Origin of the sequence: Alkalibacterium iburiense (genome assembly GCF_039521845.1) — a bacterium.
GTDB lineage: Bacteria > Bacillota > Bacilli > Lactobacillales > Carnobacteriaceae_A > Alkalibacterium > Alkalibacterium iburiense.
This window is the reverse complement of record NZ_BAAACW010000040.1, coordinates 1-50,539: the sequence shown is the minus strand read 5'-3', so window position 1 is coordinate 50,539 and position 50,539 is coordinate 1. Positions and strand designations below refer to the sequence as shown.

Annotated in this window: 43 protein-coding genes; 37 read left to right on the top strand and 6 right to left on the bottom strand. The window is 36.2% G+C overall.

The genetic code is table 11. The features are described 5' to 3' along the window. Positions 1-97 precede the first annotated feature (97 nt). The 13 genes from ABDZ53_RS03595 to ABDZ53_RS03535 all read left to right on the top strand — a co-directional run bounded on the left by ABDZ53_RS03595 (position 98) and on the right by ABDZ53_RS03535 (position 16,853). Positions 98-1,129, top strand: coding sequence for a LacI family DNA-binding transcriptional regulator (locus tag ABDZ53_RS03595; protein ID WP_343754069.1), 1,032 nt, complete (start codon positions 98-100; stop codon positions 1,127-1,129). A gap of 110 nt (positions 1,130-1,239) precedes the next feature. Continuing rightward, positions 1,240-4,350 carry a beta-galactosidase, LacZ type gene (gene lacZ, locus ABDZ53_RS03590; RefSeq protein ID WP_343754067.1) on the top strand — a complete coding sequence of 1,037 codons (3,111 nt, stop codon included), beginning with the start codon at positions 1,240-1,242 and terminating at the stop codon, positions 4,348-4,350. 67 nt (positions 4,351-4,417) lie between these two features. After that, positions 4,418-6,133 (top strand): heparinase II/III domain-containing protein, encoded by a 1,716-nt coding sequence (locus ABDZ53_RS03585; RefSeq protein WP_343754065.1) that lies wholly within the window; start codon positions 4,418-4,420, stop codon positions 6,131-6,133. A 9-nt stretch (positions 6,134-6,142) separates the two neighbouring features. Continuing rightward, on the top strand, positions 6,143-6,439 hold the full coding sequence (locus ABDZ53_RS03580; RefSeq protein ID WP_343754063.1) for a DUF2264 domain-containing protein: 297 nt from the start codon (positions 6,143-6,145) through the stop codon (positions 6,437-6,439). Next, positions 6,396-7,964 carry a DUF2264 domain-containing protein gene (locus tag ABDZ53_RS03575; protein WP_343754061.1) on the top strand — a complete coding sequence of 523 codons (1,569 nt, stop codon included), beginning with the start codon at positions 6,396-6,398 and terminating at the stop codon, positions 7,962-7,964. The genes ABDZ53_RS03580 and ABDZ53_RS03575 overlap by 44 nt, the downstream gene beginning before the upstream one ends. 11 nt (positions 7,965-7,975) lie before the next feature. Further along, positions 7,976-9,106, top strand: coding sequence for a glycoside hydrolase family 88 protein (locus ABDZ53_RS03570; protein WP_343754059.1), 1,131 nt, complete (start codon positions 7,976-7,978; stop codon positions 9,104-9,106). Between the two features lie 31 nt (positions 9,107-9,137). Continuing rightward, positions 9,138-9,971 carry a hypothetical protein gene (locus ABDZ53_RS03565; protein ID WP_425541670.1) on the top strand — a complete coding sequence of 278 codons (834 nt, stop codon included), beginning with the start codon at positions 9,138-9,140 and terminating at the stop codon, positions 9,969-9,971. A 225-nt stretch (positions 9,972-10,196) separates the two neighbouring features. Continuing rightward, entirely contained in the window at positions 10,197-11,306 is a 1,110-nt protein-coding gene (locus ABDZ53_RS03560; protein WP_343754054.1) for an alpha-hydroxy-acid oxidizing protein, read from the top strand. Positions 11,307-11,325: 19 nt separating this feature from the next. Continuing rightward, positions 11,326-12,750: a rhamnulokinase gene (gene rhaB, locus ABDZ53_RS03555; RefSeq protein ID WP_343754052.1), complete on the top strand. Its 1,425-nt coding sequence runs from the start codon at positions 11,326-11,328 to the stop codon at positions 12,748-12,750. A gap of 3 nt (positions 12,751-12,753) precedes the next feature. Further along, positions 12,754-14,013 (top strand): L-rhamnose isomerase, encoded by a 1,260-nt coding sequence (gene rhaA / locus ABDZ53_RS03550; protein WP_343754050.1) that lies wholly within the window; start codon positions 12,754-12,756, stop codon positions 14,011-14,013. A 17-nt stretch (positions 14,014-14,030) separates the two neighbouring features. After that, entirely contained in the window at positions 14,031-14,855 is an 825-nt protein-coding gene (gene rhaD / locus ABDZ53_RS03545) for a rhamnulose-1-phosphate aldolase (protein WP_343754048.1), read from the top strand. A 114-nt stretch (positions 14,856-14,969) separates the two neighbouring features. Further along, the gene (locus ABDZ53_RS03540) at positions 14,970-15,884 is read left to right on the top strand and encodes a glycoside hydrolase family 43 protein (RefSeq protein WP_343754046.1); all 915 of its coding nucleotides are present in this window, start codon (positions 14,970-14,972) and stop codon (positions 15,882-15,884) included. A gap of 120 nt (positions 15,885-16,004) precedes the next feature. Then, positions 16,005-16,853 (top strand): aldo/keto reductase, encoded by an 849-nt coding sequence (locus ABDZ53_RS03535; RefSeq protein ID WP_343754044.1) that lies wholly within the window; start codon positions 16,005-16,007, stop codon positions 16,851-16,853. Between the two features lie 55 nt (positions 16,854-16,908). Here the strand turns inward: ABDZ53_RS03535 and ABDZ53_RS03530 are convergent, their stop codons facing one another. Both ABDZ53_RS03530 and ABDZ53_RS03525 read right to left on the bottom strand, forming a co-directional pair. Continuing rightward, positions 16,909-17,160, bottom strand: coding sequence for a hypothetical protein (locus ABDZ53_RS03530; RefSeq protein WP_343754042.1), 252 nt, complete (start codon positions 17,158-17,160; stop codon positions 16,909-16,911). Positions 17,161-17,210: 50 nt separating this feature from the next. Beyond that, positions 17,211-18,107, bottom strand: coding sequence for a carbohydrate ABC transporter permease (locus tag ABDZ53_RS03525; protein WP_343754040.1), 897 nt, complete (start codon positions 18,105-18,107; stop codon positions 17,211-17,213). A gap of 320 nt (positions 18,108-18,427) precedes the next feature. Between ABDZ53_RS03525 and ABDZ53_RS03520 the strand changes: the two genes are divergently transcribed. Together ABDZ53_RS03520 and ABDZ53_RS03515 are read left to right on the top strand one after the other, a co-directional pair. Next, entirely contained in the window at positions 18,428-19,090 is a 663-nt protein-coding gene (locus ABDZ53_RS03520; protein WP_343754038.1) for a rhamnogalacturonan acetylesterase, read from the top strand. Positions 19,091-19,111: 21 nt separating this feature from the next. Beyond that, positions 19,112-19,948 (top strand): sugar phosphate isomerase/epimerase family protein, encoded by an 837-nt coding sequence (locus ABDZ53_RS03515; RefSeq protein ID WP_343754036.1) that lies wholly within the window; start codon positions 19,112-19,114, stop codon positions 19,946-19,948. Between the two features lie 53 nt (positions 19,949-20,001). On the opposite strand, the gene ABDZ53_RS03510 is transcribed toward ABDZ53_RS03515, so the two are convergent. Then, a complete protein-coding gene (locus ABDZ53_RS03510) occupies positions 20,002-22,251 on the bottom strand; it encodes a helix-turn-helix domain-containing protein (protein ID WP_343754034.1) in 2,250 nt (749 codons plus the stop codon). Positions 22,252-22,738: 487 nt separating this feature from the next. On the opposite strand from ABDZ53_RS03510, the gene ABDZ53_RS03505 reads away from it, so the two are divergent. The 19 genes from ABDZ53_RS03505 to ABDZ53_RS03415 all read left to right on the top strand — a co-directional run bounded on the left by ABDZ53_RS03505 (position 22,739) and on the right by ABDZ53_RS03415 (position 43,105). Continuing rightward, positions 22,739-23,668: an ABC transporter permease gene (locus ABDZ53_RS03505; RefSeq protein ID WP_425541669.1), complete on the top strand. Its 930-nt coding sequence runs from the start codon at positions 22,739-22,741 to the stop codon at positions 23,666-23,668. Positions 23,669-23,698: 30 nt separating this feature from the next. Beyond that, positions 23,699-24,319, top strand: coding sequence for a YesL family protein (locus tag ABDZ53_RS03500; protein WP_343754030.1), 621 nt, complete (start codon positions 23,699-23,701; stop codon positions 24,317-24,319). A gap of 30 nt (positions 24,320-24,349) precedes the next feature. Then, entirely contained in the window at positions 24,350-25,897 is a 1,548-nt protein-coding gene (locus tag ABDZ53_RS03495) for an extracellular solute-binding protein (RefSeq protein WP_343754028.1), read from the top strand. A 117-nt stretch (positions 25,898-26,014) separates the two neighbouring features. Beyond that, positions 26,015-27,130 (top strand): glycoside hydrolase family 88/105 protein, encoded by a 1,116-nt coding sequence (locus ABDZ53_RS03490; protein WP_343754026.1) that lies wholly within the window; start codon positions 26,015-26,017, stop codon positions 27,128-27,130. A 61-nt stretch (positions 27,131-27,191) separates the two neighbouring features. Next, the gene (locus ABDZ53_RS03485) at positions 27,192-28,526 is read left to right on the top strand and encodes a glycoside hydrolase family 28 protein (protein WP_343754072.1); all 1,335 of its coding nucleotides are present in this window, start codon (positions 27,192-27,194) and stop codon (positions 28,524-28,526) included. Positions 28,527-28,528: 2 nt separating this feature from the next. Next, a complete protein-coding gene (locus ABDZ53_RS03480; protein WP_343754024.1) occupies positions 28,529-29,419 on the top strand; it encodes a dienelactone hydrolase family protein in 891 nt (296 codons plus the stop codon). Positions 29,420-29,429: 10 nt separating this feature from the next. Then, the gene (locus ABDZ53_RS03475; protein ID WP_343754022.1) at positions 29,430-30,410 is read left to right on the top strand and encodes a pectinesterase family protein; all 981 of its coding nucleotides are present in this window, start codon (positions 29,430-29,432) and stop codon (positions 30,408-30,410) included. Beyond that, complete coding sequence (locus ABDZ53_RS03470) at positions 30,407-30,826, top strand: DUF4064 domain-containing protein (RefSeq protein WP_343754020.1); 420 nt, start codon at positions 30,407-30,409, stop codon at positions 30,824-30,826. Before ABDZ53_RS03475 ends, ABDZ53_RS03470 begins: the two co-directional genes overlap by 4 nt. Next, the gene (locus tag ABDZ53_RS03465; RefSeq protein WP_343754018.1) at positions 30,816-32,378 is read left to right on the top strand and encodes a glycoside hydrolase family 43 protein; all 1,563 of its coding nucleotides are present in this window, start codon (positions 30,816-30,818) and stop codon (positions 32,376-32,378) included. The genes ABDZ53_RS03470 and ABDZ53_RS03465 overlap by 11 nt, the downstream gene beginning before the upstream one ends. A 33-nt stretch (positions 32,379-32,411) precedes the next feature. Beyond that, entirely contained in the window at positions 32,412-33,209 is a 798-nt protein-coding gene (locus ABDZ53_RS03460; protein ID WP_343754016.1) for an NAD-dependent epimerase/dehydratase family protein, read from the top strand. 13 nt (positions 33,210-33,222) lie between these two features. Next, positions 33,223-34,710: a tagaturonate epimerase family protein gene (locus ABDZ53_RS03455; RefSeq protein WP_343754014.1), complete on the top strand. Its 1,488-nt coding sequence runs from the start codon at positions 33,223-33,225 to the stop codon at positions 34,708-34,710. Positions 34,711-35,021: 311 nt separating this feature from the next. Further along, the gene (gene uxaC, locus ABDZ53_RS03450) at positions 35,022-36,425 is read left to right on the top strand and encodes a glucuronate isomerase (protein WP_343754012.1); all 1,404 of its coding nucleotides are present in this window, start codon (positions 35,022-35,024) and stop codon (positions 36,423-36,425) included. A 29-nt stretch (positions 36,426-36,454) separates the two neighbouring features. Continuing rightward, positions 36,455-37,495 (top strand): mannonate dehydratase, encoded by a 1,041-nt coding sequence (gene uxuA / locus ABDZ53_RS03445; protein WP_343754010.1) that lies wholly within the window; start codon positions 36,455-36,457, stop codon positions 37,493-37,495. A 19-nt stretch (positions 37,496-37,514) separates the two neighbouring features. Then, positions 37,515-38,360 (top strand): SDR family oxidoreductase, encoded by an 846-nt coding sequence (locus ABDZ53_RS03440; RefSeq protein ID WP_343754008.1) that lies wholly within the window; start codon positions 37,515-37,517, stop codon positions 38,358-38,360. A 158-nt stretch (positions 38,361-38,518) separates the two neighbouring features. Further along, positions 38,519-39,217 carry a GntR family transcriptional regulator gene (locus ABDZ53_RS03435; RefSeq protein WP_343754006.1) on the top strand — a complete coding sequence of 233 codons (699 nt, stop codon included), beginning with the start codon at positions 38,519-38,521 and terminating at the stop codon, positions 39,215-39,217. A 173-nt stretch (positions 39,218-39,390) separates the two neighbouring features. Continuing rightward, positions 39,391-40,335 carry a sugar kinase gene (locus ABDZ53_RS03430; RefSeq protein WP_343754004.1) on the top strand — a complete coding sequence of 315 codons (945 nt, stop codon included), beginning with the start codon at positions 39,391-39,393 and terminating at the stop codon, positions 40,333-40,335. 208 nt (positions 40,336-40,543) lie between these two features. Further along, a complete protein-coding gene (kduI, locus tag ABDZ53_RS03425) occupies positions 40,544-41,386 on the top strand; it encodes a 5-dehydro-4-deoxy-D-glucuronate isomerase (RefSeq protein WP_343754002.1) in 843 nt (280 codons plus the stop codon). A 43-nt stretch (positions 41,387-41,429) separates the two neighbouring features. Then, positions 41,430-42,233, top strand: coding sequence for a gluconate 5-dehydrogenase (locus ABDZ53_RS03420; RefSeq protein WP_343754000.1), 804 nt, complete (start codon positions 41,430-41,432; stop codon positions 42,231-42,233). 98 nt (positions 42,234-42,331) lie between these two features. Next, positions 42,332-43,105: an IclR family transcriptional regulator gene (locus ABDZ53_RS03415; RefSeq protein WP_343753998.1), complete on the top strand. Its 774-nt coding sequence runs from the start codon at positions 42,332-42,334 to the stop codon at positions 43,103-43,105. Between the two features lie 94 nt (positions 43,106-43,199). Here the strand turns inward: ABDZ53_RS03415 and ABDZ53_RS03410 are convergent, their stop codons facing one another. Beyond that, complete coding sequence (locus ABDZ53_RS03410; RefSeq protein WP_343753996.1) at positions 43,200-43,451, bottom strand: hypothetical protein; 252 nt, start codon at positions 43,449-43,451, stop codon at positions 43,200-43,202. A gap of 162 nt (positions 43,452-43,613) precedes the next feature. On the opposite strand from ABDZ53_RS03410, the gene ABDZ53_RS03405 reads away from it, so the two are divergent. The 3 genes from ABDZ53_RS03405 (at position 43,614) to ABDZ53_RS03395 (ending at position 47,143) form a co-directional block, all read left to right on the top strand. After that, positions 43,614-44,645, top strand: a complete 1,032-nt coding sequence (locus tag ABDZ53_RS03405) for a glycoside hydrolase family 88/105 protein (protein WP_343753994.1) — start codon at positions 43,614-43,616, stop codon at positions 44,643-44,645. 92 nt (positions 44,646-44,737) lie between these two features. Then, positions 44,738-45,520, top strand: a complete 783-nt coding sequence (gene kduD, locus ABDZ53_RS03400) for a 2-dehydro-3-deoxy-D-gluconate 5-dehydrogenase KduD (protein ID WP_343753992.1) — start codon at positions 44,738-44,740, stop codon at positions 45,518-45,520. 267 nt (positions 45,521-45,787) lie between these two features. Next, positions 45,788-47,143 (top strand): ABC transporter substrate-binding protein, encoded by a 1,356-nt coding sequence (locus ABDZ53_RS03395; protein ID WP_343753990.1) that lies wholly within the window; start codon positions 45,788-45,790, stop codon positions 47,141-47,143. A gap of 85 nt (positions 47,144-47,228) precedes the next feature. On the opposite strand, the gene ABDZ53_RS03390 is transcribed toward ABDZ53_RS03395, so the two are convergent. Together ABDZ53_RS03390 and ABDZ53_RS03385 are read right to left on the bottom strand one after the other, a co-directional pair. Then, entirely contained in the window at positions 47,229-48,779 is a 1,551-nt protein-coding gene (locus ABDZ53_RS03390) for a response regulator (protein WP_343753988.1), read from the bottom strand. Positions 48,780-48,792: 13 nt separating this feature from the next. Then, complete coding sequence (locus tag ABDZ53_RS03385) at positions 48,793-50,394, bottom strand: sensor histidine kinase (RefSeq protein ID WP_343753986.1); 1,602 nt, start codon at positions 50,392-50,394, stop codon at positions 48,793-48,795. Between the last annotated feature and the right edge of the window lie 145 nt (positions 50,395-50,539).

The following is a 50,539-nucleotide window of genomic DNA, read 5'->3' as shown; positions in this document are numbered from 1 at the left end:
CAAGTGTTTTTTTGTTTTTTCTTGATATAACAACCATTGTAAGCAATTATTAAAAGAAAGTATTGACACTAACATTTTAGATTAGAGAAGGTGTCATATGGAAGGTAAAGCAATTACAATTTATGATATCGCGAAGGAAGCAGGGGTCTCGACGGCCACTGTTTCTAGAGTGATTGCTGGAAATTATCCAGTGAGTGAAAAAACCAAAAAAAAGGTAAACTCTATAATTAAAGAATATAATTTCCACCCGAACGCTGTAGCAAGAAGTTTAAGCAGTAAGCGTTCACGGGTACTAGGTTTTATTACTCCTGAAATAACAAATCCCTTTTTTTCTCAAGTTTTTATTGAAGTAGAAAAACATGCTTTAGAAAAGGGCTATTCCGTTCTACTAGGAAATTCTTTAAACAATAGAAAATTAGAATCTAAATACATACGAATGCTCCTTGATCAACAAGCTGAGGGTATCATTCTTTTAGGAGGACTTATTAATGACATTTACCCAGATACTAACCAAGTGAACGATCTAAAAGAGATTGAAAAGAAGACGAAACTGGTTACTATTAACGGTAAAATAGATGGAGTGGGTAGCTTATCAGTTTGTACTGATGAAGGTAAAGGTATCGAAATGGTTGTGGACCACTTAGTGGAACTTGGACATTCTAAAATAGGTATCATCGGAGGAATGGAACGGATAACTACTACTCAAGTTAAAATAAAGGCATTTAAACAGGCTTTGAAGAATCATCAATTAGAGTTCAAAGATAGTTGGCAGATTTATTCAGGATATGATATAGAAAGTGGAGATAGCGGCTTAAAGACATTAGTTGATACGAATACAGATTTCCCGACTGCTTTAATAGGCATCAATGATATGGTAGCTATTGGCCTTGTTAAAGGAAACAGAAAATTAAATCGAGACCTTGCATTTGTAGGATATGACAATACTGATTTAGCAATAGCCTCATCTCCTGAGCTTACTTCCGTTAGTCATCCATATAGTGATTTAGGAAAAACAGCCATAGATTTAATGGATAAAGATCTCGACAATAAAAATCACAAAGATATAATTTTAGATCCTATTTTGATTCAACGTGAATCGACACTATTGAAAAACCTTAAAACAGAATAAGACTTTTTCGAAGAGAATAGTAACCGGTTACTTTATTAAAGTAATTTTTGCATACTATTAAACGAATAAAATAATGGAACACTATATTACCTAAAGGAGCACAATGAAAAGTGAAAAAAACAAATAAATTTTCTTATACTTCCCCTAAAAATGGTTATCCAGAGTGGAATAATAACCCGGAGATTTTCCAGCTTAATCGTCGAACGGCTCATACTCATACAGTTCCATTTGAAACTGTTGAGCAGGCTTTAGAAAATGAGATTGAAAAATCCTCATTTTTTAAAACTTTAAATGGAGAATGGCACTTTCAATGGGTTGAAAAACCAGAGGATAGAGATAAAACGTTTTATGAGGCAGATAAGGAAATAGAAGAGTGGGAAAAGATAAAAGTACCTGCTCACTGGCAGTTCCAAGGCTATGACTATCCGCAATACACTAATACGATTTACCCATGGGTAGAAAAAGATAACATTGAAGCACCCTTTGCACCGACAAATTATAATCCAGTGGGTCAATATGCTAAAAATGTCTACTTGGAAAAGGAATGGTTGGATAATCCTTTATTTATACATTTTGCTGGAGTAGAAGCGGCTTTTTATGTATGGGTAAATGGGGAATTAGTGGGTTATAGTGAAGATACGTTTACTCAAGCTGAATTTGATATTTCTCCTTATGTTCAAGAAGGTGAGAATCGCATTGCAGTAGAGGTGTATCGCTGGGGAGATGCCAGTTGGTTGGAGGACCAGGATTTTTGGCGTCTGAGTGGGATTTTCAGAGATGTATATCTTTACTACACACCTAAAGTTCATATAAAAGATTATCATGTTCAAACGTTATTGGATGAAAACTATCAAGATGCGGAATTGAAAGTCACTATAGAAAATGAAAACCTATTTGATGTTGATTTTTCTGGTTCTATTGAAATTCAGTTACGAGACGATCAGAACAATACTATTTATTCAGAAGAGAAGGACTTAGTATTAGGAGAAAATCTTTCATTTACTGAAAATATTACTAACCCTAAAAAGTGGAGTGCTGAAGAACCTCATTTATACACCTTAGTGATTGCTTTAAAGAATCACTCTAAGGAAACTGTTGAAGCCTTTACCTCAAAAGTTGGTTTCCGTCAATTCGAACTTAAAGACGGTTTGATGAAATTAAATGGGCAGCGTATTGTCTTTAAGGGTGTCAATCGTCATGAGTGGGCTGCAGATAAGGGAAGAGCCGTTTCAAAAGAAGATATGGAAAAAGACGTTAAATTGATGAAACAGTATAATATCAATGCGGTCAGAACTTCTCATTATCCGAATCACCCTTACTGGTATGAACTCTGTGACAAATACGGCTTATATGTCATTGATGAATTGAATATGGAAACACACGGCACATGGAAATATAATCAAAAAGGCTTGGGTGAGGCGATTCCTGGAAGTAATCCCATATGGACTGAAAATGTTCTAGACCGAGCCAAGTCAATGTTTGAAAGAGATAAAAACCATCCATCCATTTTATTGTGGTCGCTTGGAAATGAATCTTTCGGTGGGGATAATTTCCTGAAACTATATGATTACTTTAAAGAAGTGGATCCGACTCGCCTGGTTCATTATGAAGGCGTATTCCATTATAGAGAATCAGATAGGGCATCCGATGTTGAGAGCACTATGTATATTTCTCCTAGTAAAATGAGAGAGTACGGAAGACGAGCGACTGAAGGAACGAAACCGTATATTATTTGTGAATTCTCACATGCGATGGGGAACTCTTTAGGTAATTTTTATAAATACACAGAATTATTTGATGACTATCCTATCTTACAAGGTGGATTTATTTGGGATTGGAAAGATCAGTCTATCTTAAGAAAAAGAGAAGATGGCTCAACTTATTTAGCTTATGGTGGAGATTTCGGAGATTCTCCTAATGACGGCAACTTCTCAGGTAATGGAATTATATTTGGAGACGGAGCAATTAGTCCGAAACTCCCTGAAGTGAAAAAATGTTATCAAAATACTGATATTGAAGCCGTTAATTTAAGTACAGGGAAAGTGAAAGTGACTAATAAAAACCTGTTCATTAATTTATCTACATTCAAACTGCAATGGAAAGTGGAAAAAAATGGACACACAGTTGAAGAAGGTAGCGTGGATTCACTCGATGTTCCAGCGCTTTCAGATAAAGAAGTGACTATTCCCTATTCCACTCTAACAAAAGAAAAGAGCACGGATGAGTTTGTTTTAACCATTCAATTTCTAACGAAAGAAGCTAGAAATGGGTGTTCAGAAAATCATGAAGTGGCCTTTGAACAGTTCACATTGCCCGTATCCATGCAGTCAACTGGAAAAGAAGAGTTTGATAAAGGGAAAATCTCTATTCATGAAGATACTCATACATTAGGCCTTCATACTCAAAAAGGGTCATTTGTATTTGATAAAGCTTCTGGACTGCTCAGTTCATTAGTCGTTGATGACAAGGATGAAGAGTCACTGATTTCACCATTAAAACCTAACTTCTGGAGAGCTCCAACCGATAATGACAGAGGGAACCATTTTAACGAAAAAAGTGCAATCTGGAAAACAGCTGCTGAAAATAGACAACTGCTTTCATTTGAGTATCAATCGTCTGACTCAGTCGTTACTATTCATACTGCTTATGTTTATCCAGAATTAAAGAATTTAACCTGTCATTTACAGTATAGTATTAATGGTAATGGAGTTATGCAAATTAACATGGCCCTTGTTCCAGATAAAACTCTTCCAGATATTCCTGAAATTGGACTTGAAATGGAAATGGATAAACAGTTCAGTTCTCTTAAATGGTACGGCAAAGGACCGATGGAAACGTACTGGGACCGTCAATTAGGATCTAAGGTCGGCCTGTATGAGAGTACAGTAGACGAACAGTTTGTTCCGTATTTAAAACCTCAAGAACATGGGAACCATACTGGAGTCAGGTGGATGGAAGTAAGGAACCAGAAAGGTGAGGGAATTAAAATTACAGGCCTCCCGCTTATTGAAATGAGTGCATTAGCTTATACATCGGATGAGTTGGAACAAGCCGATTATGCTTATAAACTTCCCGAAAGTAATAGAACAGTAGTTAAAATAAATCATGCTCAGACTGGTGTAGGTGGAGATGATAGCTGGGGGCAGGAGACACATCCGGAATTCAGACTTCCAGCAAATAAACCATACCATTATTCATTTTTACTCACTATTCTAGATTAATCTTTAAATAAAGACGTACATCACCTCTACATGTACGTCTTTATTACATAGTTCAAAGGAGACAGACATGGACCAATTAAAAATAAATAAAAACGAACAATATGATGCTTTTATGACTTATTTAAAAAAAGATACAGTGCATGTCGAAGAAGATAATCCTTATCCTGATTTTTCTGCTTATACTCTTTTTTTTGAAGAAGGAGACCGAGTTACATTTGAAAAACAGTATTTTAATCGTCGAAAAAAATTGACTCGACTAGGACTTCTTTGTTTAGATGATTCTTCAAACAAAAAAAGAGTGAGAGAATTAGAAAACAGTCTATTCTCCATTTGCCAAGAATTCACCTGGTGTCTGCCTGCGCACATTGATACCGATAGAGAAGAAAATTCCGAACAAAAACAGTACACATTAGATTTATTTGCCTGTGAGACTGCCTTTACATTGGCTGAAATCTGTCATTATTTATCTGACGTTCTATCGCCAAAACTTAAAGCTATTGTACGCTCTTCGATATTTGAACGGGTATTGAACCCTTACTTAAAAGAAGAGTGGGGGTGGGAAAAGTTAGATAATAACTGGGCGTCAGTCTGTGCCGGTTCAATAGGTATAACAGCCATATATATGATAAAAGACCAATCAGTATTGAAAACCGTTTTAAAAAGGGTTGAAAAGACGATGGCCTGTTTTTTAGATGGTTTTGGTGAAGACGGTGCCTGCTTAGAAGGTTTAAGCTACTGGCAGTATGGCTTTAGATATTTTACTTACTTTAGTGATGCATACAAAAATTATACTAAAGGGTCCAAAAACTTATTTAATAAGCCGAAAATAAAAGAAATAGCGAAGTTTCAACAGGTTATGACATTAACGGATAACCAGGTCCTCAATTATTCTGATTCTCCGGATGTACTAGAACCTGCTCATGATTTAGCGGGTTATTATCACACACTTTATCCTGAGACCATTATTTTACCTGAAAAAAATTATGACATAACTCAAGTGATTGATCATTGTGGAAGATGGGGCCCCGCTTTACGGACACTTATGTGGAGTAAGAGGGAAAAAGACGGGTCTGATTATCCTATAGAAGAGTCGTATTGGCTGTCTGATGCACAAATATTTGTATATAAACATAAACATTTACACTTTTCATTTAAGGGAGGAGATAATAACGAATCTCACAACCATAATGATTTAGGTCATTTTATTTTACACTTTCAAGGGCAACCGGTTTTTATTGACTTAGGGGCTCCTGTTTATACAAGAGACTACTTTAATGACAATCGTTATTCTATTTTACAAGCTTCTTCTAAAGGGCATTCTGTCCCGATAATTAACGGTAAAACACAGGAAGAAGGAGAGTCTTATAAGGCAAGAATGCAGGATAGAAAAGGATATGAAAGATTATCATTGGATTTAACAGATGCCTATCTTGTGGAGTCTTTAAAACAGTATAGACGAACTTTTTCACTACAGCCTATAAAACAGGAACTGATTATCGAAGAAGAATTTCACTTTATGACTCAAGAGAATGCTTTAGAATTGAGATATATGTTAGACGGTTTCCCTCTTGTGGAAGAAGAGAAAAAGAGAATCATTTTTAGTAAGAATCAGATTCAGGTTGTACTGCAGTTGCCAGAAGGCATTGACCATTATCTAGTGGAAGCTATTGAATATGTGAATCATAAAGGAGAAAATAAACAAGCTCAAGTCGTACGGCTGTTTGTCGAACCCCGTACTCATAAAGCTCATTATCAGCTTACAGTTAGTTGTCAGAAATTATAGGAGGATAATATGTCTAGTTTAAAAGAAAATCCGTTTAAAACAAAAGAGGATTTAAAACATGCTCTTACTCAATTAGTGGACCCTATGGAAACCTACTATAGTGAGTCTAAAGCAAGAATCCATACGTCCGATACAGGTGTAGGGTATGGGAAAAAAACAGCTGGAATGGAGACTTTGCTTCGTTTACTTTGGGGCATGGCGCCCCTGGCAGCTGGAGGCCAAACGCATAAGCAGCTGTCTTCTATCAAAGAAGGAATAGTTAATGGTACTAATCCCAAGCATGCAGATTATTGGGGGGGACCTTAGAAACTATGATCAAAAAATTGTGGAGCTCTCAGCTATAGGTTACAGTTTACTACTAGCCCCAGATACGTTTTGGAATAGTTATACAAATAAAGAAAAAGAACAAATAGGTGTTTACTTAAGGCAAATCAACAAGGTAGAAGCATTTGACTGTAACTGGCTCTTCTTTGCGGTTATTGTAAATATCGGCTTAAAAAATGTAGGCGAAGAGTTCAGCCAAGAAGTCATCGATCGTAATTTGAATCGTATTGATTCATTTTATATTGGAGAAGGCTGGTACAAGGATGGCGATGTCGCACACATTGATTATTATGTATCTTTTGCTATTCATTTCTATAGTCTCGTCTATGCATGGGCAATGGAAAAAGAAGATCCTAAAAGAAGTCGGATTTATAAAGAACGTGCGCAGTTATTTATGGAGGATTTTATATATTGGTTTTCTGAAGACGGACAAGGTTTGCCTTATGGGCGCAGTATGACTTATCGCTTTAGTCAAATTGCTTTTTTCACTGCCTATATCCTCGCAGATGTGGATAGAGAAGCAACTGGATGGATTAAAGGTATCATTATGAGACACTTCAGGTATTGGTTTAAGCAACCATTGCTTAATGGTGATGGGACACTTTCTGTTGGTTATACTTATCCTAATTTAAACATGAGTGAAAATTACAATTCTCCAGGCTCACCTTATTGGGGTTTGAAAAGTTTTCTTCCGCTAGCTTTTCCTGCTGATCATTTATTTTGGAAAGTGGAAGAAGAGGCCATCCCGACACTTGAAAGTAATAAGACAGACTCTACAACTGAGCAAACTATATGTCGAAAAGACGGACAGGTTGTCTTATTTCCTTCGGGATATTTCCATACAAATGATCATAATCATGTTGAAGCAAAATATGAAAAGTTTGCCTATTCCACTCATTTTGGGTTCAGTGTTCCGCGAAGTCTTTATTCATTATCACAAGGAGCATTTGACTCGATGTTAGCCTTAAGTTTTGATGGGGAACAGTTTATGGTTAAGAGAAAAGTCTTAGAGAAAGAATACACGGACGACTATATTTATATGAAATGGCAGCCGAATGTAGACGTTACTGTCGAGACGTGGATTATTCCCGGTTTACCCTGGCATGCAAGAATCCATAAAATTCATACTGAAAAAGAGTTGCTGTATGCTGATCACGGTTTTTCCTTAAACAATGAAGGGAATCAAGAGCGTTTGGTCTCTAAAGATCAATCGGGACTATTGATAAAAGACCCCACTACTGAATATGTTACTGGTGCCAAGAATTTAGGAGATAGTGGGACGACAGATGTTCTTTATCCTAACAGCAATACCAACTTATTGTATCCTAATACGAGTTTAGCCTATGTAAAAGGAAACATGTCACCAGGGACACACACACTTATTCATGCTTTTTTTGGGGATGTAAATAATGAATTAAATGCATCAGAGTTTGATCAGGTGTCCTTATCCAAAGATAGTTTCACTATTCATTCAAAAGAAATCAACTTATCACTACTAGACAGATAGGAGCAAATACTATGTATAAACCAGCCATTGAAGAAGCTTTAAAAAAGATCGAGGCAAATATTACACATTTTAATTCTGAATTTCCACATACAAGTGAAGATAAAAAATATGTTTTAAATCCAAATACTAACTGGACAAATGGTTTTTGGGTCGGTTTACTATGGCAAGCTTATGAGGTAAGTCAAGAATCCGTCTTTAAAAACGCCGCACAGCTGTACACTCGACTAATGGAAGAAAGGTTAACTGAGAATAGAGGGCTGGACACTCATGATATTGGATTTCTATATACCCCATCAGTAGTAGCAGAATGGCAAATTAAAGAAAAACCCGAATCTAAAGATTTTGGTATTAAAGCAGCTGACCGATTAATGGAACGCTACCGTGAAAATATTGGTATTATTCAAGCTTGGGGACCATTAGGAGATCCGACTCAAGGCGGGCGGATCATTATAGATTGCCTGATGAATATGCCTCTCCTTTTTTGGGCTAGCGAAAAAACAGGAAAAGATAACTATAAAAATGCAGCTATTGCGTTTATTGATAAAGCTAGACGTTATCTCATTAGAGGAGATGACTCCTCCTACCATACCTTTTACTTTAATCAGGAAACGGGTCAGCCAGAAAAAGGGGCCACTCAGCAAGGCTATGCAGATGGGTCAACCTGGACTAGAGGTCAAGCGTGGGCCATTTACGGTTTTGCATTAGCATATCGCTATACAGGAGATAAAAACTATCTGGAAACGTCTTTAAGAACCGCCAAGTTTTTTGTGGATCATTTACCTGAGCATTTTGTTGCTTACTGGGACTTTGATGCCCCAGTGGATGACACTATCAAACCTGATAGTTCTGCTTCTGCGATAGCCGCTTGTGGCTTTCATGAATTATTAGATTTACTGGATGGTTCTTCAGAATATGACTGGATAAAAGAGGCACTCAACAAAACGATGGACGCCTTAATTTCCGATTATACTACAGAAGAAGATTCACAAGGACTGATTGACCACGGTTCATATAGTGTTCGTGAAGGGAAATCTCCAGATTCCTACACGATTTGGGGAGACTATTTCTATTTTGAGGCTTTGCTTCGCCTAGAACATAACCTAAGAGGATACTGGTATGAGAGTAAAAAAGATTCAAATTAATTAAAACCATAAGAAGGATGGTATTAACGTGATGAAATTAGTGCTTTTTGATAAAGATGGCCATGTTAAAACAGGAAAAAACGATTATGACGAAGAACGTCATCCCTTAAGTGTAGAAGGTAAAAAACACATTCACATCTCTACACAAGATTTAATATATGAAAAAGGAGATTATTTTCAACTGGACTTAGCAGAAGAAAATAAATACCTTTTTGTTCAATTAAACCAGACTTTAGCTCCCTCTTTAATATATGTAAAAGACAACCAGTGGAGATACGATATTCCGCTTGAAGATAACTGGAAAGAATCCATTCCTGAAAAGTCATTTAAGGGCAAAAGACACTATATCTCTATTAGAGAAGCTAAGCCTTTTGAAATAGAAGCCTATCAAAACTTATCACTCAACACTCATGATTTAAAGGATGAAACGGGAGCCTATCCGCATGCGAGTGCGAATGTTGAAACGAGAAATGATTCTACATTCTTTGCAAAAAATGCCATTGATGGGGTCTATGCAAATACGAGTCATGGATCATACCCTTATCAATCATGGGGAATTAACCAGCAAGACGATGCAGAACTGAAAATTGATTTCGGAAGAACAGTGGAGATTGATGAAGTAGAGGTTACTTTACGTGCCGATTTCCCTCACGACAACTATTGGATCAAAGGAACGATTCAATTTTCGGATGGAGAGGAAACCACTCTTCAATTTATTAAAACCAAAGATCCTCAGTCATTTTCAATTGAAAAGAAACAGACGGAATGGCTTATCTTAAAAAACTTGATTAAGTCTGATGAGAGTTCCTCTCCTTTTCCAGCCTTAACTCAACTGGCTGCTTTTGGTAGGAATTTACAAAGGTAGGAACAATTTTATAATTTGATTAGGACAAACAAGAATGCTTCTGCTTGTTTGTCTTTCTTATTTTCTCATCGTAGCTGTTCAATAAAAAGGCATATAAAGACAGTATTTTTACAAACTTAGATATTTCTTTAATAGATAGGTGTTGTATACTGATAGTATAGATAACGTTTACACAAAGGTTTCATTTTATTTTTAGAAATAAATAATTTGAAAGGATGAATGAAGATGACAGACAATTCACTAGAATATAAAGCTCCGACAGAAATTAAATCATTGGATGTTATTAGTACTTATGAATTAGAGAAAGAGGCAGAATTTGTCATACCTAAAGGTGGATATGACTATATTTCTGGCGGTTCTGGAGACGAGTTTACTCTTAGACAGAATACGGAATCTTTCAACCACAAAGGTATTTTACCTCGGGTTTTAGCTGATGTAGAGAATCCTGAGACTCAAACGAGCATCTTAGGACATGATATAAGAGCGCCATTCATTATGGCTCCGATTGCTGCTCACGGACTAGCTCATCAAACAAAAGAAGCTGGAACGGCTAGAGGTGTGGCAGAATTTGGCACTATTATGTCTATCAGTGCCTACTCTGGAGCGAAATTTGAAGAAATTGAAGAGGGCTTAAATGGGGCTCCCAGATGGTTCCAACTCTATATGAGTAAAGATGATGAGATTAATAAAGATATTGTTGACGAAGCAAAAGCAGATGGAGCGACAGCTATCATCTTAACAGCTGATGCTACTTTAAGTGGAAATCGAGAAAAAGATCTTCGTAATAAATTTGTTTATCCTTTTGGTATGCCTATTGTTTCACGCTACTTAACAGGAACCGGAGAGAAGATGTCCCTCAATAATATTTATGCACAGTCCAAGCAGAAAATCAGTCCGAAAGACGTTCGTTTCTTAGCTGATTATTCAGACTTACCCATAATAATCAAAGGTATACAAACAGCTGAAGATGCCCTAGCGGCTATTGGTGTCGGTGCTTCTGCTATCTGGGTATCGAATCACGGAGGACGTCAGCTAGATGGCGCACCAGGCTCGTTCGATACATTAGAATCTATTTCAAAAGCAGTAGCCAAGCGTGTCCCTATTATATTTGATAGTGGAATTCGTCGTGGTGAACATATATTTAAAGCGATAGCTAGTGGGGCAGACATTGTAGCTATCGGCCGTCCAGCCTTATACGGATTAGCCCTTGGTGGGTGGAAAGGCGTTCATTCAGTATTTAATTACTTTGAACAGGATTTAATACGTGTCATGCAGCTAGCGGGCACTCAAACAGTAGACGCTATCAAACACACGCAATTATTTGATATGAAATAAGAGGAAAGGGGCTCATGATGTGAAAAAATGTCATTTAGCTGTTGATATAGGTGCATCCAGTGGTCGTTTGATGGCAGGTTGGTTAGAAGAAACCGCTACGTCTGGATCAGTGATGAAGTTAGAAGAAATTTATCGTTTTACGAATGGAATGATAAAAAAAAACAATCAGCTTATTTGGGACATGGATCATTTGTATAGTTCCATTATAGCGGGCATAAAAGAATCAGTTAATAAAGGGTTTAAAGCTGTCAGTCTGGGTATTGACACTTGGGCGGTAGACTTTGTATTGCTTGATGAAGACGATAATCTCTTAACTGATGCTGTAGCTTATAGAGATAGCCGAACAGATGGAGTAATGGAAGAAGTATTTAAAACAGTATCCAAAGAAGACATTTATGAACGGACAGGTATTCAGTTTCAGCCATTTAACACCTTGTACCAATTAGTGGCTTTAAAACAATCGAACCCTGCTGTACTTCATAAAGCCGCAAGTTTTCTAATGATTCCAGACTATTTAAATTACTTATTAACGGGTGTAAAAACGAATGAGTACACAAATGCGACGTCGACTCAATTCGTTAATGTTCAATCGAATAAATGGGATGAAGAGTTACTTGAAAAGCTTGACATACCAACAGATATGTTTCACGATATTCAACTTCCGGGTACTATTCTTGGTGCCTTGAGACCAGAAGTAGCAGAAGAAGTAGGGACTCAGTTAGATGTGGTTTTACCAGCCACACATGATACCGGTTCAGCTGTTGTAGCCGTCCCTGAAAATAAAGAAACGATTTACTTAAGTTCAGGAACATGGTCATTATTAGGCATAGAAACAACAGAACCGATTGCTTCAGAAAAAGCTTTAAGCTATAACTTTACTAACGAAGGAGGTATGGATTACCGTTATCGCTTCTTGAAAAACATTATGGGCCTTTGGATGATTCAAGAAGTCAGACGATTGATGGATGATCGATACAGTTTTGCGGAGTATGTGACGTTAGCACAAGAAGCAAAAGAGTTTTCAAGTGTAGTGGATGTCAACGATAACCGCTTTTTAAATCCGGATAACATGATAGAAGAAGTAAAAGCCTATTGCAAGGAAACGCAGCAACCAGTTCCAGAAACTCCAGGCGAAATAGCGCGTACGATCTTTTTAAGTTTGGCAAAAAGTTACTCGAAAACAATAAAGGAAATTGAACAACTTAAACATGTGACTTACGACCAGATCAATATTATTGGTGGAGGTACTAAGAATGAACTGCTGAATGAATTGTTAGCTGAAGAAAGCGGCAAAACCGTTGTAACTGGACCTGTTGAAGCGACGGCAATTGGGAACATTGTCGTTCAGATGATAGTGGAAGAAGATTTAAAAGATTTGAAAGAAGCAAGAGATGTCATACGGCAATCTTTTGACATAAAAGACTATAGACCAAAAGGAGAATAAGATATGAATGTAAAAGAAAGATTTAAACTGGCCAAAGAACAGTACGAAGAATGGGGTATTGATGTAGAAGAAGCACTTGAGAAAGTTAAACAAGTCCCTATTTCTATTCACTGCTGGCAAGGAGATGACATCGCTGGTTTTGAAGTGGACCAGCAGGAATTATCTGGAGGAATTGATGTTACAGGAGATTATCCTGGAAAAGCGACTAACCCTGAAGAACTTCGAAAAGATATTGATAAAGCGCTGAGTTTGATTCCTGGAAAACACCGTATCAATCTCCATGCTATTTACGCAGAAACTAACGGAGAAAAAGTGGAACGAAATGAACTTAAGCCAGAGCATTTCCAAAACTGGATTGACTGGGCAAAGGAGAGAGGGCTAGGCTTAGATTTCAATCCCACTTTATTCTCACACCCTAAAGCAGCTGACGGCTTGACTTTAAGTCACCCTGATGCTGAAATCCGTCAGTTCTGGATTGATCACGTTAAAGCTAGTCGTCGAATTGCTGAACATATCGGAAAAGAACTGGGCACACCAACTTTAACCAATATATGGATTCCAGATGGCTATAAAGACATTCCATCGGACCGCTTGACTCCTCGATTAAGGTTAAAAGACTCTTTAGATGACATTTTTTCTGACGAAATTTCTAAAGAGTACACTATTGATGCGGTTGAAAGTAAGCTGTTCGGAATTGGTTCTGAGGCTTATGTCGTCGGTTCACATGAATTCTATATGGGATATGCTTTAAAGAATGATATTTTATGCTTGTTAGACTCTGGTCATTACCACCCGACTGAAGTTGTTTCTAACAAAATTTCTTCCTTGCTTTGCTTCAGTGATCAAGTGGCTCTGCATGTTTCACGCCCAGTACGCTGGGATAGTGACCACGTCATTGTTTTTGATGATGAATTACGTGAAATCGGATTAGAAATTGTCCGAAATGATGCCTTAGATAAAGTTAAAATTGGTTTAGACTTCTTTGATGCCAGCATTAATCGAGTAGCAGCTTGGACTATTGGGACACGTAATATGATTAAATCATTACTCTATGCCTCATTAATGCCGAACGATAAATTGAAACAGTGGCAGGATGAAGGGAACTTCACAGAACGCTTAGCTACTTTCGAACTGTTTAAAACCATGCCATTTGGAGCTATTTGGGATTATTACTGTGAATTAGCAGGCGTTCCGGTTGAAAATGAGTGGATGAAAGATATTCATGAGTACGAAAAAACAGAATTATCAAAACGAGAAGCATAAGAAAGTAGGAAAAGAGAATGACTATGAAGAATACAGTAGAAGCTCCATTTATTCAAGAGATGATGGAGATCACACAGACCATGTGGAGAAACGGTTGGGATGAGCGAAACGGCGGGAACATTAGTTACCGTTTGGATAAAGAAGAAGTTGCCGAATATTTAGATCTTAATGATGTTAAACGCGTTATTGACTTAGATTTCCCTGTAAAAGAGCTAGCAGGTGAATACTTTATTGTGACAGGATCAGGAAAATTCTTTAAAAATATTCAAAAGTTCCCTGAAGATACTTTAGCCGTATTAAAAATTACAGAAGACGGCAATAGCGCTGAACTGCTATGGGGACTGGTTAATGGAGATAAACCCACCAGTGAATTAGCATCCCACTTTATGAGCCATATAGCTCGATTAAAACAGGATAAAAATCACCGTGTCATTATGCACTGTCATACAACCAATGTGATTGCGATGACTTTTGTTCATGATTTGTCACCAAAAGAATTCACGAAAACCTTATGGAAAATGTGTACCGAGTGTGTTGTAGTGTTTCCTAAAGGGGTCTCTCTTCTACCATGGATGGTTCCAGGTTCTAACGAAATTGGAGAAGCAACATCTAAAGAAATGCAAGACCACCGATTAGTTGTCTGGCCCCATCATGGTATTTTTGGAACAGGAGACTCATTGGATGATGCTTTCAGTTTAATTGAAACAGCTGAAAAAGCGGCTGAAGTCTACATGCTTGTAGCTAGCCATCACAGTGGAGAAATCAAACAGACCATTACAGACGAGCAGTTAAAAGAACTGGCAGATGCGTTTGGTGTTGTACCCAATCCAAACTATCTTTAATATACGTATAAATCAAAAAGTAACAGTGTCACTTTGAAAAGCTGCCTTTATTTAGAGAATATTAACTTCTTTTAAATAGAGGCAGCTTTTTATAATTATAAAAGAGGTGTAAAAATGAGCAAGAATTTTTTATTTGTCCATTTTATAGGAGATTTCCAAAATGGAGAACAAGTGTATTTTAGTGTCAGTAAAGATGGCCTGCATTGGAAAGAATTAAATGATGCGAAACCGGTTTTGACTTCAACTGAAGGAGATAAAGGTGTTAGAGACCCATTTATTGTCAAACACCCTAAAACCGATGTATATTATCTGTTTGGAACAGATTTAAGTATGTATCATAGAAATCATGATTGGGGACAAGCTGTTATAAACGGTAGCCGAGATATTATTGTCTGGGAATCAACAGACCTTGTTCATTGGTCAGAGCCTAGATTTTGTACAGTTGGACTTCCTGAAGCGGGTTGTGTGTGGGCACCAGAAGCCATATATGATGAAGAAGAAGAGGCATTTTTAGTTTTCTGGGCATCTAACATTAAAGAAGAGAACGATACGGAAGCGAGACATCGGATATATGCCTCATACACTAATGATTTTAAAGAATTTACTTCACCAGAAAAATATATCGAAAGAGATCAAAGTGTAATCGATACGACTATCATATATACCGATGATCACTATTATCGTTTTACGAAAGATGAACAAACGAAAAAGATTATCTTGGACAAAGGAAGAGAATTAAAAGGAGATTTTCAGGCAATCAGAAGTGAGACATTAAGTAAAGCAGAGGGACTGGAAGGACCTCAAGTGTATCCACTCGATGAGAACAGATGGATTCTCATAGTGGACCAGTTTGCTAAAGGATTGGGCTACGTTCCTTATGAAATAAAGGATTTTAATACAGGAGATATTCAACTGTTAGATCAAGATGCTTTTGATTTCGGAAATACCAGAAAACGGCATGGGGGAGTTATTCCCATTTCTGAAGATGAATACAGCCGTTTGACAGCTCATTTTGGTGTAGCTGATTAAATTATCAAAGAGACAAAGCATTCAATAGGTGTCATGAGTAGCAATGCAAGCTTTATTAAAGAAAACGTTAATCGTTTACTTTATAATAATCATATCAACGTGTTGGAAGGATGAAAATGGATGAAAAAGGTTGCTCAATTTAAGTTAAATGACGGATTCACTTTACCTTCAATCGGGTTAGGAACTGCTGGTATTGAAGGGGCTAAAGGCATACCAAAAATCTTATCGGCTTTAGATTTGGGATACCGACTGATTGATACCTCAACCAATTATGATAATGAAGGGATGGTAGGAGAAGCTATAAAACGAAGTAAAATTCCACGAGAAGACATAATAGTTTCATCGAAGCTTCCAGGTAAAGCGCATGAATATGATAAAGCGATAACGATGATTCAGGAATCCCTGTTCCGATTAGGACTGGATTACTTTGATAAATATTTAATTCATTGGCCATTGCCGAAACAAGATCAGTATGTAGAAGCTTGGCAGGCTTTAATCGATGCTCAGAAATTCGGTTTGATTAAAACGATCGGTGTATCCAACTTTTTAGAGGAACATCTGGAGCGCATTATTGATGAAACAGGAGTGACTCCGGCAAGCAATCAAATTGAACGTCATCCTTACTTTAATAACAAGCCATTAGTAGAAACAAATAAACGATTAGGCATTTTAACCGAAGCGTGGAGTCCCTTTGGAAGAGAACTGAATGATATTCTTGAAGATGAAACCATTAAGGATATTGCCGAAAAGCATGGGAAATCTATCCCTCAGATTATTTTAAGATGGAACTATGAAAATGGTATTTTAACTGTAGCGAAAAGTACAGCACCGAATAATCAGCTGTCTAATTTGGACATTTTTGATTTTCAGTTGTCTAATGAGGATAAAGATAAAATAGACAAGCTGGACAAAGGAGAAGACGGCCGTGTCAACGGCCAGCATCCGAATGAATACGAAGAGTTTCAGTAGAAATGAATTAAACGGAGCCATGTATGACTAAACATACATGGCTCCGAAAATTTATTTAGTTGTCTTGATTAGAAGAATCTTTGCTTTCTTCAAGTTTATCAACTGCATCGATGTCGAATTTATCGAAGTCTTCTTCTTTTACTTCATTATCCTTAGCATCAATTAACTGATTGTCGCTTTCAACTTTTTGATCATGTAAGGCTTTTGAACTGGCGATGTCTAAGGTCGTATTGGCATCGCTAATGCCTTCATCACTTCTTACACCTGAAGGCATGATATCTTTGTTCTTGTCTTTTTCTTTATCCAACTTTATCAGTCCTCTGATTTTTTATAGTAGGGTACAGGAATAAAAGATTATTATCCTTTAACAGATCCTACCAGTGCTCCTTTAACAAAGTATTTTTGTACAAATGGATAAACAATCAGCATTGGTACAGTCGCAATAACAATAACAGCCATTTTTACTGTCTGTGCTGGAGGAATGATATCTACTGCCATTCCATCAGCCTGCAATCCACTTGATACGATAACAATTTGACGTAATAAGATTTGAATTGGCCATTTAGCACTATCATTAACGTATAAAATTGCATTCATATAAGTGTTCCAGTAAGCAACGGCATAAAAGAGAGAGATAGTAGCAACAGATGGCATAGCTAATGGTAGCATGATTTTTCTAAAGACGTAAAAATCACTCGCCCCATCCATTTTAGCTGACTCTTCTAAACTCATTGGAATACCTTGGAAAAAGTTACGCATAATAATTAAGTTAAACGCATTAATAGCGATAGGTAAAATCATAGACCATAGGGAATCGATTAATCCGAGTCCATTAACAACTAGGAAAGTAGGGATCATTCCTCCACTAAATAGCATGGTAAAGACTACCATGAAGTTAATGAGACGTCTGCCTGGTAAATACCGACGAGAAAGTCCGTATGCCATCATAGATGTCAGAATCATACTTGTCAGTGTACCCATTACAGTAACGAATATAGAAACACCAAGTGACCTGAAAATGGTCGGTGTGGATAAAATATATCTATAAGCATCCAGAGAGAATGTTTCCGGAATGATGATAAATGATTTAGAAATAACTTCTGCTGGTGTAGCGAATGAACTAGCGATAACGTTTACAAATGGGAGCAAACAGGCTAGAGCAATAATAATTAAAATTGTGTAGTTTATGATATTAAATAGTTTTGAACTTATAGGTTCTTTACGTTTGACTAACTCAGGTGTATTTTGTGCCATTAAAAAATCCTCCTATATAACAATACATATTAGTGTAAGTTGTCTTGGTAAAACAGTAAGGTTGTTTGGTATGGTCTAACTATATCAATAATAATGTATATCGTATATAATCATTTTTCAGTATGATAGCTCAGATAAAGAGGATTAAGGTCTGCTTGTCCATGAGTCACATAATCATTTGATTAGCTTAAAGGACTTAAACTTCTAATAAAACGTATAAACCTCTACAAATCAACCTTGTAAGCGATATACTAAAATGATTATTTACTAAAAAAATTAATTTGACTATGATTAATTATATAAGAACAAAGGAGAATCGTATGAAAAATAAAAGAATGATTTATATTGCTGGAGACTCTACAGCAGAAGCCAAACCCCAGCATGAAAGACCGATGAGTGGATGGGGAGAGTATTTAGAAGACTTTTTAGACTCAAATATTCAAGTCAGCAATCAGGCTATTGGAGGGAGAAGTACGAAATCATTTCTAGATCAACAAAGACTAGATGCTATTTTAGACGACATTAAAGAAGGGGATTATCTATTGATACAGTTTGGGCACAATGATCAAAAAATAGAGGACCCGACCCGTTATACAGAACCATATGGAACATACCAGGAAAACTTGAAGCTTTATATAGAAGAAACAAGAAAAAAGAAAGCTATACCTGTCCTTCTTTCTTCTATTAGTAGAAGAGATTTCATTGAGGGGAAAATCAATAGGGAGTCCTTGGGAGATTACCCTAAAGCAATGAAAGAAGTATCTGAAAGTGAAGAGGTCGATTTCTTAGATATGAATCAATTGTCTGCCGATTATATAGAGAGCTTAGGCGAAGAGAAATCTAAAGATTTATTTCTTCATTTAAAACCTAATGAGTACCCGAATTATCCTGAAGGTTTAGAAGATAATACTCACTTCTCAGAACATGGAGGAAGAGTTTTTGCAGAAATGATTGCAGAAGAATTAGTTAAAGTACTTAAATAGAAAATAGAGGAGAATATAAGAATGACAGTTCCATTGAATTTAGGTATTAGAGCACATGATTTAGGGCCAGCGGATATGAACACTTTGATTAGTAAATTGAAAGAGTATGATTTGAAACATATTCAGTTTGCGATCAAAAAATCCTTTCCGGAGGTAATCGATACTTATGATAAGCTCACACCGGGTGTGGCTTCTTATTATGGAGATACTTTCGCAAGAGAAGGGATTAAACTCTCGATACTGGGAGCCTATGTTAATATAGTCGATAGTGATTTAAATAAAAGGGAACAAGCTTTAAATGATTTTAGGACTCATTTAAGGCTCTCAAAAGATTTCAACGCAAGTATGGTAGCTACTGAAACTGGAAGCGTGGGGAAAGGCTATACAGAAGATAACTTTACAGATGAGGCTTTTTCAAAAGTCATCGAGTCTGTCAAACGTATGGTGAAGGATGCTGAGCAATTTGGAGCAACTGTTGCTATTGAAGCAGGTATCAATCATCCTCTTTACACCGCCAAATTAGCCAAACAGATGGTGGATGAAGTCGATTCACCGAACTTAAAAATAATTATGGATTGCGCCAATCTCATGAGGCCGGATAACCATGAAAAGCAAGAAGAAGTAATTAATGAGGCATTTGACTTGCTAGGGGATCATATCATAGCCATGCACATTAAGGATTATATTATTGAAGACAACAAAGTAAAAATAGTCCCTGTCGGAACAGGGGAGATGTCTTATGATAGAATCATGCACTTTGCCAAGTATACTAAACCTCACTTATTTGTTTCTTTAGAAGCCACTAGAGAACCTGAATTAGAAAACAGTATTAAATTATTAAAAGAAGTCTATGATTGAGTATAAAAATAGCGCTCCATTCTTACAATTTAAAGAATGGGGCGCTTTATTTTTTAGGATAGTTTATGCTGTTTTCTATATTGACCAGGTGTAACGGACTCTCTCTTTTTAAAGGAACGAATAAAGTTTTGTGAATTCCCATACTGGAGATTCTCAGCTATTTTTTTAACGGTTAAATCTGTTTCTACTAACCATTCTTTCGCTTTATTTAAACGGAATTCAATGAGGTAATCACTAAAGGTAATGCCTGTTTCTTTTTTAAAGATACTACTGATGTAGTTGGGGTTATAATTTAATTCTTCACTAATCGTGTCCAAGGAAATGTCTTCTTGGAATTTATTCTGAATCATTTCTTTAATTTGTTCAGACACTTGCTTAAATTGTTCATTAGTACGTGATTTCATTTTCTCGGACATAGGTACGATTATGTCACTTATGAGAGTGTGTTCGATATCAACTAGGTTTTTATGGAAAAGAATCGTTTGATAATACTTTTCCATTAAACTTCTATCCATAATCTGGGTTTCCAATTTTTGATCTAGTTTTGATAAATTAATAAAGAATCTAAGCAAGGCAAACTCAATGGCTGAAGGAGTTGGATTGCTCTTGTATAAAGAAGCTAAAAATGGATAACTGTGTTTTTTCGCTTCTTCAGTGTTACCTAATTGTATCGCTTTGAAAATAGAGTCTTCTAAATTAGTGAAATATGCCCCAGTATAGTGGTTAGACGCAAGAGGTTTAATATCCTCATATGAAATAATAGATTGGTTACCCAGCAACATTTTGTATGATAAGGAAATAGTTGCCTTTTTGTAGGAATCTCTTGTTTCTTTAAAGTCATGATATCCAGGACTTATACCGATACTTACCAACAATTCTGCATCTTCTTTAGACTGCTTGACGATTTGTTCACTAAAAGTAATGAGTTGCTTTTTATGTTTCTCAGTGGTCGAATCAAAAGCTATGATCGTTCCAACACTTTCTTCAGAAAGAACGACAGGGGCATATTGATTCTCTTCTGGAATTAATTCTTCCAGGATATGAAGGAGCTTAAACAATCGTACATTGTCATTTTTAGACATCCGACTATCCAGCTGAACCACTAACGCATAAAAAACCGGATTATCAATAGTAGGGAAGTGATAACTTTCCTGTTTTTCATCTAAATCATTAAGGGAAACCTTACCAAGAAACGCATTTAATACAAATTGTCGTTTCAAAGCTGGTTTTTCGATATCAAGAATGGTTTGTAAGGCATCGTTTTGGGTTTTCATAGTCTCGAAAGAGTCTTTTAAGTAAATAAAATCATTTAACTTTTTCGGTTCTGTGTTACCTTGACCAACGGCTATTTTCAGCTGCCTAATAGGTTTTGTTAAGTGATCAGATAAGAACCAGGCAAGAGCGACTGAAAAAAGGACGAGCAGAACGCCTAAAATAATGAAACCTAATAAGGTAGGATACAAACTTTCTTGAATTTCATAATCATATAATGCCGTTAAATACACCAGATTATTGTAGGAAGATTCATTGGCTAACAGATAAAACGGTTCTTCTTCCTCATTTTCAATACGTAATTCAGATATATCATTATTAGAAGAAGCAAGAATCGCTTCAATATCTAAATTAGGTATGATATCTGTCAATGAATCATTCTCATAACCAGAGTCATAGAGTATGCTTCCTTCATTATTTAATATAATGATTGGGAAATGAATACCTTGACTATTTATTAACTGGTTGATATCACCTGTAGAGACATGAGCAATCCCAATACCGTTTTTCGCTCTCGAATGAATAGGGAGCAGTGTTATAACAGACATCCCGTTATCATCGTCTTGATCCCAGTATAAGCTTGACGGATTATTCTCTATGTAATATTCCCGAATTCTGGCAGATTCCTCACTATCCAAATTAAGTAATCGGTTCTGGTTAACTGCCCAATCTTCTTCTAAACTGATAAGTGTATAAGTTGTATTGCTGAAGCTTGGAGTAGAGAAATAATTTAATTGTGTCGTTATTTCTCTATAAATACTGAAATCACTCTCAGTTAACGGGTATTCGATGACTGTCTGATATGAATCGGTTGTACTATAGGCGTTAAAAGCATATTCGATATTTTGCAATTCTGATTCAATAGTGTTAACCATTTGAACAAGATTATGTCTTCTATTGATAAGATATTCTTCTTCTACATTAGAAGTGGTAGAAATATATGTCCAGGAAATAAATAAAATGATTATACTGGAAATTAATAATGAAAGTAATAAAAATAATGATGTAAATAAACTCCCTTTATTTTTCAAGTAATAACTCCTTTCATTGTTTGTTATTAATTATAACGCTTTCAAAATCAATCATCAAGATTATTTCTAAATGACAGAAATTAGTCTCACGTTTTATGACAAAACCGGCACATTCTCGCTAATGGATAGGATAATCAATAATCATTTGATGAGTTTTAGAGGAATAAAGTAATCACTATCCTTGCTATAGAGCAAAAATGTCGTTTTGAAAGCGTTGTCAACGAAATGATTATATACGGAATTCATTCCATAGCTTATGATTCAATTGTAAGTTGTTTTGGTAGACAAATTTACAGCCTTTACATTCAGACTAATAAAAGAAAATCTGCATAAACGGTTTTCTTTTGAAAGAAACATTATCTCAATAGATAATGTTTTCTAAAGTTCTGAAAAAACAGTGTCACTTAATTATATTACAGTTATATTAATAGAAAGGGGTATTTTTTTGAAAGAACAAACAGTACCTAGTATAAGCACAGAAGAAAAAATAAAAGAGCTAGATGAGAAAAAATCTAAAAAAGGCATATCACATTTATTCCAATATAGAATTTTATACTTAATGATTTTACCCGGCATCATATACTTTTTAATCTTTAAGTATATGCCAATGGGCGGGCTAATCATTGCTTTCCAGAATTACCAACCCTTCTTAGGGATCCTAGGTAGCCCTTGGGTCGGATTTGAACACTTTATTCGACTGTTTACTGGTGACGTCTTTACTATGTTGCTCACAAACACATTGAGATTGTTCAGCTTACAATTATTTTTATTTTTCCCATTGCCGATCATTTTATCTCTCATGTTAAATGAGGTAAGGCATGCTAAGTTCAAGAAAGGGATTCAAACAATCATCTATATCCCTTACTTTATGTCATGGGTTATCATTGTTTCCATCTCATTTGTTTTACTTTCTCTTGATGGCGGATTAATCAATGAATTGATTGCCTACTTCGGAGGAGACAAAATACCATTCTTAACAAGTCCGGAATGGATGCCGAGAATGTATATCGGACAAGTTATATGGAAAGAACTCGGTTGGTCCACCATTATTTATTTAGCAGCTATTACAAATGTTGATACTCAGTTATATGAAGCTGCTGACATGGATGGAGCAGGAAGATTAAGAAAGATGTGGCATGTTACTTTGCCTGCTATAAGAGGAACAATCATTACATTGCTCATTTTAAGAATAGGGGATGTCTTAAATCTAGGTTTCGAACACGTCCACCTGTTATTAAACTCAATGAATCGTCAAGTAGCTGAAATATTCGACACTTACATCTATACAGCTGGATTGCAGAACGGTCAATTAAGTTTTAGTACGGCTGTCGGTATGTTTAAAGGTGTTGTCGGCTTAATTATGGTATGGGGAGCTAATAAAATAGCAAATAAATTAGGTGAAGAAGGTGTCTACTAGCAAAGACTTAAAAGTAGGGAATGAAGCGTTATGTTAAAAATAGAAAAGTTGAATAGAATATTATTAAGAGTCTTAAAATTAGCCTACCTAAATTTCTTATGGATTGGAGGGACATTAATAGGCTTAGTGATTTTCGGAATTGGACCAGCTACACTTTCAGTGTTTAGTATAATCAGAGAATGGGTTAGAGGAAACGATGATCTTCCTGTTTTCAAAACTTTTGTTCTCAATTATAAAACATACTATAAGAAAGGTCTCATTCTTTCACTCGTTTATGGTGTGGTAGGTATCATATTAGTTGTCGATTTCGCTTATGTGAGTCGTTGGGAGTTAAGGGTGTTTTTTGGAGTGATGTTATTTTTCTACTACCTTTCGCTCTCATATCTTTTACCAATAATAGTGCACTACGATTTAAAGACGCTTAAAGAAAGCATAAAATATTCTTTCTTAATAGGCTTTTCATACCTACAATATACATTAGTATCATTAGTCGTTATAGTAGCCATTTACATAATGGTTGCCAGACTTCTTCCAGCCCTATTCACTTTCTTTGGCTTTAGCGTTTTATTCTATATTCTGATGGGAAATGCCAATATGGTGTTTAATCGAATTGAAGAAAGCGCAAAAAAAGAAATGGAGTTAACGAATTAGTAAATAAAAAAATGATAAAGGAGCAATACAATGATTAAAAAATGGAAACGTTTTGCAGCTTTAACCTTAGCAAGTGGTACTTTATTAGCAGCATGTGGAAATGGCAATGATGCAGAAACAACTGATCCAGATACAAGCACAGATGATGATACAACCACAGAAGCAGTAGAAGATAATGATGAGCCTACTCAAATTAACTGGATGAATATTCTTCATACCGCTTCACCTCCGACAGATACAATTATCAATGAAATAGAAGAATACACCAATACTGAGTTAGACTTTACTTGGATTCCAGATGCGTCTAAAGAAGAAAGATTAAATACGGCACTGGCTTCCGGTAACTTGGGTGATATCGTTACAGTAACTATTTTGAATAACTCTTCTGTAAGAAATGCTTATAAAGCGGGTGCTTTCTGGGATGTCGAACCGTTCTTGGATGATTACGAGAACTTATCTGAAATTTCTGAAGATATGAGACGTTCCGCTTCAATTGAAGGGATTATGTATGGTATTCCTTTCCAGAAACCATTAGCTCGTAACGGTATTGTCATTAGACAAGACTGGCTGGACAATTTAGGATTAGATGTTCCTGAAACATTAGATGAATTGTACGAAGTAGCGCGTGCCTTTACTGAAGATGACCCGGATGGTGACGGACAAGACAACACATTTGGATTTATTGACCGTGCAGACTTAAAATATGGAGCATTCAAAACAATTGCAACCTATCATGGGGCACCAAACGAGTGGCTTGAAGAAGATGGGACATTCACACCTGAATTTGATACTCAGGAATATGTAGATGCTATGGACTTCTTGAGAGAAGCTTATGAAAACGGTTATATCAACCAAGACTTTGCAGTTACTTCAAAAGAGGACCAGCAAGAAGGCTTTGCACAAGGTAGAGCGGGTATTTATGTTGGTAACTTAGTGGATGCCAGAAACTTAAGAAACATGTCAGAAGGCTTACAAGACCACATGGAACTTGTCCAAGTAAACAAAATGAGTGTTGACGGAAACAGTCCTAGAATTTGGTCAGACAATAACGGTATTGGTGGACTATTATCTATTCCAGTTAATGAAGTAGAAACAGAAGAGGAATTAAGAGACGTCCTACAATTCCTTAACGATATCATTGATGAAGAAGTCTATATGTTAATGACTGCCGGTATTGAAGGGGTACACTATGAAGTGGATGGAAATACGACTGTTCGCTTAGATGATGACCTATGGCAGCAAGAAGTTCAGCCTTTCTCTTCTTCAAGACCTAAAGAGGTTGGATTTGACAGATATCAAGAAGATGACCCAGTTAAAGTAGAATCAGACAGATTAATCTTAGAAAACGAAGAATTTGCGGTATTAAACCCTGCTTATTCATTAGAATCTGAAACATTCTCAACTAACGGATCTGAATTGGCTATCATCATTGAAGATGCTACGTATCAGTATATCTTAGGAGATATTGATTTAGCTGGATTTGAAGATGCTGTTCAAAGATGGTATGACCAAGGCGGACAACAAATTATTGATGAATATGAAGCTGCATATGAAGAAGCACAAGCAAACATGAATTAAATCGTAATATAAACATCACACTTTTTCTTTCTCCCTTTTTGCTTGTAAAAGAGGGAGAAAGATTTTGTTTTTAAAGAAACGGATACCATTGAAAATAAGAAGGATGGACTGATGATTATGGAAACTGAAACAAAGATATGGTCAAGAGAAATGGCGGATACTGTCTTAGAACGTTATCCAAAACTGTATACCTTAAAGCAGTATCATGGCAAGTGGTCTTATGATTACGGTGTGGTATTAAAAGGAATTGAAAAAGTATGGAGAGAAACAGGAGAACAAAAATATTTTGATTTTATTCAATCTAACATGGACTTTTTTATTGATGAAGATGGTTCAATAAAAAATTATAGTAAAGATAAGTTTAATATTGATTATATTAACAATGGAAAAGTTTTATTGTTCTTATTTAAGGAAACGAAAGATGAACGTTACAAAAAGGCAGCAGATAAATTAAGAGATCAACTAAAAGATCACCCACGAACGTCTGAAGGGGCATTTTGGCATAAGCAAATTTACCCTTATCAAATATGGTTAGACGGCCTGTATATGGGATCGCCATTTTATTTAGAATACATTCAGAGTTTTGAAGACGGAGACATCTCTGACGTAATCAAGCAATTTATTCTTTGTGATAAACATACACGGTCAGACTCTACTCAATTGAGACATCATGCATGGGATGAGAAAAAAGTTCAGCCATGGTGTGATAAAGATACGGGACTTTCCAGGCATTACTGGTCTCGGTCATTGGGTTGGTATCTCATGGCTTTAATTGATGTCCTGGAAAAGATGCCGGAAGACCATACCGACAGAGAAAAGCTGGAATGGATATTTAGAGATACTCTTGAGGGTGTATTAAATTATCAGGATGAGTCAGGAACGTGGTATCAAATTATTGATCAAGGCCATCGTAAACCTAACTTTTTAGAAGCATCCGGTTCATCTATGTTCTTATATGCCTTAGCAAAAGGAAAACGACTGAGAATCTTACCTGAGGAACACTGGAATAATCCTATGCATAAAGCATTTAATGGTATTATCGAAGAATTTGTATTGCTGACTAAAGAAGGCTGGGTTAACTTGAATATGTGTTGTGAAGTAGCTGGATTGGGTGGCGATGAAGATCGTGACGGTTCCTTTGCTTACTATATGAGTGAACCCATTATAATGAACGATTTTAAAGCAGTTGGCGCCTTTATTCAAGCTATGAATGAATATGAGAGAATTCTGTAACACGGCTATAAAGGGTTTAAATGAGATTATAAAAACAACTTAAAGGATGAGAAGAATGTCAATTTATTCAATTGTGGATTATGGAGCAACAGCTGATGGTGAGTTGGTAACAGAGTCCATTAAACAAGCAGTAGAAGCAGCTAAAAATGAGGGTGGAGGGACGGTCTATATTCCAAGTGGGACTTTCTTTACTGGACCGATTCAGCTCTATAGTAATATCACATTAGATTTATCTCCAGGAGCCGTACTGAAATTTAGTACTAATCAGGAAGATTATGAAGTGGTTGATTCTAGATGGGAAGGCGTATCAAGAAAAGTATACATGTCTTGTATTTATGGAGATAATGTTGATAATGTGACGATATCTGGAAGTGGAACCATTGATGGAAATGGACATGAGTGGTGGGACGTCTTTAGAAACAGAAGAGAAGAATTAAACTACCCAAGACCTAAACTGATCAGCTTTGAAGAATCAACCCGTTTAACGATTAAAGACGTCAATTTAATTAATTCTCCTAGCTGGACAATCAACCCTATCAGAAGTTTTAATATAACAGTTGATAATGTTTCTATACTGAATCCTGCTGATTCACCTAATACAGATGGTATAGATCCTGAATCTTGTTCAAACGTGCGGATTAGCAATTGTAATATTGATGTAGGTGATGACTGTATTGCCATTAAGTCAGGTACTGAAGATGCAGCCGAGAAAATTGCGTGTGAGAATATCACTATTACTAACTGTACAATGGTACACGGACATGGCGGAGTAGTCATTGGCAGTGAGATGAGTGGAGACATTAAAAATGTTGTCATAAGCAACTGTGTGTTTAAAGAAACGGATAGAGGGATTCGTTTGAAATCTCGCAGAGGGCGAGGAGGGAAGATAGAAGATATTCGTGTGAGCAATATAGTCATGGAGAAAGTATTCTCACCATTTATTTTGAACTTGTACTACTTCTGTGGACCACGCGGTAAAGAGAAATATGTTTGGGATAAAAATCCTTACCCAGTAACCGACGAGACCCCTTCATTCAGAAGAATTCACTTTGCTAACATTACAGCTAGAGAAGTCCAGGCATCTGCTGGTTTCATGTATGGCTTAGCCGAGCAATATTTATCTGAAATCACCTTTGAAAACATCGACATTTCAATGAGTGAAGAGGCTACACCAGAAGCCCCAGCCATGATGACAGGGATAGAGCCTATTACTAACCAAGGATTTTATTTAGGTAACGTAAAAGATTCCACATTTAGAAATATAACCATTGAAAATCATGAAGGTCCAGCCTTTTATTTAGAGAATTGTGATAATGTAGAAATTGAAAAAGCATTCAGTAAAAACACTAAAAAAGAAGAAGAATTAATCGTTTCTGTTAAAACAGGAGAGGAATAAATATGGTAAGAGACAAAGTGTTTTCTTTACTAGGCGATCGGCCACATGTTAAGAACCCTAAGCACCAGGTTCTTAGTGAAGAAAAGGAGGATACCTTTATAGTTGAAACATTGCTGCTCGACTTAAATGGTATTGAAAGTGTTCCGGCCTATTTTATTAAACCCATTGATTCAGAAGGGCCACTCCCCTTAGTATTTTTTCACCATTCCCATGGAGGAAATTATACATTAGGTAGAAAGGAAGTCCTGAAAGGGAATCACTACCTGCAGCCCGTATCTTTTGCCAAAGAATTAACAGATATGGGCTTTGCCGTATTAGCTATAGATGCCTGGGCCTTTAATGAACGCAGCGGTAAAAAAGAAAGTGAAGTATTCAAAGAAATGCTTATAACTGGAAAAGTCATGTGGGGCATGATGATGTATGACAATATTCATGCCTTAGATTATGTGCTGACACGGCCAGATGTGGATGCTTTTCGTGTAGCGAATATAGGTATGTCTATGGGCGGAATGACCGCTTGGTGGTTGGCTGCTCTTGATGAAAGAATAAAAGTAACAGTTGACATTGGAGGACAAGTTGATATGGATACGATTATCGACTCTCGTTTGTTGGATAAGCATAACTTTTACTTTTACGTGCCCAAACTACACAAATATTTTTCTACTTTCGATATTCAGGCTTTAATAGCTCCGAGAAAAAGATTATCCTTAGTAGGAAGATACGATATGAACTGTCCTATAGCAGGAGTCAGAAGTTTAGAAAAGCAATTAACTCATCATTATGAAAAAGCCGGAGTTCCGTCTAACTTTAGACAGGTCATTACGAGCGGTGGACATATTGAAACCGCTCATATGAGAGCAGAATGGAAAAATTTTTTAAAAGAAAATATTTAAGCAGGGTGATATGATGATCGTAGGCCGTTTTTCTTTTTGTGACTTCCAAACCATCCAAGAAGCCGTTCATTATATTGAACGTCATTTTTCAGAAGAAACAGACTGGGTGACTCTTTATATTCTCGAAGGCGTCTATCAAGAACGGATTGTCATTAAGCAATCCAATATAAGTCTAATAGGATTAGGCCATGTTATTATTTCAAACGGTGCCTATGCTAAACAGCGCGATAAGGAAGGCCATGAAATAGGAACATTTGAAACAGCTACTCTTTATTTAGATGGTAAGAATGTTCACTTTGAGAATCTGACCATTGAAAATACAGCTGGCCAAGGCAAAGATATAGGTCAGGCGGTAGCGCTGTATGCAAATTGTGATGACAGTACCTTTAAAAACTGCCGCTTGTTAGGGCATCAAGACACTTTATTTACTTCTCCTTTGCCAGATAAGAAAAAAGATGGCTCTCTATTCTTGAATAAACGGCCGACTCATTCTAAATATCACCAGTATTATGATAACTGCTTCATCGAAGGGACGGTTGATTTTATTTTCGGCGGCGCTACAGCTTACTTCAATCGATGCGTGATTAAAAGTAAAGAAAGAGAAGAAAAAGCTTTACCCGGGTACATTACCGCTGCATCTACTCCAAAAGGACAGGCTTATGGCTTTATATTTAATCAATGCGTGATTATGTCGGAAAACCTTGAAAAATCTGTCTATTTAGGTCGACCATGGAGACCTTATGCTAAAGTGCGTTTCCAAAAATGCAAGATGGATGACTCCATTCATATAGACAGATGGCATGACTGGGGTTCAAAAGCCAATAGGAAAACGGTTACCTTTGAAGAATTTCAAACTGTTCAAAATCAAGATATCCTAGCAGACTATCTAATGGATTGGACAGTTTATAGTTCTCAAAAGCATATGGTGGAGCCTGAGAACATATTTTCAACTGAGTTTTACACACAAATGGAGAGAAGGAGTCGTATATGATACGAAAAGCAGAAACTATAATAGGAATAATTGGGGGCGTTTTATCTTTAATATTCTTTGGGGCCTTTTCTGTCACCATTATGTCAACAGACTTTGAAACGTTCGAAGAAACATTATACCCATCGCTTCCCAATTATGAAACCTTTACTAGTTCCGAACAAGCCTATGAATTAATGACTGAGTTTTCAACCTGGATGGGTATCTTTTTATTTCTAATGGTCATTGTACTGGTTTTCGCAACCCTTTTCATTTATCGAAATGGAAGACCCAAGATTGCAGGAATTTTATATATAGTGACAGGTGTATTGTTATTAATAGGCACACAGGGAATTGGCTTTCCTTTTGCTTTTTTATTCTTTGTTTCTGCTGGACTTTCATTTTTCAGAAAAATAGAAGGAGATAAGAATGACATCTAAAATTATGAACCCTATTTTGAAAGGGTTTAACCCTGATCCAAGTATTGTGAAAGCAGATGGGAAATATTATATTGCTGTTTCTTCATTTGAGTGGCTTCCTGGAGTGAGAGTTTACGTGTCGGACGACCTATTAAACTGGGAGCATCAAACAGATATTATTACGAATCAGCTTGATTTAAGAGGGAATCCGACTAATTGTAGTGTCTGGGCTCCTCAGCTCAGTTTTAATCAAGGGACATTTTATTTAGTGTATACGGATGTTAAGAATACGACTAGACCCTTTAAGGATTGCCATAATTACTTAATCTCATCTGAATCAATTGATGGGCCATGGAGTGAACCCGTTTATTTAAATAGTTCAGGCTTTGATCCCTCACTCTATCATGATGAAGATGGCAGAAAGTGGCTACTCAATGCCTTATGGGATTATCGCTTAACGACATCCAATAAATCCAGCGGGATTGTTTTACAAGAGTATGACTCTGAAGAACAAAAGCTGATAAATGACCCTATTAAAATATTTAACTGTACAGAACTAGGTAAAACGGAAGCGCCACATATTTATAAGAAATCAGACTATTATTACTTGATCTTGGCTGAAGGAGGAACAGGTCAAAACCACGCTGTTACGGTTGCTCGGGCGAAAACCATTACCGGTCCTTATGAAGTGGATCCCCATTTTCCGATGATGACATCTAGTGACAATAAAGACTGGCCTTTACAATGTGCCGGTCACGGGAGTCTCGTGGAAACAGATAGCGGAGACTGGTATATGGCTCATTTGACTACTAGACCATTAGATGGAGAGTATGCCATATTAGGACGTGAGACAGCTCTCCAAAAAGTTTACTGGGATGAAGAAGGATGGTTGAGACTATCTCATGGAGGGACGCTTCCAGCACTTGAAGTGGAAGGGCCAGAAGGAAGTAAAGAGCTGCCTAGTGAAACACATTCGTTCTATGATGATTTTACTTCCAAAACACTGAATAAAGAATGGAATACATTAAGAATAATGGCTAATGATGATTGGGTTACGCTGAAAGAAAATCCCGGTCATTTACGTTTATATGGTGGAGAGTCCACTCAAAGTTTATTTAACCAGCATCTAGTCGGTAAAAGGCAAGAAAGTTTTCAGTTTACTGTAAAAACAACCCTTTCCTTCGAACCCACTCATTTCTTGCAAATGGCTGGAGTGTTGCTTTATTTAAATACTGAAAACTATATATATCTTTACCTCACTTTTGATGAGTCGCTAGGTAAGGTCATTCGAATGATGAAGGCTGAAAAAGGGACATTCTCCTTGACTGAAGAAAAAGTCCCTATTGATTCATCTACGCCTATCGATTTAATGATAGAAGTGGATGGAAAAGAAGCGGGATTCTTCTTTAAAAGTGAAACAGATAGGGAGTATCAGCTGTTTGATGTCAAACAAAATACAACATTTTTATCAGGAGGATTTACTGGGAACTTTATCGCTTTAGCTTGTCAGGATATGAACCAATTTAAAGGCTGCTATGCAGACTTCGCCTATTTTGAATACTTAGAAAGATAGTAACTTTTCAGTTTAAAAGAAAGGATACATGTGATGAATGAAGAGTCTAAAAGACCGACTTTACTTTTAACCGGAGCAACAGGAAGTATTGGAAAGGTATTGACACCTCATCTCCAAAAGTCATATGATTTAATTCTAGTGGATAAAGATCTTAGTGACCTAGAAAGTGAGTTGAGAGAAACCAGTCAATTAATAGAAGTGGATTTATCAGACCCTAAGAACTGTAAAGGTATCTTGGATGAAGTTGATTATATGGTGCACCTGGCCGGAGACCCGAGAGCTGATGCAGAATTTTACGATTCTTTGTTTGATGCCAATTTTAAAGTGACTTACAATTTATTCAGGGAAGCTTCACAAAGTGAAAGAGTTAAGCGCATTCTATTTGCGAGTTCCATTCATGCTGTAGGCGGGTATCCACTAGATACTCAAGTGAATACAGATATGTACCCTCGACCAGCTGATTTATATGGTGTATCAAAAGCGTATATGGAAGTATTAGCCAGTTATTATGCTTATGGTTCACTCAAGGAATTTATTGGAATACGTATTGGTGGTTTTGAAGGATTGGAAGGTGATACAGAAACGTTAGAGAATATGATGAAATATTTATCGCCAGATGACATGTGTCACTTGGTTGACCGTTGTCTTGAAGCGGAATTAAAACGGCCTTTTTTACTTGTTAATGGCGTCTCTGATAATACTTTCAAGAGACTTGATATTACTCAAGCCAGGGAAGATATTGATTATTATCCGAAAGACAATGCCTTTGAGATGTATAATGTATTTACAGAAACAAAAGATAACATAACTAATGACAAAAAAAAGAAGTAATATGGAGGAAATTATGACAATCGAATCAACTCGTGTAAAGGAATTTTTAAACAATAATAAAGAATTTCAGGTCTATGAAAAGTCTGTTCGTAGATTAGATAATAGTGAATGGATGATAGCTAAAAAAGGTCTAGATAAAGTGCTAATCGTTAAAGGAGATAGTGAACTACTAAATCGCCTTGAAGGTGAATTAGTAGAAGATGAGATAAAAATCGCTCCTACTAACCATGAAAACCGATTAGTACTGAATGACCTCTTCCCCTTTACTAAACCACGTGCATTTGGAAATAAAGTAACGACTATGGGTGTCGGCGATCGTTTAGGCTTAGCTTCTCCAGGTCATATAGAAGTGATGCGCAATAGACAAGTGAAACCTATCTTGGCTCAGCAAAGTATTCGTGAGTTAAACTTAACCAGCCGTACAATTTATGATGTACTAGATTCAGCTGCATATGCTGCCTTCCAAGAAGGATATACTGAAGGATTTGGAGCAGATGGGGACCACTTAAAAGAAAAAGAAGATATTAAATTAGCATTAGATGCTGGCATGACCATGCTGACTCTGGATTGTTCTGATCATATCAATAACGATGTTGAATCCTATTCAAGTGATGAATTAGAAGAAAAATACAAGGCTATTCCAGAAGATGAGCGTCAGACATTTGAAGATCGTTATTTAAATAAAACATTTGATCTAAATGGTTTGACTATTACTTTCTCCAAAGAAGAATTAATGTACAATGTTTTGCTGTATATTGATGCTTTAAAATATATGGTATTAATCAATGAAGAATTCATACTACCAGCCACTCAGGAAATTGACTTTGAGATTTCAATTGACGAAACGGAAACAGTGACTCAACCTCGCTCTCATTTCTTTGTGGCTAACGAACTCATTAATCAGAATGTCACTGTTAATAGCCTGGCTCCAAGATTTATCGGAGAGTTCCAAAAAGGTGTCGATTATATGGGGGATATTGAAGCCTTTGAGAAGGATTTAGAAAAGCATGCTTTAATAGCTAAGCACTTTGATTATAAATTAAGTATTCACTCTGGTAGTGACAAGTTCAGTGCTTTCCCTATTATTGCTAAATATACGGACGGATTGTTCCACTTAAAAACAGCTGGTACTAACTGGTTGGAAGCTATTCGAGTGTTGGCTAAATACAATCCAAGTTTATTTGAACGTATGCACAAATATGCTTTTGAGAATTTCCATGTAGCTCAAGCTTATTACCATATCACCCCTGATTTAGACTCTATTAAACCGATTGAGGAAATGTCTGCAGAAGAATACCCAGAGTATATGAATGATAGAAATGCTCGACAAGTATGGCATGTTACTTATGGGGTATTATTGACAGCTAAGAATGAAGACGGTTCTAGTCAGTTTAAAGAGGAATTCTTTGAGAGCTTAATTGATTTAGAAGATGAATATAGAGAATCATTAGTCAATCATATTGGCAAACACTTGGATTTACTAAATATTGAAGAAAGATAATTAAAAGAATGATTTAAAGATTCAGACCCTAAATGAACTCGTTTGAGAGGATTTAGGGTCTTTTGATTGATATATCACTATCTTATAGTAGAAAGGATTAGAATCCCTGAGTTCTTAGAGTATAGGAGTATAAGAATTAAATTTTCTTCCATTTAAAGCTGTAAAAGCCTTTACATTACGGTACAAAATGATATACTTGAATTAACTGATATATTAGTTTGAGGAGGTCATATTGCTTTAAAATCGAAAAAGATGCTTTAAGACAGGCAGTTATAGAAAAAGAAAAAATAGATTTAAGGAGAGATAGTTAAATGAGTTTTATATCTGAAGATTTTATGCTAACAAATGAAACCGCTAAACGTCTTTATCACGACTATGCTAAAGATTTGCCTATTTTTGACTACCATTGTCACTTAAATCCGGAGCTAATCGCTAGCAACCACCAATTTGAAGACATTACTGAAATCTGGTTAGCAGGCGATCACTATAAATGGCGAGCTATGAGAGCTAATGGGGTACCGGAAGAGAAAATTACTGGATCGGCTTCTTCAAAAGAAAAGTTTAAGGCCTGGGCAGAAACCGCTGAGTCCACAATTGGAAACCCTTTATATCACTGGACACATCTCGAATTAAAGCGCTATTTTGATATCGATGATTTGTTAGGTAAAGACAATTGGGAAGAAATCTATGAAAAAATGAATGCAAAAATTAAAGAAGATAAACTGACAACTCAAAAACTGATTAAAGATTCAAATGTTGAGTTTATAGGAACAACGGATAACCCGACTGATTCACTGGAATTTCACGATCAAATTAAAGAAAGTGATTTTGATGTAACTGTGGCACCTTCATTTAGACCTGATGAAGCTTTCCCAGTAGGGCAACAGGCCTTCTTAGATTTTCTAGATCGCTTAGAAGCTATTTATGGAACGAAAGCAACAACTTATGATGAGATGCTTGCTTTAATCCAGAAACGTGTAGATTTCTTTGATGAAAGAGGGACTCTAGCTTCGGATCACGCTCTTGAAGAAATGATTTATGAAGAGTCTACTGATGAAGAAATTGATGCTATATTCGAAAAAGCATTGAATTTAGAAACGATAACTAAGAAAGAGAAAGAACAATACTTAACCCGAATCTTAGTTGATTTAAGCGAAATGTATTATGAAAAAGGATGGGCTATGCAAATTCACTTTGGAGCCATTCGAAATAACAACTCCTTTTACTATGATCGCTTAGGTCCGGATACTGGCTTTGATTCTATTAAAGACTCTGGAAATGATGCTGTTGGTCTTAATGGGCTACTTGATAAAATGAATCAGAACAATCGCTTACCTAAAATGATTATTTATAATTTAGATCCTACTAAAAATGATGTAGTAGCCAGTGGGGTAGCTAACTTCCAAGTAAATGACGAAGGAATTAAAGGCAAAGTCCAATTTGGTGCGGGCTGGTGGTTTAATGATACGGAAGAAGGTATGCTGCGCCAGATGAAAGTATTGGCAGACCATGGTTTATTAATGAACTTTGTAGGCATGCTGACAGACTCTAGAAGCTTCTTGTCTTATCCCCGTCATGAATATTTTAGACGTATTTTATGTAATTTTGTAGGGGAGCAAGTAGAGTCAGGTAAATACCCTAATGATGAAAAATTACTGAAAAAGCTGATTGAAAATGTATGCTACTATAATGCAAAAAAATATTTCAAAAAATAATAAATAACCAAATTTGGAGGTACTATTAGTTGGAAATGACATTTAGATGGTATGGGGAATCTGACCCTGTATCTTTAGACTTTATAAGACAAATACCAGGAATGAAAGGTATCGTGTCGGCTATTTATGACATTCCAGTAGGAGAGTCATGGCCACTTGAAAAAATTGAAGAATTAAAACAAACGGTCGAAAAAGCGGGACTGGAACTGTCAGTCATTGAAAGCGTCCCTGTTCATGAAGACATAAAGTTAGGAAAACCAAGTCGAGATAACTATATTGCGAATTACAAAGAAACGATACGTAATTTAGGTAAAGCCGGTATTCCAGTCGTTTGCTATAACTTCATGCCTATATTCGATTGGACTCGTTCTGATTTAAACTATAAATTAGAAGATGGTTCTTATGCGCTTATCTTTGACGAAGAAGAAGTAAACAAGATGGATCCGCGTACTTTATCACTTCCTGGCTGGGATGAAAGTTATACTTCTGAAGAAATGAATGAATTAATGGATGAATACAAAGAAGTAGATAAAGAAAAATTGTGGGAGAATTTAGAATACTTTATCAAAGAAATTATACCTGTGGCTGAAGAAGCTGGAGTCTTAATGGCTATTCATCCAGATGATCCTCCGTATAGTATTTTTGGCTTACCTAGAATCATTACAGATAGTGAAGCATTAGAACGCTTTACAAATATTTATGATAGCAAAAATAACGGTGTGACCTTATGTGTTGGCTCTTATGCCTCAGACCCTAAAAACGATGCTGTTGCAATTCTTAAAGAAATGCTAGAAAAAGATCGAGTCAATTTTGTACATGCGCGAAACATTAAATTAGTAGGTGAAGGAAAGTCTTTTGAAGAGTCCGCTCACTTGTCTGAAAAAGGCTCTATTGATATGTATGAAGTCGTAAAAGCACTGACTGAACATGACTTTACAGGACCGATACGTCCCGATCATGGGCGCATGATTTGGGGAGAAGAAGGAAGACCAGGATATGGCCTATATGATCGAGCCTTAGGTGCGACTTATTTAAACGGTTTATATGAAGCAACTCAAAAAGCAAAATAAATTATAGGAGAGTTATAAAATGACTACACCATTTACACATGATTTTACTGACAAAGTTGTTGTCTTGACAGGAGCAGGTGGGGTACTTATATCCTACTTTGCCAAGGAATATGCTCGTGCGGGTGCGAAAGTAGCTTTACTCGATCTAAATGAAGAAGCTGCGCAGCAACATGCAGACGAAATTAATGAGTCTGGCGGTACAGCTTATGCCTATAAATGTAATGTGCTGGAAAAAGCTAATATCGAAGCCGTGCGTGACCAAATTGAAAAAGATTTAGGGACAGCTGACATCTTAATTAATGGTGCAGGTGGAAATAATGCTCGTGCAACCACTGACAATGAATTTCACGAAGTAGATGGCTTAGAAGGCTTAAAAACATTTTTTGATTTAGATGAAGATGGCATCTCTTTTGTATTTAACTTGAATTTCTTAGGTACTTTATTACCTACTCAAGTTTTCGCAAAAGATATGATTGGAAAAGAAGGAGCAAGCATCTTAAACATATCAAGTATGAATGGCTTTACTCCGCTGACAAAGATACCCGCTTACTCAGGCGCCAAAGCAGCCATTTCTAATTTCACTGAATGGTTAGCCGTTCATTTTTCACATGTTGGTATACGTGTCAATGCGATTGCTCCAGGCTTTTTAGTCAGTAATCAAAACCGTTCTTTATTATTTAAAGAAGATGGCGAGCCGACTGAACGAGCAAACAAGATTTTAAACAATACGCCTATGGGACGATTTGGTGAACCAGAAGAATTAATCGGTGGAGTTCTATACTTAACAGATGAACAAGCCTCCAGTTTTGTTAATGGTGTTGTATTAGCCATTGACGGAGGATTTAACGCTTATTCTGGAGTATAAATAAACTCTTTTCACAACATGTAAATAGTATATATGAAGAATCATTATTAATGAGTATCCTGTCAGACTATTTTCAAAGGATGACACTACTCGAGATGTCAAACGCATCTCTCTATTAATGGTGGTTCTTCATTTTATAATAGAAAGGTGGGTATTATATGAAACAATCAACGATTCAAAGCAGAACCTATGATAAATTAAGGGAAAAAATCATTAAGATGGAATTGAAGCCCGGACAGAAAATTATTATTTCAGAGTTGATGGAAACATTGGGTGTAGGCAGAACTCCGTTGAGAGAATCTCTCAAGCAATTGCAGAGGCAAAATCTTATCTATACTATCCCTCAATCTGGAACCTTTATATCTAAAATTGATATGGTACAAGCCATGCAATCTCGTTTTGTGAGAGAGTGTATTGAAAAAGAGATCATGGTTGAATTGTCTGCTAAATATACTGAGAAGAATATTAACGATTTAAAAAAGATTTTAAACAAGCAGAAAAGCGAATTTGAACAAAAGGATATTTCAAAATACCATGATCTAGATAGTCTCTTTCACGAAACATGTTATATAATAGTCAACAAAGGGAAAATATGGTCTTGGATAAACACATATAACACCCACTTGGATCGGTTTAGATGGTTGCATCTTGAAAGTGAAACATTTGATTACAACCTGATATTAAAGGAGCATGAAGCCTTACTGGAAGCCGTCATAGAGAAGAACATCGATGAAGTGTCTTATCTGACGATTAATCATATTCGCTTTATGTTAAAAGAGCAGGGCCACATCTTGAATGCCCATCCTGACTATTTTACAGAGGAGTCTATAAAAATGGTCAATAGCTCATTAGAGTAACTCCTTATAAAATTGAAAGATTATAATTGATTATTAACTATTATCTTCTCTGGAATTGAGAAACATATCTTAAAAGGATACAATAAATAATGAAAACGCATTAGTGATGTTAAAGCCTTTGATGAAAATTTTAAGCTAAAGTTATAGAATGAAAGTATTTAGGAGGTGTTCAGATGTCAGACGTAATCCTTGTAGGAGAACCGATGGGGCTATTTAGTGCCACAGAATTGGGCTCTCTAAAAGACGTCATACATTTTAAAAAATCAATAGCAGGTGCTGAGCTCAATGTAGCCATTGGGTTGTCACGCTTGAGCCATACTGTGGAATATGTAACTAAATTAGGAAACGACCCGGTTGGTCAGTTTATAGTGGAAGGAATTCAAAAAGAAAATATTGGCAGTCACTATATATCCTCTACTGAAAGTCATCAAACGGGGCTCATGTTAAAGAATAAAGTAGAAAAAGGCGATCCGACGACTGCTTATTATAGGAAAGCCAGTGCTTTTACTACTTTTTCGAAAGCCGAAGTAGATCATATTGATTTTTCAAAAAGCAAATTATTACACGTAACGGGTATTCCGCCAGCAGTCAGCTCAACTGTTAGAGAAGCTATATTTTATTTAATGGAGAAAGCAAAAGCTGCAGGAACGTTTATCACTTTTGACCCGAACTTGAGGCCAGCTCTTTGGCCATCAACTAGTGAAATGATTGAAGTTCTGAATAAATTAGCTGAGTATGCAGATGTTATTCTTCCAGGAGTTTCAGAAGGGAAGATACTAGTAGGCTCAGATAATGTTGAAGAAATAGCCAAATTTTATTTAAACAAGGGTGCTCAAGTTGTTATTACAAAAAACGGAGCAGACGGGGCCTATGTTACTGAAAAAGGAAAAGAAACCGTCAATATCAGTGGCTTTAAAGTAGACAAAGTGGTCGATACTGTTGGGGCCGGAGATGGTTTCGCAGTTGGAGTCATCCATGGCTATTTGATGGGTTCAAGCTGGGAGCAAGCTGCAGTATATGCCAATGCTATCGGATCCTTACAAGTCCAACATGTAGGAGATAATGAAGGCCTGCCGTCCAAAGAATCATTAGAACAATATATTCATTCCCAAAGTTAAAATCGCTCCACTTAATGGCGTAAAAAATAAAGGATAGACACTTAAAATTTAAACGCTATCAAAGATTATGAGAACTTAATGAAAGGGCTTGACAAATGAGCGCTTTCATCATAAGATTAATTTGTAGTTTCCAAATAGGATACCTTAGTTTCTTTTTTGGAAACACAAGACAAAAATACTATATAGAGGAAAAGGAGAATGGATAATAATGGAAACACCTTATAAGACGTATTATGCTCATGCGCCAAAAGACATTGAGCACTTTTCAACTGATGAGCTAAGAGAGGACTTCTTAGTTGAGAAGATTTTCGAACCAGGTGAGATTGTATTAAACTACACTCATCACGACAGAATGATTTTCGGAGGAGTCACTCCAACTGAGAAGGAATTAGAGATTGTTTTAAATAAATCTCTAGGTGTGGACTACTTCTTGGAAAGACGTGAATTAGGAGTGATCAACATCGGTGGTCCTGGTGTTATTACAATTGACGGTAACGAAGAGCCAATGAAAAAACAAGATGGATTTTATATTGGAAAAGAAACAAAAGACGTTCGTTTCAAATCTGATGATGCATCAAATCCAGCTAAATTTTATGTCGTATCCACACCAGCTCACAAAGTATATCCAACAGTTAAATTAGCTATTGATAATATTGATCCTAAAGTAATGGGAGATGCTAAGACATTAAACCATCGTAGTATTTATCAGTATGTGCACCCTAACCAGTGTGAAAGCTGTCAGTTACAAATGGGTTACACTATTTTATCTGAAGGAAGCGCATGGAACACTATGCCAGCACATACTCATGAAAGACGTATGGAAACATATTTGTACTTCGATATGGCTGAAGATACACGTGTTATGCATTTCATGGGAGAACCAGATGCGACAAAACACTTAGTCATGTCTAACGAACAAGCGGCTATCTCACCTAGCTGGTCTATTCACTCAGGAGTAGGTACAAGTGATTATACCTTTATCTGGGCTATGTGTGGAGAAAATATCACTTATGAAGATATGGACCACGTAGACATGAAAGATCTGAAATAAAAATAGAATAACAAATAAATAGAAAAGCGCAGGAGGACAATTTATGAACGGGTTTACAATGGATTCCTTTTCACTAAAAGGAAAAGTGGCTTTAGTCACTGGAGCTAGCTACGGAATTGGTTTTTCAATTGCTAGTTCTCTAGCTGAAGCAGGAGCGACTATAGTATTCAATGATATCAATCAAGATCTGGTGGATCAGGGATTGGCAGCTTATAAAGAAGCGGGCATCGAAGCACATGGCTATGTAGCCGATGTTACTAAAGAAGAAGAAATAAAGAATTTTGTTCTTAAAGTTGAGAATGAAGTAGGCCCGGTTGATATTTTAGTTAATAACGCCGGAATTATTAAACGCATTCCGATGATTGAAATGTCAGCTGAAGACTGGCGACAAGTGATCGATATTGATTTAACTGGACCATTCATTATGGCTAAAGCAGTATTGCCGTCCATGATTGAAAGAGGGCACGGTAAAATCATAAACATCGCTTCAATGATGAGTGAATTAGGACGCGAAACAGTCAGTGCCTATGCTGCGGCAAAAGGCGGTCTGAAAATGTTAACTAAAAATATAGCTTCTGAATACGGTGAATACAATATTCAATGTAACGCTATAGGACCTGGTTACATTGAAACACCTCAAACAGCTCCGTTACGTGCAAAAGGACATCCATTTAATGAGTTTATCATATCTAAAACTCCTGCAGCTCGCTGGGGCACAGTAGATGACTTAAAAGGCCCTGCTGTATTCTTAGCGTCTGAAGCGTCTGATTTTGTAAATGGTCATACTCTTTATGTTGATGGAGGAATTTTAGCTTACATTGGTAAACAACCAACACCAGCTAAATAAAGAAACCATTCAGACGATGAATCTTTAGTATAATGTGAAAAACGACTTTGGATAGAGTAAATCTAAGGTCGTTTTTCAATTAAAAAAGGGGGAAAACAATGGGGGATAAAAAGTTTTATGGAACAGTATTGTTAAAGGCTGATTTGATTCTAAATTACCTATATAAAGCTTCATCTCCACAACCTCTGAGTACTATTGCAGAAGAGACAGGTTTGACAAAATCGAACCTATCTAAAATACTCGAAACTATGGAACATATTGGCTTTGTAACTAGGAATAAAACAGATAAAATGTATTCCCTTGGACCTAAATTTATCAAGTATTCATCTAAACAACTGGAATTATATCAGTTTAATAACAAAGTATTAGATGAAATAGACGATTTATATAATACATTTGATGAAACCGTTCACTTAGGGGTATTCCAAAATGATCAGATTATTACTAGTAAAAAAATACAGTCCAGTCAGTCTGTAGTCTGTATTTCCTCAGATGTCGGAGATACCAAAGACTTGTATAGCTCTGCTATGGGAAAAGCGGTATTGGCAGAGATGGACGATAAACGATTATTTGCCTATATAAATGAGAATAACTTTATAGCTAAGACAGATAAAACAATAGCTAGTGCAAAAAAATTGCTGTCTGAAGTTGAACGTATTCGAACAAAAGGATATTCCATTGATAATGAAGAGAATGAAGAAGGTGTCTTTTGTATAGGCACAGCCATCGTCAAAGAAAGAGACGAGGAGACCAGAGAAATAGTAGGAGCTTTCAGTGTAAGTCTTCCAGTTTATAGAGCGACAGAAGAGAAAGTAGCAGAAATAGTTGAGTCACTATTAGAAGCGAAGCAGTCTATCCAGAGTCATCTGTGAGAAAATCTACACCTTATGATTTTAGATAAATAAAGACACTACCTGACAAGAAACGTCAATAGTAGTGTCATGGTCATTCAACGAGAACGACTGATTATTTATCGTTTGATTTCTTTTTACTTTCTTCTAAATCATCTACTTTGTCAATATTAAACTCTTCAAAGTCGGATTCTGTTTGCTCCTGATTTTTTTCTTTTTCAGTTTTTTGAACTAGTTCCTCATCTTTAGTCTCATCTGCATCATTGAGATTATTTGCCTCTTTATTAGGAATATCGACTAAGCCGGGATGATGATTACTTCCTGTTGGATGAGCACCAGTGGATACTTGGTTATTCGAGTCTGACATGGTATCGTCTCCTTTAATTATTTTAAATTTACGGAAAATTTACGTGTTAAAATTAGTTTAGCATAAGCATGAAAATTATGCTTATCATTTGCTTTATTTTGAACTGTTTGATGACTACGCAATAAATTAAACGCCATTTAATTGAAAAGGAGTGATAAATGAATGTCAACTTTAGAATATAATAGAGAAGAGGTTAGGGAGACTATTGATCGAATAGTTAATCGAACCTTTGAAATGGATCTTCCGTGGGATTGGCCGACTGGTGTAGCTTTTTATGGTGTCTGTTCAGCGTATTATGCTCTCGAAGATGAGCGGTATTTAACCTTACTCAAAGAATGGATGGATGAATACATGGCATTTGGTGTACCGCCTATGTCAGTTAATATTTGTTCAATGGGTCATACGCTGCTTTTTTTATATAGGGAAACAGGAGAAGAGAAATACCTAGACTTAGCTAAGAAAAAAGCGGATTATCTGGTCCACGATGCACCAAAATTTGCCGAGGGTGTTTTAGAGCATACCGTTGGCGGAGGTCAATCCATTTTTCCCGAACAAGCTTGGGTAGATACATTATTTATGGCAGGCTTATTTCTAGTGAACATAGGGACTGAATTAAAAAATCAGGAATATTTGGATGTAGGTTTAGCCCAGTTTAGCGGTCATGAAAAATATCTGCAAGATTCTGAAACACAATTATACTATCATGGATGGGATAATATTGAAAAGAACAATATGAGTCAAGTGTTTTGGGCAAGAGGCAATGCGTGGGCAGCTTATACGATGGCAGCAACTAAAGGAAAAATTGATGTAAAGGAACCAGCCTTTATGAGTGTAAATGGATCATTGAGAGACCTCTTAAGTGCCTTGATTCCTTTGCAGTCAGAAAACGGCTTGTGGCATACAATTCTGACCGATAAGGACTCATATGAGGAAACGTCAGGATCAGCGGGTATCGCAGCAGCCTTTGTTTTATCTGGGGCGAGAACCCCTAAATCCTTTAGAGTTGTTCAAAAAGCTTATGATGGACTTATAAAAAAAGTGGATGATCAGGGGAATGTTACTGATGTGTCAACAGGAACGGCAGTCATGAATACGCCAGAAGGCTATTTAAAAACTTCGAAGAAAAGAATTGAAGGCTGGGGTCAAGGTCTCGCTTTAATATTTTTCTCACATATTCTAACTCGCTATCCCTAATCGATGAATGAATTAAAATCAGATATTAGAATGACTGTGTTATTTGGGCAATAAAAATCATTGCTGACTATTAATTAGGAGGAGAAGTAATAATGGATAAGACGTTATCAAATTTTTCATTAGATTTATTTTCTTTAAGAGGTAAAGTTGCAATAGTAACTGGGGCAAGTAAAGGCTTGGGTCAAGCTTATGCTGTTGCATTAGCAAAAGTAGGTGCTAAAATATTTGTCGCTACTCATAGTAATGATTGGCAGGAAACTGAGAAGTTACTAAAAGAAACTGATGCGGAGTATTATTTCTATGAAGCTGATTTAACAGATAAAAGCAAAATTGATGATCTTGTAAAGACGTGTGTGGATCATTTTGGAACAGTAGATATCCTAGTGAATAACGCTGGAACGATTGTTAGAGATCCTATCATTGACTATAAAGATGAGAATTATGAAAAAGTCATCAGTATTAACCAGCATGCTGTTTACTACTTAAGTCAGCGTGTAGCGAAACAAATGGTGAAGCAACAAAGCGGAAAAATCATTAACATCGCTTCTATGCTCAGTTTCCAAGGCGGCAAGTTTGTCCCACCGTATACTGCAAGTAAGCATGCGGTAGTCGGTTTGACTAAAGCATTTGCCAATGAGTTAGCAGTTGAAGGGATTCAAGTCAATGCTATAGCTCCTGGATATGTTAAAACGAATAACACTGCCCCTATTAGAGAAGATGAAAAACGCAATGAAGAAATTCTAAGCCAAATTCCAGCTGCGAAATGGGCTGAGCCATATGACTTAATGGGTGCTGTGGTCTACTTAGCCAGTCCGGCATCAGATTATGTCAATGGTCACGTTTTAGCTGTAGATGGTGGATGGTTGGCGCGTTAAGTCTAAGATATAGACTCATTTAATAAACCAACTCAAATTCAATAACTTAAAGTTAAATAAAAATCAGAAAGAAGCTCTCCTTAAAGTAGACAGTCAAACTATCATGACTTTAGGGAGAGCTTTTAAACTCTATAGAAGTTATAAAAAAAACAATAAATATACGGTCGCTTTGTTGATTTTTTATACAAATATTACATTTTTATAGTTTGTAAACGCTGTCAGTGAGGTATAATTAGTTATAGAAAGAACAAAATAAGGAGGAATAATATGAAGAAGAGATTTTATATGATGTTAGCCGCAAGCGCTTTATTAACTGTGGCATGTGGCAATGGCGATGACACGGGTGATGGCAATGCGGTTGATGATGACGCTGCAGCAGACGAAGAAGTTGCGGTTGATGATGATAGTGAAGAAGAGGTTGTCGAAGGAGATAGTGACGAGGTTATACGTGTAGCTTGGTGGGGTGGACAAGAACGTCATGACATGACTTTGGAAGCGATTGAATTATTCACTGAAGAAACAGGTATAACTGTTGAAACTGAATTTACGGGTTGGGACGGTTATTGGGAAAGATTAAATACTCAAGCAGCTGGCAGCAACTTACCAGATGTTATTCAGATGGATAATTCTTATTTAAATGAATACGATAGTAATAGTCTATTAGTCGATTTACAAACCTATATTGATGATGGAACGATTGATATGTCTGACGTAGATGATGTCTATCAAGAGATTCTGGAAGTAGACGGGCGTACACTGGGAATTTCTGCTGGAGCCAATGCATTAGCTGTTATTTATAACGCTGAATTAGCAGAAGAACACGGCATTGATATGTCACCAGGTTTTACGTATGAAGATTTATACGAAATTAACTTAGAAGTGAAAGAAGCTATCGAAGCAGATGGTGGAGAATTTCATGGTTATGACTTTGCCAATGCGGAATATGAACTGTTTACTAACTTTGCCAGACAACATGGTGAAAGTTTTTATAACGAAGAAGGCGATGGCTTAGGTTTTGAAACGTCTACATTAACTGACTTCTTTGAATGGGTTCAACGTATGGTAGCTGATGGAGCTGCACCTACGCATGACATCATGTTAACATACTCTGAGGGCGGAGAAAGCATGGTACAAGATGGAACCGCTGTTATGAGAACAGCTGCAAGTAACCAGTTAATCGGTGACCAGCAAGGCAGTGAATATGAGCTTGATGTGACAGTTTTACCTTCATTAGATGGTGAACACGCTAACTTCATTAGACCGTCTATGTCTTGGTCAATTACTGAACAGGCAGAAGAGGTTGACGCTGCAGCTCAGTTTATAAACTTTATGACTAATAGTTTAGAGGCAAATGAGATTTTACAAGGTGAACGTGGCGTACCTATTTCTGGAGTGGTTCGTGATCATATCAGTGATATAGTGGGAGATTCGACTAGAAAAACATTTGATTACCTAGAAGTTGTTGCTGATTATACAGCTCCTGCCGATCCTATTTCCCCTCCTGGAGAAACAGAAGTAAGAGGATCATTCTTAAGAGTGATAGAAGCTTTGAAATATGAACAGGTAACTCCAGAAGAAGCAGCGGAACAATTTGTAAATGAAGCTAATGGTATTTTAAATTAAAAATTATAGACTAAAATAAAACACGAGCACCCATCATTTTTCTTTGATGAGTGCTCGTGTTTTTTAGTTTTATATACTCTTTTGTCTAGCGTTGGGGTTTATCTTGCAACAGTTTAGAAGGGGAATAACCCATAATTCTTTTAAATACAGAAGTGAAATAAGCTGGATTATCAAACCCAACTGCATGGGCCACTTCGTAAATCATATAATCGCCAGTAATTAATTTCTTTCTGGCTTTTTCAATTCTGGTTTTAGTCACGTATTCATTAAAAGTCATATTCATTTTTTCCTTGAAAATTTTCCCTAAATAATTCCTAGAAATAAATAATTCATCCGCAATTTCATTTAAAGTAAATCGTTTTTGAATATTATCGTCTACATATTCAATAACCTCCTGGACTAATTTGGTATGTTTAATATTATCTTCAAAAACGGGTTCGTTCTCCACGTTCTCAATCAGTGTCAAAAAGAAAGCTTTCATATCATCCCATGAGATGAAGGATAGAAAAGTGTGAAGCAAATTGTCTTCTTCTACATACTCATATATATCAATATTTATATTATCCAGTTCGTATTTGAATACAGTAAAAATCTCTAGAGCAATATTAAATTCATTTACATACAGATAATTATTTACTTTAATTTCCTCAAAGAAATCAATAATGATTTCTTTAACTTCTTGGATATTCATCCTTTTAATAGCATCAGCCAGTTTTTTATTAATAGTCAATATAACATCTGAATCAATATCATATTCAAAATTTGAAAGTAATTGTTGTATTGAATAAATGGTTTTATACCAGTCATTAGAAATTTCTCCTCTATTACTAGAAAAAGAGGTCTTAAAGAGTTTATTTAAAGTGTCAGTAATGATACTTTCTATATTATGAATAGAAGAATCAGTTAAATGACTACTGTCGTCAGATTCAAGAAATAATATAAAATTGGAAGCATCAATGATGACATAATAATAATTAAACTGGTTGGGCTGAAATAGCTCATTCAAAATATTGTCTATACCAAAATGAATCATTAAATTGGAATATTTGATCCACAACTCGCTGTCTAAAGAAAAATTGAATTTGATGGGCAGATAATAATGTTGACTCCAGTTATTAATAATACGTTGTTGAGAAGTCGTTAAGTTTTTTTCATTAACTAAATGTTTAACAGAATTTTGCAGTAAATCTTCTATAATATTTTTGCTATAAGTCTTTATTTGCTTCTCAAAGTTCATTAAATCCTTTGATTCTTTACTATTTGAACTTAAATGGGAATCTATTTCAGTTAAACAGCTGATTAAAGTTTTCCTAGATGCCGGCTTGGACAAGTAATCTCTAATATTCAATCTTAAAGCATCTCTGGCGTGCTTAAACTCTGCATATCCGCTTAAAATAACTACTTCACTTTTGATATTCTCATTTCTAAGTGCTTGAATCATTTCGATTCCATTGGATTTTGGCATATAGATATCTGTAATGACTAAATCGGGATTTTCTTTTTTTGCCAATTTATAACCATCTAATCCATTTTGAGCTTTTCCAACAACAGTAAAGTTCAGAGATGATTTTTCAATTATTCTTTCTAAACCATCGCACACTTTTTGGTCATCATCTATAATTATAACTTTCCACATACTTATTCCACCTTCAATTTATAACTGACATTTTGTCAATGTTTTTAATGTTAGGTATAATTATTTCAACCATTACACCACTATCTGAATGATTCTCAATACAAATACTCACATCATTTTCAAAATAATTTTTTAGACGTTCCTTCACATTTTTAATACCATAGCCACCTGTAGAGGTTTTAGACTCTTTTTGAAAGTTTTCTGCTCCTATACCGTTGTCTATTAGGGTAATCACAATGTCATTGCTGTTTGTTTTGTTTACTGCTATTTCTATACGACCGTGCCTGGAATCACTAAACCCGTGAACAATGGAGTTCTCAACAAAGGGCTGTAAAGTTAATTTAGGAATAAAACTGTTCTTAATATCGTCATCTACATGAATAGTATAACTTAATTTATCTTCCAGACGAATGGACTGAAGTTCAAGATATTTTTTAACATATTCAACTTCCTTTTCTATAGGTATCACACTTTCTCCCTTAGACAAACCTATTCTTAACATTTCACCGAGTAGTTCTATCATATGGCTCATTTCATCGTCATCATTTTCAATCGCTCTCCAATTGAGCTGATCCAAGGTATTGTAGAGGAAGTGAGGATTGATATTTGCCTGCAACGCTTTTAACTCTGAAACTTTTTGTCTTCTATAATGAGTAATAACTTTTTTAAGTAAATATTCGTTACGCGCGGTTAAGTTTCTATACACGTCGAAAATTTTACCGAATTCATTATCATAGTCATTGGGAATCTTTTGTATCGTACGATTTAACTTGTATTCTTCCATCAAATCGATTAATTGCTTAAGGGGATAAGTTAATTTTGATATAAATAGCAAGCCGAAAAGCAGAGCCACTAATACCATTATTATACTAACGAATATCATATTGATTGCTATTTCCCGACTCGTGCTAGTGAGATAGCTATAAGGTGTGACACTGAGCGTCTTCCAGTCATTGAATGATAATCTGCTTCCAACTACTAAATCATTATCAACTCTCTCGAAAGTAGGGACAGTATCGTCCGTTACTTCAAAGGGTACAGAATAAAAATTACCAAGTAAACTACTTGATGTATTGGCCAATACTTGATCATGTTCATTAAGCAGAACCAACTCAGAAGTATTAACGAAAGAAGTGAGCCATTCAGTTAAGTGGGTTGGGTCAAGATTAATGATTAATAAAGCGTGGACATCACCTCTGAAATTCCTTAGTTTTCTGGCGTGAGATATGACTGTTCTTGAATCTTCGAACTTGGCAAATTCTCTAATGCCAACCCATTTGACATTGTCATCTCCTAGTATATTAAAAATGTTCTTATCGTCCATGTTTTGAAGTGAACCATATTTTACAGGTGTATCTTCTCGAGGAGGGGGGATAGGCGCATCAAAATAAAGCTCAAAAGAATCTATTAAAAAACTCGTTACGACAATATTAGAGATTTCATTAGTTAGTGTATTCATTTGGAAGTAGGAGGCATTCCCTCTAACGACATCGTTCAAATTACTTTGCCTGCCCAATATGACCGACTGTCCTTCAATATTCGCTAACTGCTCTTCGATCTGGCTATTCAGTAAAAGTAAGTTGCTTTTTTGCTGGTTTGCGGTTAACTGGGTCACATCATCTACTGTTCTTATATAATTAATCGTTATAAAGGTAGTAAATATAATGATTAAAAAGGACAGGATACTGCCAGAGACTGCTGAAAAACCCCTATTCTACCTATGATTTCAATAGATAGAATAGGGGGTTTTTAGTATAATA

Bases quoted from the DNA above. Each gene is read 5' to 3' on its own strand.
- ABDZ53_RS03495 (WP_343754028.1), top strand. From the start codon at position 24,350: ATGATTAAAAAATGGAAACGTTTTGCAGCTTTAACCTTAGCAAGTGGT.
- ABDZ53_RS03460 (WP_343754016.1), top strand. From the start codon at position 32,412: ATGAATGAAGAGTCTAAAAGACCGACTTTACTTTTAACCGGAGCAACA.
- ABDZ53_RS03580 (WP_343754063.1), top strand. From the start codon at position 6,143: ATGTCTAGTTTAAAAGAAAATCCGTTTAAAACAAAAGAGGATTTAAAA.
- uxaC (WP_343754012.1), top strand. From the start codon at position 35,022: ATGAGTTTTATATCTGAAGATTTTATGCTAACAAATGAAACCGCTAAA.
- ABDZ53_RS03390 (WP_343753988.1), bottom strand. From the start codon at position 48,779: ATGTGGAAAGTTATAATTATAGATGATGACCAAAAAGTGTGCGATGGT.
- ABDZ53_RS03475 (WP_343754022.1), top strand. From the start codon at position 29,430: ATGATGATCGTAGGCCGTTTTTCTTTTTGTGACTTCCAAACCATCCAA.
- ABDZ53_RS03430 (WP_343754004.1), top strand. From the start codon at position 39,391: ATGTCAGACGTAATCCTTGTAGGAGAACCGATGGGGCTATTTAGTGCC.
- ABDZ53_RS03575 (WP_343754061.1), top strand. From the start codon at position 6,396: ATGGTACTAATCCCAAGCATGCAGATTATTGGGGGGGACCTTAGAAAC.
- ABDZ53_RS03465 (WP_343754018.1), top strand. From the start codon at position 30,816: ATGACATCTAAAATTATGAACCCTATTTTGAAAGGGTTTAACCCTGAT.
- ABDZ53_RS03535 (WP_343754044.1), top strand. From the start codon at position 16,005: ATGAAAAAGGTTGCTCAATTTAAGTTAAATGACGGATTCACTTTACCT.
- ABDZ53_RS03455 (WP_343754014.1), top strand. From the start codon at position 33,223: ATGACAATCGAATCAACTCGTGTAAAGGAATTTTTAAACAATAATAAA.
- ABDZ53_RS03570 (WP_343754059.1), top strand. From the start codon at position 7,976: ATGTATAAACCAGCCATTGAAGAAGCTTTAAAAAAGATCGAGGCAAAT.
- ABDZ53_RS03560 (WP_343754054.1), top strand. From the start codon at position 10,197: ATGACAGACAATTCACTAGAATATAAAGCTCCGACAGAAATTAAATCA.
- ABDZ53_RS03500 (WP_343754030.1), top strand. From the start codon at position 23,699: ATGTTAAAAATAGAAAAGTTGAATAGAATATTATTAAGAGTCTTAAAA.
- ABDZ53_RS03440 (WP_343754008.1), top strand. From the start codon at position 37,515: ATGACTACACCATTTACACATGATTTTACTGACAAAGTTGTTGTCTTG.
- ABDZ53_RS03405 (WP_343753994.1), top strand. From the start codon at position 43,614: ATGTCAACTTTAGAATATAATAGAGAAGAGGTTAGGGAGACTATTGAT.
- ABDZ53_RS03490 (WP_343754026.1), top strand. From the start codon at position 26,015: ATGGAAACTGAAACAAAGATATGGTCAAGAGAAATGGCGGATACTGTC.
- ABDZ53_RS03415 (WP_343753998.1), top strand. From the start codon at position 42,332: ATGGGGGATAAAAAGTTTTATGGAACAGTATTGTTAAAGGCTGATTTG.
- ABDZ53_RS03410 (WP_343753996.1), bottom strand. From the start codon at position 43,451: ATGTCAGACTCGAATAACCAAGTATCCACTGGTGCTCATCCAACAGGA.
- ABDZ53_RS03515 (WP_343754036.1), top strand. From the start codon at position 19,112: ATGACAGTTCCATTGAATTTAGGTATTAGAGCACATGATTTAGGGCCA.
- ABDZ53_RS03585 (WP_343754065.1), top strand. From the start codon at position 4,418: ATGGACCAATTAAAAATAAATAAAAACGAACAATATGATGCTTTTATG.
- rhaD (WP_343754048.1), top strand. From the start codon at position 14,031: ATGACTATGAAGAATACAGTAGAAGCTCCATTTATTCAAGAGATGATG.
- kduI (WP_343754002.1), top strand. From the start codon at position 40,544: ATGGAAACACCTTATAAGACGTATTATGCTCATGCGCCAAAAGACATT.
- ABDZ53_RS03565 (WP_425541670.1), top strand. From the start codon at position 9,138: ATGAAATTAGTGCTTTTTGATAAAGATGGCCATGTTAAAACAGGAAAA.
- ABDZ53_RS03470 (WP_343754020.1), top strand. From the start codon at position 30,407: ATGATACGAAAAGCAGAAACTATAATAGGAATAATTGGGGGCGTTTTA.
- ABDZ53_RS03435 (WP_343754006.1), top strand. From the start codon at position 38,519: ATGAAACAATCAACGATTCAAAGCAGAACCTATGATAAATTAAGGGAA.
- kduD (WP_343753992.1), top strand. From the start codon at position 44,738: ATGGATAAGACGTTATCAAATTTTTCATTAGATTTATTTTCTTTAAGA.
- ABDZ53_RS03540 (WP_343754046.1), top strand. From the start codon at position 14,970: ATGAGCAAGAATTTTTTATTTGTCCATTTTATAGGAGATTTCCAAAAT.
- ABDZ53_RS03595 (WP_343754069.1), top strand. From the start codon at position 98: ATGGAAGGTAAAGCAATTACAATTTATGATATCGCGAAGGAAGCAGGG.
- ABDZ53_RS03395 (WP_343753990.1), top strand. From the start codon at position 45,788: ATGAAGAAGAGATTTTATATGATGTTAGCCGCAAGCGCTTTATTAACT.
- ABDZ53_RS03525 (WP_343754040.1), bottom strand. From the start codon at position 18,107: ATGGCACAAAATACACCTGAGTTAGTCAAACGTAAAGAACCTATAAGT.
- ABDZ53_RS03520 (WP_343754038.1), top strand. From the start codon at position 18,428: ATGAAAAATAAAAGAATGATTTATATTGCTGGAGACTCTACAGCAGAA.
- ABDZ53_RS03480 (WP_343754024.1), top strand. From the start codon at position 28,529: ATGGTAAGAGACAAAGTGTTTTCTTTACTAGGCGATCGGCCACATGTT.
- ABDZ53_RS03420 (WP_343754000.1), top strand. From the start codon at position 41,430: ATGAACGGGTTTACAATGGATTCCTTTTCACTAAAAGGAAAAGTGGCT.
- rhaA (WP_343754050.1), top strand. From the start codon at position 12,754: ATGAATGTAAAAGAAAGATTTAAACTGGCCAAAGAACAGTACGAAGAA.